A 57201-nucleotide genomic window follows, 5' to 3' on the forward strand; every position below is an offset into this window, starting at 1 on the left:
CGGCGCGGCGAAGGTGTGCGAATCGGCCATGGCTGCGGCCTACGAGTCGGTGGTGGTCGGTGAGCGCCAATGTGACGCTGCTGCCGCGATCATGCGCGCCCAGGTCAAGGGCACCGCGGACTTCGGCGGCGACCACCCGGCCATCGTGCCGATGCTCCCGACCGGTGCAGGCGCGGATACTCCCCACCTCACGTGGTCCGATCAGGTCTTCATCGCCGGTGAGACCACCGTCGTCGAACTGGCCGGAGTGTTCCGTCGCTACCACGTCCCGATGGCGCGCACGATCGTTCTTGGCACGCCGAGCAAGCGACTCGACTACCTGGCGCAGTCGACGGACGACGCGCTCAACGAGGTCCTTGCGTCCGTCCGGCCGGGCGTCACGACGAACGAACTCGCGGACGTGTGGAACACCAGTCTCGCGAGGCATGGGCTGCACAAGCCGTCGCGCATCGGGTACTCGATCGGCATTGCGTACGCACCGGATTGGGGCGAACGCACGGTGAGTATTCGTACCGGCGACGACACTGTTCTCGCCGAGAACATGACCTTCCACATCATCGGGGGAATGTGGATGGACGACTACGGGTACGAAGTATCCGAGGCCGTCCGAGTGACCGAAAGCGGAGTCGAGACGTTCACGTCCTTTCCGCGCCAATTATTGACGAAGGAGTGAGACATGATCGCCACCACAATTCCGTGGTCCCTGCGCACCGACAAGCTGGTGGGATCGGTGATCGATTCGTCGACATCGCTCCTCGCGGCGCAGAAGCACGACATCGTGCGGTTCGCAATGGGTTCGCCTGCGTCGGAAACCGTACCGGCCCAGGTGTTCTCGGAGATCGCGTCGTCCGTCATGACGGCGGACGCCATGGATTACGCTGCCACCGAGGGTGATCCGGCGCTGCTCGACGCGCTGCTCGGCTATCTGAATTCCGTCGGCGAGCCCACCTCGGCGGATCGCCTCGTCATCACGTCGGGTGGGATGCAGGGGCTCGACCTCGCATGCAAACTGTTCGTCGACCCAGGTGACCTCGTCATCGTCGAAAGCCCCACGTACACCAACGGAACCGCGACGATTCTCAGCTACGGCGGGGACGTCCTCGAAGCGCCGATGGACAAGGACGGTCTCGTCGTCGAAGCGCTGCCGGAACTGGTCGAACGCGCCGGGCGATTGCCGAAGATGATCTACGTGATCCCCAACTTCCAGAACCCGTCCGGCACGACGATGTCACTGGCTCGCAGGACGATGCTGCTCGACCTCGCCCACAAGTGGGGGTCGGTGATCCTCGACGACGACCCGTACGGCCTCCTGCGGTTCGAGGGCGACCACATCCCGAGCTTCCCGTCGCTGAGCCCGAACGATCCGCTCGTGTTCTCGGTACGCACGTTCTCGAAGATGATCGCCCCCGGCCTGCGCGTCGGATGGGTCGACGCGGCGCCGGAGGCCCGGCAGCTGCTGATCAACGCCAAGCAGGCGATGGATACCTGTACCAACCTTCCCAATCAGCGCATGATCGCCGAATTCATCAGGCGTGGACATCTGGACACCCATCTGCAGTCGCTCGCAGCCGTGTACCGTCCTCGCAAGATTGCGATGCAACGCAGTATCGAGAACTACTTCGGAGACCGGCTAGCGACGACGGATCCCGAAGGCGGGTTCTTCCTGTGGGCGACGTTGCAGGGCGACGCTGCCGCGATCTCGACGCAGGACCTGTTCGCGATCGCTCTCGCAGAGGGTGTCGCCTACATTCCGGGACCGGCACTGACAGTGGGCGGGACATTCCATGATTCGCTGCGGCTCTGCTTCGCGTCGTCGACGCCGGACCGCATCGACGAGGGAGTGAAGCGGCTCGCAGTCGCGGTCGACAAGGCCGCCGATGCATTGTCCGACAATCGGATTCGATGAACGATCCGGAACGGCGGCTGCTCGAGCTCATCGACAGCGATGCGATCGTGGATCTTGCGTCGGCGTTGATCGATGCGGGTGGTGAAAACCCGGGCAGCACAGAACAATCGGTTGCATCGGTGCTCGCCGATCGCTGCCGCGCACTCGGATTCGACGTCGAGACCGACGAGGTCGCGCCAGGACGGCCGAATGTCGTTGTCTCGATCGGAGGTTCCGAGGAACCGGGTCTGCTGTTCATCGGACATTCCGACGTGGTTCCCGCGGGCGGCGGTTGGACCACCGATCCGTTCACGGCGACTGTTCGGGACGGGCGACTGTACGGCCGCGGCGCGTGCGACATGAAAGGTGGCCTTGCCGCCGTCGTCATTGCGATGGCCGCTCTGCAGAAGTCCGGTGCAGTGGGTTCGTCGCCGGTGTCGCTCGCGTGCCTCGTCGACGAGGAGGACACCGGGCTCGGCATTCGTGCGTATGTGGGTGCGACGCATCGGCGTACCTATTCGTCGTGCATCGTGGCCGAGCCGACCGACATGGTCACCATCGTCGGATGCCGAGGCGCGGCGAATCTCGAGATCACAGTGACCGGTCGGTCTGCGCACGCGGGGCGACCGAGCAACGGACGCAATGCGATTTCGGCGGCAGCGAAGATCGTCGTGCTGCTCGACGCCATGGCGGGGGAACTGAACGCCGCCGCGCATCCGACCCTTGGGCCCGGCACGTGGAATGTCGGAACCATCGACGGCGGGACTGGTACGTCGATGGTTGCCGACAGGTGTGTGATCACAGCGGACCGTCGACTCCTTCCCGGTGAGGACGCCCCCGACATCGCAGCACGGCTGATCGAACGAATTCGTTCTGCCGGAATCACGCGAGACGGAATCGACGTGTCAATTGCCGTTGCGATGGAGATGCCCGGCTTTCTGACCTCGAACGACGCCGAAATCGCGGCGACGGCCGTGCATGCGGTGACGGATGCGATCGGCCCCCGCGGCATCGACATCTGGACAGCCTCGTGCGACGGTGGTTTCGTTGCGCGCGATCTGGGTACACCCACGGTCGTGCTCGGCCCAGGCGAAATAGAGACGCAGGCTCATCAACCGGACGAGTCCGTGTCGGTGCAGCAATTGTGTGACAGCGCAAAGGCGTACGCGCTAGCAGCATCGAGAATCCTTGCGCGACCAGGAGTTATGACGAAAACGTAGGGGTACTGCAAAAAGACCGGAATTTGGTTCCGTAGTGTGAAACGCTGCGAAGTACCTGCCCGACGCTCCACGTTGTTCGATGAAAAGCGAGAGGTATTGGACCGTGACACAATCAAAAAGCGGGTCTAGCAGTAGCGGATCGGGAGATTCGACCACCGGTTATCCGCCCGACACCAAAGAGTTGAACCCCGACGAAAAGAAGGTTCTGCATCGGGCGATCGGTGGATCCGCGCTCGGTAACGCAGTCGAGTGGTTCGACTACGCGGTGTACGGCTACCTGGCTGTCTACATCGCCGCGAATTTCTTCCCGTCGGAGGACGGGGGAGCGAGCCTGTTGTCGACGTTCGCGGTGCTCGCGGCGTCGTTCATCATCCGCCCGATCGGTGGCATCGTTCTCGGCCCGCTGGGTGACCGCATCGGTCGCCAGAAGGTGCTGGTCCTCACCGTCACGATGATGTCGATCGCCACGGCAGCGATCGGTATTCTGCCGACGTTCGACACCATCGGCATCCTCGCGCCGATCCTGTTGCTGGTCTGCCGCCTGGTTCAGGGATTCTCCACCGGTGGCGAATACGGCGGAGCAGCAGTGTTCATGGCCGAGTACGCACCGGACCGTCGACGCGGATTCTTCGGTTCGTTCCTCGAATTCGGCACTCTCGCAGGCACAGTCGCAGGTGCGACGCTCTGTACTCTGCTCAACCTCGGTCTCGGCGACGACACGATGGAGGCCTGGGGCTGGCGTATCCCGTTCCTGGTCACGTTGCCGCTCGGCATCGTTGCTCTGTGGCTGCGTACTCGTCTGGAAGATTCGCCCGTGTTCTCCGAGGCCAAGGCCGACGGCGAGACCGTGGCCGAGGGATCCGAGGGTGGGGCGATCGCGTCGCTCAAGACCACGCTCACCTACTGGCAGCGCATCCTCATTCTGATGGGATTCGTTCTGCTGCTGAACATCGCGTACTACACGGTGCTGACGTTCCTGCCGTCGTACCTCAGTGACACGTTGGGCCACAGCACGACTCAGTCCAACTTCACTCTCGTCGTGATCATGATCATCATGATGGCGATCATCAATCCGATCGGGTCACTGTCCGACCGCGTCGGCCGTAAACCGTTGCTGCTCACCGCATGTGTCGGATACTTCGTGTTCAGCGTTCCGCTGTTCCTGTTGATCATCAACACCGGGCTGATCGGGCAGACCATCGGACTGCTGGGCCTCGGCATTCTGCTCGTCATCATGTGCTCGTGTGTGTCGTCGACGCTGCCTGCGCTGTTCCCGACGCAGGTTCGGTACGGCGCCTTCGCCATCGGCTACAACGTCTCGACATCGCTGTTCGGCGGCACCGCACCGCTCATTTTGACGTTCCTCATCGACAAGACCGGTTCCAATCTCATTCCGGGTTGGTACATGATGCTCGCGGCCGCAATCGCATTCGTACCGATTCTGCTGATGCCCGAGACGGCGGGCCGATCGCTGCGCGGTAGCCAATGCCCCGGTGACAACGACGACGAGGTCGCTGCATCCGGCGTCGAACTGGTGGGGTACAAGGGTTGATGCAGGACAGGCCGGTCGTCGTCGTACTCCACGCCGATCACCTTCCCGAAGGGATGGACGCGGTATCCGCTGTGGCCGAAGTGCGTTATGCCACAGCGGATACCCTCGGTGATGCGATGCCGGGCGCCGACGTCCTGCTGCTGTGGGACTTCTTCTCGTCCGCAGTTCCCGATGTCTGGGATCGCTGCGATTCGCTGCGGTGGATCCACATCGCCGCAGCGGGTGTCGACTCGTTGATGTTCGACGAGCTGGCGACATCTCAAGTGGTCGTGACCAATTCACGAGGCATTTTCGACCGACCGATCGCGGAGTTCGTCCTCGGACAGATTCTGAACTTCGCCAAGGAGACCGCGGTGTCCGCGGAGTTGCAGCGCGCACGAGTATGGCGGCACAGAGAGACCGAAATGATCGACGGGTCTCACGCGATGGTCGTCGGAACGGGTGCGATCGGACGTGAGATCGCGCGTCTGCTCACCGCAGTCGGGGTGACAGTGTCCGGGGTCGGCCGTACGGCACGAGACGGCGACCCGGATTTCGGTGTCGTGCACGCGAGTTCGCAGCTTGCGGACGTGGTCCACGACGTCGACTACCTCGTCCTCATTGCGCCGCTGACCGATCTGACGCGGGGCGTCGTCGACGCGCGTGTACTGGGTGCCGCCAAGCCCGGGGTCAGGGTCGTCAACGTCGGGCGTGGTGAATTGCTCGATACCGCAGCGCTTCTCGACGGTTTACGCAGCGGTCAGGTGGCGGGCGCGGCGCTCGACGTGTTCGACACCGAACCGCTACCGGAGGACAGTCCTCTGTGGTCGACGGAGAACCTCGTCGTCACGCCGCACATGAGCGGCGACAGCAAGGGGTGGCGTCGTCGGCTGGCAGGTCTCTTCGTCGCGAACTTCGAGCGCTATGCGGCGTCGGAGGATCTGCAGAACGTCGTGGACAAGAAGCTCGGTTTCGTGTCGAGCTGAGAACCCAGTCCTCCACGCAGATGCATATGCATGTGCGTGGAGGGCTTGGGGTCTAGAACGCGCGCTCGTACTGCGGCACGACGGACGGTGCGACGTCGACACCCAATTCGCGTGCAGCGCGACGCGGCCAGTACGGATCACGGAGCAGCTCGCGCGCGAGGAGAACGGCTTCGGCCTCACCGGAAGAGACGATGTCCTCGGCCTGCTTGGGCTCGGTGATCAATCCGACCGCCGCGGCGGGAACAGTCGTCTCGTTCTGCACCCGCTTGGCGAACGGGACCTGGTAGCCAGGTCCGACGGGGATCTTCGCGTGTACGTTTCCGCCGGTGGACACGTCGATGAGATCGACACCGTGGTCGGCCAGGAGCTGGACGAGCGCGACCGTCTGATCGGACGTCCAACTCTGCGCATCGAGGCCGCGAGTGTCCTCGTCCAACCAGTCGGTGGCGGAGACACGTACGAACAGCGGGAGTTCGGCCGGCCAGACCTCGCGCACGGCGTCGACGATCTCGACGAGCAGACGGCTGCGGCCGGCGAAGTCTCCGCCGTACTCGTCGGTGCGCGTGTTGCTGGCGGGGGACAGGAACTGGTGGACGAGGTAGCCGTGTGCCGCGTGGATCTCGACGACCTTGAATCCTGCACGCAGTGAGCGCTCGGCCGCCGCGGCGAAGTCACGCACGATCCGCGCGATGTCCTCGGTCGTGGCTGCACGAGGAGTGGCGTAGTCACCGAAGGCCACGGCGCTGGGGCCGACCGTCTCCCAGCCGAGTTCGTCGTCGGCCGGGATGGATTTGCCGCCTACCCACGGTGCCGTCGTCGACGCCTTACGACCGGCGTGCGCCAGCTGAATACCGGGCACCGAGCCGTAGGACTCGATCTTGCCGACGATCTCGGCGAACGCCTCGGTCTGGGTGTCGTTCCAGATGCCGAGGTCGGCCGGACTGATTCGACCCTCCGGGCTCACGGCGGACGCTTCGGTCAGGATCAATCCGGCGCCGCCGATTGCTCGGGTGATCAGGTGCGTGCGGTGCCAGTCGTTCGGACTCCCGACACCATCGCCTGCCGTATCGGCGGAGTACTGACACATCGGTGCCATCCACACCCGGTTCGGGAAAGTCACACTGCGCAGGGTCAGGGGTTCGAACAGGGCGCTCAAGAGTTCTCCTTCGTCGAAAGTGTGTCGTGTCTCGGCAACCAGACTGCGCGTGAGGTCATTCCCGGCACGTTCCTGTCGGACCCTTCTGGTTAGTGTGTAGTGCATGACTGCACCATCCTTCGCGGAGTCTTCGACCACGGGCGACGCCGACCGAGAGCAGGTCCATGCTGCTGCGCGTCGTGCTCGGGTCGCGTCGCGGGCACTCGCCCTGCTGACGACGGCCGAGAAGGACGCAGCGCTGCATGCAGCTGCCGATGCGGTTCTGGCCGCGACGCCCCAGGTGATCGCCGCCAACACAGCCGACGTGGACGCTGCTCGTGCTGCGGGCACCGACGAGGGTCTGCTCGACCGACTACGTCTGACGGAAGCTCGTATCGACGGCATCGCCGCTGGTCTTCGGCAGGTGGCAGGGCTGCCTGATCCGGTCGGCGAGGTAGTCCGCGGTTCGACCTTGCCCAACGGACTGGAGATCCGTCAGTTGCGCGTCCCGCTCGGAGTCGTCGGAATGGTCTACGAAGCGCGCCCCAACGTGACCGTCGACGCATTCGGTCTCGCGTTCAAGTCCGGCAACGCGGCGCTTCTGCGTGGGTCGTCGTCCGCCGCCCGATCCAACGCCGCGCTCGTCGACGCGATCCAGGGCTCGCTGGCGTCGAGCGGCCTTCCCGTCGACGCCGTACAGCTGCTCGGCAGTGCGAGCCGCGCGTCGGTCACGCATCTCATTCAGGCCCGTGGTCTCGTCGACGTCGTGATCCCGCGCGGTGGTGCCGGCCTGATCTCGGCCGTCGTGCGCGACGCGACCGTACCGACCATCGAAACCGGCGTCGGCAACTGCCACGTCTACATTCACTCGGCGGCCGATCTGGCGATGGCCGAGAAGATCGTGCTCAATTCCAAGACGCGGCGCGTCAGCGTCTGCAACGCCGCCGAAACGATCCTGGTCGACGCGGCCGTCGCGGAGACTGCCGTGCCGCAGTTGCTGCAGGCGTTGCAGGCGCACAGTGTCGTGGTTCACGGCGATCTGCCCGGACTGATTCCGGCCACGGACAAGGACTGGTCGGAGGAGTACCTGTCGCTCGATGTGGCACTCAAGGTCGTCGACGGTATCGACGCTGCGATCGACCACATCGACGCCTTCGGAACGGGACACACCGAGGCTATCGTCACGTCCGATCTGCGGGCGGCGAAGGAATTCACCACGCGAGTCGACGCAGCCGCCGTCATGGTCAACGCGTCGACGGCGTTCACCGACGGTGAGCAGTTCGGGTTCGGTGCCGAAATCGGAATCTCGACCCAGAAGCTGCACGCTCGCGGCCCGATGGGCCTCCCCGAACTCACCTCCACCAAGTGGACCGTGTGGGGCGAAGGGCATACGCGCGCAGTCTAGAAAAGGAGCATTCGTGGACCGAGCACTACCGACGTCACCGCCGTTGTTCGGGAGCGTCGACGATGTCGTGTCGAAACTCGCCGAGACCGGCTATCTGGCGAACAAGGCGACGGCGACGTCGGTGTTCCTGGCGGACAGACTCGGCAAGCCGCTGCTCATCGAGGGACCTGCGGGTGTCGGCAAGACCGAGCTGGCGCGTGCGGTCGCACAGACGTCCGGCGCGGAACTCGTTCGTTTGCAGTGCTACGAGGGTGTCGACGAGGCCCGAGCACTGTACGAGTGGAACCACGCGAAGCAGATTCTGCGGATCCAGTCGAGTTCGGCGGGCCACCAGGACTGGGATTCGACCAAACTCGACGTGTTCTCCGAGGAGTTCCTTCTCGCGCGGCCGTTGCTGCAGGCGATCCGGCGTGAGGACCCGACGGTCCTGCTGATCGACGAGACCGACAAGGCCGACGTCGAGATCGAGGGGCTGCTGCTCGAGGTCCTGAGCGACTTCGCGGTCACCATCCCGGAACTCGGCACGATCACCGCGACCCGCACGCCGTTCGTCGTGCTGACGTCGAACGCCACGCGTGAGCTCTCCGAGGCTCTGAAGCGGCGCTGTCTGTTCCTGCACCTCGATTTCCCCGATGCCGAGCTCGAACGCCGCATTCTCGCGAGCCGAGTTCCCGAGCTTCCCGAGGCCATCGCCGAGCAGATGGTCCGCACGGTTCGCGTGCTGCGCGCGATGCAGCTCAAGAAGCTGCCGTCGGTGGCCGAGACCATCGACTGGGGTCGCACTCTGTTGGCCCTCGGACTGGACACCCTCGACGACGACGCCGTGCGCTCGACGCTCGGAGTGGTGCTCAAACATCAGTCCGATCAGGACAAGGCTGCGGCCGAGCTTCGGCTGAACTGACATGCAGTCCCCGCACGGTTTCCCCGGACACCTCGTCGACTTCGTCGAGGCGCTGCGTCGACGTGGCGTCGGCGTCGGTCCGTCGGAGACCGTCGACGCAGGCCAGGTCGTGTCGGTGCTGGATCTGATGGACCGTGAGGCACTGCGCGAAGGCCTCGCGTGCTCGCTTCTTCGACGGCCCACCCACCGCGCGACGTTCGACGCACTGTTCGACCTGTGGTTTCCCGCCGCGTCGGGGCAGCGTGAACCGGGCAAGATCGACACGTCGCTGCCGCGCACCCCGGACGGACAGGTGGACTTCGCCGCACTCCGGGACCTCATCGCCGAGCTGCTGATCGACGGCGGGCCGGACGCGGTCGAACTGACCGAACTGCTTGCCGCGCAGATGGTCGAAGAACTCGGCCAGTACAAATCGACCAACGGGCCGTCGTTCTCGGCCTATCAGGCATTGCGTGACGTCGCACCCGACACTCTGCTCAGCAGGATCCTCGAAGGACTGCTCGGCCGCAACGACGACGCGTCGACCCGCTCGTCCGGTGGCTACGAGGACGAAGTGGCCAAACGTACTGCGGCACAACGGCTTGCCGATCTGCGCATGATGGTCGACAAGGAGACGCGACGCCGCGCCGCGGAGCAGTTGGGCAAAGAGCGCGTCGCGAGCTACGGGGTTCCGAAGCTGGCCGAGGAGGTCGATTTCCTCCGCGCGTCGGACACCGAGATGGTCGCGCTGCGGCGCAGTGTCACACCACTCGCGCGGTTGCTGGCTTCGAGGCTCGCGGTCCGTCGTAGTCGCAGTCGAGCCGGTGCGATCGATCTTCGGCGTACATTGCGCAAGTCGATGTCGACCGGAGGAGTTCCGATCGACCTCGTGCAACGAAAGCCGCGACGTGCACGCCCCGAGCTGGTGGTGCTGTGCGACGTGTCCGGGTCCGTCTCTGGATTCAGCCATTTCACGCTGCTGCTGGTTCATGCTCTGCGAGAACAGTTCTCACGAGTGCGGATCTTCGCGTTCATAGACTCGACGGACGAGGTGACTCGATTCTTCGACTCGGGGGCGGATCTCGGCGCGGCGATGTCGCGAATCATTCGCGAGGCGAATCTGATCACCTACGACGGCCACTCCGATTACGGAAATGCCTTCACCACGTTCGACGACAACTATGCGGGGGCGGTGACGTCACGGACGTCGGTTCTGGTGCTGGGCGACGGCCGGACCAACTATCGCGACCCGGGGACGGCGGCTCTCGCACGTATCGTCTCGGTCGCCAAGCATGCGTACTGGCTCAACCCCGAACCGAAGGGACAGTGGGGCTCCGGTGACTCGGCGGCGAACGTGTACGGCGACGTGATCAGCATGTACGAGTGCCGCTCTGCCAAGCAGCTGTCCGACATCGTGGCCCGTCTGCTGCCGGTGTGACGGGATCGGCGAAGTAAGCTCGACAATCGTGCACCCACCACCCGAGGCCACCGACTCGTCAGCAGGCCGTTCCGCGGTCCGCCGACTCGGCGTGATGGGCGGAACGTTCGACCCGATTCACCACGGGCACCTCGTCGCAGCAAGCGAGGTCGCCAACAGCTTCGGTCTGGACGAGGTCATCTTCGTCCCCACCGGCATGCCGTGGCAGAAGGAGGGCAAAGCCGTCAGCCCTGCCGAGGACCGGTACCTGATGACGGTCATCGCCACCGCATCCAACCCCCGATTCTCGGTGAGCCGTGTCGACGTCGATCGCGAGAAGTCGACGTACACCGTCGACACGCTGCGTGATCTGCGCGCCCAGCACCCCAATGCAGAGCTGTACTTCATCACCGGCGCCGACGCGCTGGAGAGTATCCTCACGTGGCAGAACTGGGAGGAACTCTTCGAACTGGCCAAGTTCGTCGGTGTGTCGAGGCCAGGATTCGAACTGGGCGTCGAACATCTGGCGGATCACCTTCAGGATCTACCCGAGGACGCGTTGACGCTGATCGAGATTCCGGCGTTGGCCATCTCGTCGACCGATTGCAGGCTGCGGGCCAGCGAGAATCGGCCGGTCTGGTACCTCGTGCCCGACGGCGTGGTGCAGTACATCTCGAAGAGAAATCTCTATCGACCCAGAGGCGCACAACGCCTCGACGGTTCCGTCACCATGTCGGAGCCGGCGCCGCAGAAGAAGAAACAGGCCGATTCCGTCACCCGCGCAGTGACCGGGGAATCGAGTCCGAAACAGTGGGAGAACAACTAAGTGACTGCAACAGACGAGGCCGTGAACGTCGCGAGAATCGCGGCACTCGCGGCCGACGACAAACTGGCGACCGACGTCGTCGTGCTCGACGTCTCGGAGCAGTTGGTCATCACGGACTGCTTCGTCATCGCCTCGGCGCCCAACGAGCGCCAGGTCAGCTCGATCGTCGAGAACGTCGAAGACAAGCTGCGCGAGGCCGGATACAAGCCGGTGCGCAAGGAAGGCACTCGCGAGGGCCGGTGGGCGCTGCTCGATTTCGTCGACGTCGTCGTCCACGTCCAGCACAACGACGAGCGCAACTTCTACGCGCTCGAGCGTCTGTGGAAGGACTGCCCGACGGTCGACGTGCCGGGGCTCGGTGAGCGCCCGGACTCGGACTCGGAATTGGAGCAGTGAGCATCGCCGCCAAGCGGCAGTTGATCCTGCTGCGTCACGGTCAGACCGAGTACAACGCCACCGACCGCATGCAGGGTCAGCTCGACACGGATCTGACCGAGCTCGGCCGGACGCAGGCCAAGGACGCCGCTGCCGTGCTGGCGGCTCGATCGCCGCTGTGCATTGTCTCGTCGGACCTTCGCCGTGCTTTCGACACCGCGGATGCACTCGGCAACGCGGCCGGTCTGCCGGTCGCCGTCGATCAGCGTCTGCGGGAGACACATCTGGGTGAGTGGCAGGGATTGACGCACCTCGACGTCGACGCCGTGGCTCCGGGTGCTCGGTTGGAATGGCGTGCGGATGCGACGATGGCCCCACCTGGAGGCGAGAATCGCATCGACGTCGCGCGTCGCAGTGTGCCCGTCGTGCAGGAGTTGATCGCGAGCCGACCCGAGTGGGGTGCAGAAGGCGCCAGTCATCCTGTCGTCCTCGTCGCGCACGGCGGTTTGATCGCCGCTCTGACGGCAGCATTGCTCGACCTGCCCGTCGACCGCTGGCCGGTGCTCGGTGGACTGTCCAACACCAGCTGGGTGCAGCTGAGCAGTCACGGCGAGGGTGACGCTCTCGGATGGCGTCTGGACGTGTGGAACGCGTCGGCGAGAGTGGCCAGTGACGTCCTCTGACGACTACTCGGCGCAGCCGGTGGCGCCGGGGACGCCGCCGGTGTTGCTGGTGTTGGCGGACTCGCTCAGCTATTACGGCCCGAAAGGCGGCCTCCCGGTCGACGACCCGAGAATCTGGCCCAATCTGGTTGCGGCAGAGCTGGGTTGGACAGTCGAACTCGTCGCGCGCATCGGCTGGACCAGTCGCGACGTGTGGTGGGCATTGACGCAGGATCCCCGTGTGTGGGCGGCCATTCCGAAGGCGGGCGCCGTCGTGTTCGGTGTCGGCGGCATGGACTCGCTGCCGTCTCCGCTTCCGACGGCGCTGCGAGAACAGATTCGCTATGTTCGGCCACCCGCGCTGCGTCGTGTCGTCCGGGACGCGTATCAGTGGGTGCAGCCTCGTTTGTCGCCGCTGGGCTGGCCGGTCGCGCTGCCGCCGAAGTTGAGCGTCGACTATCTGGAGAAGTCGCGCGCCGCGCTGGCCTATGTCCGACCCGAGCTTCCGGTCATCGGAACGCTACCGTCGGTGCACCGCAGCGACGCCTACGGAAACGTTCACACCGGCCGTCCCGCCGCCGAGCGGGCACTGCGTCGGTGGAGTACGGACACCGGTGTGCCGCTGGTCGACCTCGCCGACGCAGTGCGCGAGAACATCATGTCCGGCAACGCGAATCCCGATGGCATTCACTGGGGTTGGGACGCGCACGTGGCCGTCGCGGACGCGATGCTCGCACACCTACGGCCCCTTGTGGGTGCGGACGGTCGTCGGGCGTGAGCGTCGTCGTCGTCACCGATTCGTCGTCGTGCATCGACACCGCGACGGCACGACGTCACGGCATGTCGATCGCACCGCTCCACATCTTCGTCGACGGTATGGACCTCCGCGAAGGTGTCGACCCCATTTCCGAGAACTTCGCAGACGACGGGCCCGTGACGACGGCAGGCAGCTCACCCGACGAGCTCGCCCGAATCTACCGAGATGCAGTGCAGCGCAGCGGTGGTGACGGAGTCGTCGCCGTCCACATCTCGCGGGGACTGTCCAGCACGTGGGAAGCAGCGCGGCAGGCGGCAGCAGAGGTCGGCGACGGCGTACGCGTCGTGGATTCCGCCGCAGCCGGCATGGGGCTCGGATACGCAGCGCTGTCCGCCGCGACGACGGCCGCAGCCGGTGGTGACCTCGACGCCGTCTACGAGTCCGCGGTCTCGGTGTCGGCACGTGTGCGGTCCTTCATCGTCGTGGACAGGCTCGACCATCTGCGCCGCGGCGGCCGGATCGGTGCCGCTGCTGCCTTGTTGGGTACCGCCCTTGCGATGAAACCCGTTCTGCACCTGAGTGAGGGCAAGCTCGTTCTCGCGGAGAAAGCGCGCACATCGACGAAGGCGCTCGGCAAACTCGTCGGCGCGGTGGCATCGGTCGCCGGTGAGCGGGGAGTCGCCGTCACGGTGCACCACATGCAGTGCCCGGAACGCGCCGAGGTCCTCGCGTCGCAGATCGCAGAGCGTGTCCCGCAGGTCGACGGCGTCGACATCACTCCGTTCGGGGCGGTACTAGGTGCGCATGTGGGGCCGGGAGCACTCGGCGTCGTCGTTCGTCCCGACGCCTGAAATTCCACAGGTTCCCCGTTGTCCACAGGGCAATTCGTGACCAGCACGCGACGAGATCTGTGAACGTGCGGTCGCGTTAGCGTCCGTTCATGGCAAGTCTCTCCAGAGCTACCACGCACGACGCCGAGGATCGTGGCGACAACGATGCAGGACAACCGAATTGGCTGTTGGCCGACGACCGGCGCGGCACAGCGCTGTCGGAGTTCCTCCCCGAACGGTGGCGCGGCGCCCGGGTGGATCCCGGACGCAAGGGAATGCTCGCGCTGTCCGGCGTCGGGCTCGTCGTCGTTCTCGTCGCGGCGTACGGCTGGCTGCGCGACGCTCCCGCGGTAGCCCCCGTCCCGGCTCTGCCCGTGGTGCAACCGGTGTCGGACGACGCGACCTCGACAACGGTAGCGACGTCCGGTGTCGTCGAACCTGCCGTCGATCTCGTCGTCAGCGTCGTCGGTCTCGTCGTGCATGCCGGGTTGGTTCATCTTCCCGCCGGCTCCCGCGTCGCCGACGCGTTGGCCGCGGCAGGCGGTGCACGTGAGGGAGCTGACGTCATCGCGCTCAATCTCGCCGCGAAGGTTGCCGATGGTGATCAGATCGTCGTCGGCGCGCTCCCGCCCGACGGTCGACCTGTCGTCAGTGGTACGACGAGTGATGCTGCAGTGCAGTCGAATTCGACATCGGATGCCGCAGGAGGTGGTAGTGGGCCGGTGAATCTGAACGACGCGACAGTGGCCGAACTCGACTCCTTGCCCGGTGTCGGACCGGTCACTGCGGCCAACATCGTCGCGTGGCGGGACGTGAACGGCCCGTTCACCGATGTCGAGCAATTGTCGGAGGTGGACGGTATCGGACCGGTGCGACTCGAGAAGCTCCGCGACCAGGTCTCGGTGTGACCGAACCGACCATCCGGCCGTACGACCTGCGGTTGGTGCCTGCGGCCGCCGCAGGGTGGATGTCCACGATCATCGGGCTGTTGTTCGGATCGGTGGTGGCCGGTGTGGTCGCGGTGATTTCCTTGGGTGCCGCTGTGCTGCTGGTTCTTTCGGTCGTGCGCTCGCGGGGCGTGGGCGCGGGTCTGATCGCACTCGCGGTGTCGGGCGCCTGTTACTCGGGTGCCGCGGCAGTCCATTCGTCGTCGGTCGAATCAAGTCCCGTCACGGCGGCAGCCGCGCAGAAGGCGTGGGTCAGTGCGGCGGTCGTCGTCCGCGAGGATCCACGGCGCGTGCGATACGGCGGCCCGCCGACCGTCTCGGTGCGGGCGGATCTGACGCAGATCGACATCGGCGGCGTGCCGATCCACCATGGAGGGCGAGTACTCGTTCTGGCACCAGCCGATGGGTGGGAGCACATGGTTCCGGGGCAGTCGGTGACGCTCCGAGGACGCCTCTCCCCGCCGGACCGAGCGGATCTGACGCTCGCCGTCATTCGAGTCCAAGGCGCGCCGTTGCTGGTGGAAGAACCCGGACCGATCGGATCCGCGGCGGATGCGGTTCGGCGTGACCTCGCGGCGGCAGCGTCGGAAGCGCTCCCCAGCGATCGGGCCGGACTGCTGCCGGGACTCGTCGTCGGAGATGTGTCGGCTTTGCCCGACGACGTCGAATCAGATTTCAAGGCAGCAGGTTTGACACACCTCAATGCGGTGTCCGGTGCAAACTTCTCGATTCTGCTCGGTGCCGTCCTGTTGCTGACGCGGTGGATCGGCATCGGCCCACGACCGACTGCCGCGGTGTGTGCCGTCGTGCTGCTGTCGTTCGTCGTCATCGCTCGACCGTCGCCGAGCGTGCTCCGGGCGGCCGTGATGGGTGGGGTCGGGTTGTTGGCGCTCGTGACGGGTCGGCGTCGCCAAGCGGTGCCTGCTCTGTGTGCGGCGGTTCTCGGACTGCTGGCGTGGTGGCCGGAACTGGCCGTCGACTTCGGCTTCGCCCTGTCGGTACTGGCGACCGCGGGACTCGTCGTCCTGGCCCCGGTGTGGGTGGACTGGCTACGCAGGCACGGGTGGGGGAGGGCGAGCGCGGAGATCGTGGCGGTGGCCGCTGCTGCACACGCCGTCACGGCGCCGGTCGTCGCCGCGATGGCAGGCACGTTCTCGGTGGTGGGTGTGCTCGCGAACGTCCTGGTAGCTCCGGTCGTCGCGCCGATCACGGTCATCGGCGCGATCGCGGCACTGATCGCGCAGGTGTCGCTCTTGCCTGCTGCCCTTGTGGTGAAGCTCGCGTCGGCGCCTCTGTGGTGGTTGATCGCGGTTGCGCACTGGGCGGCATCGACGCCCGGCGGCGCACTCGCCGTTCCCGACGGTCTCGCCGGCGCGGGTCTGGTTCTCGCCGTCACGATGGTCGTGCTCGGGGCACTGCGTGTCCGATGGCTCAGATGGGTGTGCGGAGTGTTGTCCGCGGCGGCGATTCTCGTCTGGATCGGTGCCGCGATGCTCTGACCGCGGCGCATTCGGAGAGCGTCGGACCGGCATGGCACGATCTGTGCTGTGACTGCGACATCTCCGGTTCCCGCTCTGCATCTCGTTCTCGGTGACGAGGAACTGCTCATGGACCGTGCGGTCGCCTCGATCGTCGGAGATGTGCGTGCCGGTGCTCCCGAAGGGGAGGACGTGCCGGTCACCAAGCTTCGCGCAGGCGATGCCAGTGCACCCGAACTCGCCGAGCTGCTGAGCCCGTCGTTGTTCGCCGAGGATCGGGTCGTCGTCCTCGAAGCGGCGGCCGAGGCCGGTAAGGACGCCGTCGCCCTCGTGCTCGACGCGGCCGCGGATCCGCCGGCAGGTGCTGTCCTGGTCGTCATGCATTCCGGTGGTGGCAGAGCCAAGGCGATGGCAGGCGCTCTGCAGAAGATCGGCGCCGTCACCCATGAGTGCGCCAAGCTGACCAAAGCCGGCGAGCGCGCCGATTTCGTCAAGCGAGAGTTCAGCGCTGCAGGCGTCAGGGTCGGTGGTGACGTGGTCGAGGCCGTCGTCGAATCGGTCGGATCCGAGCTGCGTGAGCTCGCTGCTGCATGTTCTCAGCTGACTGCCGATACTGCGGGCAAGGTCGACGTCGCCGCAGTGCGTCGGTATTACTCGGGCAAGGCCGAGGTCTCCGGGTTCGACGTGGCAGAGAAGGCTGTAGCCGGCGACGGTGCAGGGGCATTGGAGGCGCTGCGGTGGGCCATGCACCGCGGAGTGCCACATGTTCTCCTCGCCGACGCGCTCGCCGACGCGGTGCGGACCATCGCGTTGGTGGGTTCGGCCGGACGTGGCGATCCGTTCCGGATGGCAAGTGAGCTCGGCATGCCGCCGTGGAAGATCAAGAAGGCCCAGGCGCAGGCGCGCGGCTGGAATGGGCAGTCCATCGGTCAGGCGTTGCAGATCGTCGCGCAGTTGAACGCCGACGTCAAAGGTCAAGCGGCCGACGCTGATTACGCCGTCGAGCACGCGGTGTCGGTCGTCGCGAACCTCGGCAACTGACACCCGGCCGCAGACAGAACGAAAAAACCCGCTCGGTAGTCCGAGCGGGTTTGTTCGTGAAGAACGTGGATCAGAGCTTGTTGACAGCCAGAGCCAGAGCCGACTTCTTGTTGGCAGCCTGGTTCTTGTGGATGACACCCTTGCTGGCGGCCTTGTCGAGCTGGCGGCCTGCGGTGATCGCGATGGTGGAAGCCGCTGCCTTGTCTCCTGCAGCCTCAGCGGTGCGGAAGGAGCGAATGATCGTCCGCAGCGAGGACTTCACCGACTGGTTGCGCAGGCGGTTGCGCTCGTTGGTGAGGATGCGCTTCTTCTGGGACTTGATGTTGGCCACGCGTAAAATCCTTCTGTCTTCGTCGGTATTCCGGTCAGGGCGATCCATGCTGGAATGCCCGAAGTCTGCTGCCGAGCTTGTACAGCCCAGCGCCGAAGATCGAGACTACCAGTTAGTCGTCGGAGAACCCAATCCGGCAACGCGACGAGTCGGCCCGAGGACCGAAGGTCGCGAGTGTTTCGAGAATTTAACGCGTCCAGCGCGCTCAACACCAGTCTCTGTAGCAACATGACGACAATGAGTCCGCGATCTTCAGGCGCTGCTGCCCCAGAGGCCAAGGCCAAGACGAAGTCCAAGTCGACGGCACGCGCGAACCCCGCCATCGACGGGGTCTTCGACGGCTACTTCGACAACGGTAAGTACGGCTCGGCGTTCGACGAGATGTTCGACACCGACGGTAAGACCAGGACGCCGTACAAAGGGATTCACACGGCCCTCGAACCGTCGAGCTCGGCCGACCTCGACGGGCGGTCCGACGCGCTCGGCCGTGCGTTCGTCGACCAGGGCATCACGTTCTCGCTGTCCGGCCAGGAGCGGCCCTTCCCGCTCGACCAGGTGCCGCGCGTCATCGCCGCGGGCGAGTGGTCACGCCTCGAGCGCGGCATCAAGCAGCGCGTCAAGGCGCTCGAGATGTTTCTCGCCGACATCTACGGGGATCAGGAGATTTTGCGTGACGGCGTCGTCCCGAAGCGGCTCGTGACGTCGTGCGAGCACTTCCACCGCGAGGCGATCGGCATCGTTCCGCCGAACGGCGTGCGTATCCACGTCGCAGGCATCGACATCGTGCGCGACGCGCAGGGAACGTTCCGCGTACTAGAGGACAACCTGCGGTCGCCATCCGGCGTGTCCTACGTCATGGAGAACCGACGGACGATGGCGCGTGTGTTCCCGGACCTGTTCGCGACGCACCGAGTACGCGCGGTCGGGGATTACGCGTCGCACCTTCTTCGCGCTCTACGCGCGGCGGCGGCACTCAACGAGGCCGATCCGACCGTCGTCGTGCTGACGCCGGGCGTCGCGAACTCGGCGTACTTCGAGCACTCGCTGCTCGCGCGGTTGATGGGCGTCGAACTCGTCGAAGGTCGTGATCTGTTCTGCCGCGACAACGTCGTCTACATGCGCACCACCGAGGGTGAGCGTCAGGTCGACGTGATCTACCGCCGTATCGACGACGACTACCTCGATCCGATGCAGTTCCGGCCCGACTCGGTGCTCGGCGTCGCCGGACTCGTCAACGCCGCGCGTGCCGGCAACGTCGTCATCTCGAGTGCCGTCGGAAACGGCGTCGGTGACGACAAACTCGTCTACACCTACGTGCCGACCATCATCGATTACTACCTGGGTGAGAAGCCGCTGCTGGCGAACGTCGACACGTTCCGCTGCTGGCTCGACGACGAATGCGAGGAAGTGCTCGACCGCGTCGACGAACTCGTCATCAAGCCCGTTGAGGGATCCGGGGGATACGGCATCGTCTTCGGACCCGACGCCTCGCCGAAGGAGTTGGCGACCATCAGCAAGAAGATCCGTGCCGACCCACGCGGGTGGATCGCTCAGCCGGTCGTCCAGTTGTCGACGGTTCCGACGAAGATCGGCGACCGCCTCGTGCCGCGCCACGTCGATCTGCGGCCGTTCGCGGTCAACGACGGCGACGACGTCTGGGTGCTCCCGGGCGGACTGACGCGCGTCGCGCTGCCCGAGGGATCGCTCGTCGTGAACTCCAGTCAGGGCGGCGGCAGCAAGGACACCTGGGTGCTCGCGACGCGAACCTCGCAGGAGGAGCAGGAGCTCGCGGGCGAGGAGATCGTGAGCGAGCCGCCCGAATCTCCCACGGCCGAACAAGGCCCGGAACTGACGATGGATCAGCAACAGCAGCAACAACAACAGCAGTCGAACGGCGGTGGCAACTAGATGCTCGCTCGGAACGCGGAATCGCTCTATTGGATCGGGCGATACGTCGAGCGGGCGGACGACACTGCCCGCATTCTCGACGTCACGGTCCACCAACTGCTCGAGGACTCGACCGTCGATCCGGATCACATCTCACGAGTTCTGTTGCGTGTGCTCGGGTTTCGGCACGAGCCGGATGCTTCTCTCGACGTGTGGTCGCTCACCGAGCTCGTCGCGTTCAGCCGTACCGGCAGTGGATCGATCGTCGACTCGTTGTCCAGCGCGCGTGAAAATGCCCGTGGTGCACGGGAAGTCACGTCCACCGAGATGTGGGAATGCCTGAACACGACCTATAACGGGCTCAACGACAGGATCCGGGCATCGAAGCGCACCGGCCCACACGAGTTCTTCAGCTACATCGAAGAGCGAGCGGCGATGTTCGCCGGTCTCGCCGACTCGACCTTGAGTCACGACGACGGCTACCGCTTCCTCATCCTCGGCCGCTCGGTGGAACGCGTCGACATGGTCGTGCGGCTGTTGCTGTCTCGCGCCGGTGACCGGCCGTCGTCGCCCGCGTGGGTGACGGTGTTGCGCGCGGCAGGTGCACACGACACGTACCTGCGGACCTATCGCGGTGCACTCGACGCGCAGCGTGTACTCGAATTCATGTTGTTGGACAGGCTTTTTCCGCGATCGGTGTTCTATGCGCTCAGTGAGGCGGAGCGGTCGCTCGATCAGCTGGACCACCAGCCGAACAGTCGTGTCGGGGCCCGTGCCGAGGCGCAGCGACTGCTCGGCCGGGCGCGCAGCGAACTCGAATTCCTCCGTCCCGGTGCGCTGTTGGACGATCTGCAGGAACGACTCCTCGCGCTGCAGGAGACGTGCCGTGAACTGGGAGAAGCGATCTCCAAGCAGTATTTCCACGCCGCTCCGTGGGTCGCGTGGACCGACGCTGGTGCGGGAAACTACGAAGAACAACTGGAGGGTGAACTGTGAGTTGGCGTATGCGCGTCGTCCACACCACGGGGTACAAGTACGACGCGCCGGTGACGTCGTCGTACAACGAGGCGCGCCTGACCCCGCGAAGCGACCATCGGCAGAACGTCATTCTCAACAGGGTCGAGACCAACCCGGTGACGCGCTCGTTCCGCTACACCGACTACTGGGGCACCGCGGTCACGGCGTTCGACCTTCATGCGCCGCACACCGAGCTCGAGGTAACGGGGTCGTCGATCGTCGAGACCGATCCGTTCGTGCCGCCGGAGGAGACGGCGTCGTGGGAGGACCTGGGGAGCGAGCAGGTCGTCGACCGCTTCAACGAGGTTCTCGACTACACCGTGTACGCGCCCCACAATCGTCAGCTCGTCGCCATCGCGAAGAAGTTGGCGAAGGGTCTGCCGCCGCAGGAAGCTGTCGTGGAGATAGCGAACTGGGTGCACGAGGAGATGTCGTACGTGCCCGGCACGACGGGTGTGCACACGTCGGCCGTCGAGGCCTGGTCGGAGAAGAAGGGCGTCTGCCAGGACTATGCCCATCTGACTCTGTTGCTGTTGCGCAGCGTCGGCATTCCGAGCCGGTATTGCTCCGGTTACCTGCACCCGAAGAAGAAAGCCGTCATCGGTGTGTCGGTCGAGGGTCAGAGTCACGCGTGGATCGAAGCGTGGACCGGTGCATGGTGGGGATACGACCCGACCAACGCGATTCCGGTCAGTGAGCAGCACGTGTCCGTGGGTCTCGGACGCGACTACGCCGACGTGCCGCCGCTGAAAGGCATTTACTCGGGTGGAGGTTCCACGGATCTCGATGTTGTGGTAGAGATCACACGACTGGCGTAACCTACTGCTCGACAGGTTTCTTCGGAAGTACCTATCGAGCAGGGGTGGGCGCATGTCGACTGCACAGGAGTACGTGGAACCGGAAGTAATCTCCGACACCAAGAAATACATCGCGGAAGCGATCGGCACGTTCGTTCTGGTGTTCGCCGCCGTCGGAACGGCAGTGTTCGCGGGTGACAAGGTCGGCAATCTCGGTGTCGCACTGGCATTCGGATTGACACTGCTGTTCCTCGTGTACGCGATCGGCCCGATCTCGGGGTGTCACGTCAATCCCGCGGTGACCATCGGTCAGGCTCTGCTGGGCAAACTGACTGCGCTGCAAGCGGTCTTGTTCATCGTCGCGCAGTTCGTCGGTGGGCTCGTGGCAGGTGCGGTGCTGTTCGCCATCGCCAACAGCCTGCCCGCGTACGACCGGTCCGTCGACGGACTCGGCGCGAACGGATGGGGACCGCACAGCCCGTCGGCGATCGAGGGGCCGCTCGGTGGTGTCCTCGAGAACGGGTACGGCATCACCGCGGCGATCGTCGTCGAGATCCTGCTGACGGCGCTGCTGGTGTTCGTGGTGCTGGCGTCGACGGATCAGATCTCGGACGTTCCGCTCGCAGGCGTCTCCATCGGCTTCACGCTCGTCGTGATCCATCTGGTCTCGATCCCGATCGACAACACATCGGTCAACCCGGCGCGCAGCCTGGCCGTCGCTCCGTGGCAGCCAGGCGCGATGGGCCAGGTCTGGCTGTTCATCGTGTTCCCGATCATCGGCGGTGCACTGGGCGCCCTGACGTACCGAGGGGTGTTCGGTCGTTACGACCGGCTCGATTCGTGATGCGCTACGCGCCCGTGCGCGCACAGTGACAACGGAGACCAACTCTGCGCGCACGGGCGCGAGCGCATCACGACCAGCCGTACTCCGAACGCAACCGAGTCGCGACGGCGTCGAACTTGCCCTTGGCGAGAATCGCGCCCTCCCGACGGATGCCGGTCTCGGGGACGTCGAGGACGCGGTCGAGCCGGATCCAACTCGGTCGGCCCTCGGCGTCCCAGGATCCCGATCCGATGGTGACCCAGTCGCGGTCGCCGTCGTGGTGGCTCTGGCTCGACAGCATCAGGCCCAGCAACGTGTGCCCGTCACGCCCGACGACGAGTACCGGGCGGTCCTTGCCCTGGCTCGCGTCCTCCTCGTAGGTGACCCACGTCCACACGATCTCGCCGGGATCGGCCTTGCCGTCGAGATCGGGGGAGTATTCGACTCTTCGCGCGCGGTGGGCCGTCGGGACGGTGTTCGACGCAACCGGGCGTCCTGCCGGAGCGGCAGGTCCGGGCGTCGTCCTCGACGCGATCGCATCCTTGCCCTTCTGCAGAGCGCCCGAGTTCTGAAGCTGGCGGAAAAGCCTTGGCCCCTCGCGGAGTGCGATTTTTCCGAGTTCCTTACCGAGTCTGCTCCAGTTGCCAGCCATGGGAGCCGAGTCTAGTCAGCAGCCACTTGGGTCGCCGAGCCGTACACGTGGGACGATGGACCAGTTCTCTCCTCGAAAGCGCCAGCAAAGGATACGAGTGCCCAGCTTCGCCGACACGACGTTCACCGATCCCGCCAAGATCAGGAACTTCTGCATCATCGCCCACATCGACCACGGCAAGTCGACGCTGGCGGACCGGATGCTGCAGCTCACGGGCGTCATCGACGATCGGTCGATGCGGGCCCAGTACCTCGACCGCATGGACATCGAGCGCGAGCGCGGCATCACCATCAAGGCGCAGAACGTTCGCCTTCCGTGGGTGAGCAACGACGAAGAGTTCGTGCTGCACCTCATCGACACTCCCGGGCACGTCGACTTCACGTACGAGGTGTCCCGCGCGCTCGAAGCGTGTGAGGGCGCAGTGCTACTCGTCGACGCAGCCCAGGGCATCGAGGCGCAGACACTGGCGAATCTGTATCTGGCGCTCGACAAGGACCTCACGATCATCCCGGTCCTCAACAAGATCGATCTCCCTGCAGCGGACCCGGACCGGTACGCAGCCGAGATCGCGCACATCATCGGCTGTGAGCCCGGCGACGTGCTCCGCGTGTCCGGTAAGACGGGCGTCGGCGTCGAGGAATTGCTGCACGAGGTCGTCAAGCAGGTGCCCGCGCCGGTCGGCGACGCCGACGGCCCGGCTCGCGCGATGATCTTCGACTCGGTCTACGACACCTACCGAGGCGTCGTGACCTACGTCCGCGTCGTCGACGGCGCGTTGAAGCCGCGCGAGAAGGTCACGATGATGTCGACTGGATCGACGCACGAGCTTCTCGAGGTCGGCATCGTTTCACCCGAACCGAAGGCGACGACGGGTCTCGGCGTCGGCGAGGTGGGGTACCTCATCACCGGCGTGAAGGACGTGCGTCAGTCCAAGGTCGGCGACACGGTCACGACGTTCCGCAAGGGCGCGACCGAACCGTTGACGGGCTATCGCGAGCCGCGTCCGATGGTCTACTCGGGTCTCTACCCAGTCGACGGGTCTGACTATCCCGATCTGCGTGATGCGCTGGAGAAGCTGCAGCTGAACGACGCAGCCCTGACCTACGAGCCCGAGACGTCGGTGGCGCTCGGCTTCGGATTCCGTTGTGGCTTCCTCGGTCTGCTACATATGGAGATCACCCGCGAACGCCTCGAGCGTGAGTTCAACCTCGATCTCATCTCGACCTCGCCCAACGTGGTCTACCGCGTCGAGATGGAAGACGGTGCCGAGCACATCGTCACCAACCCGTCGTACTGGCCCGAAGGCAAGACGCGCGACGTGTTCGAGCCGATGGTCAAGTGCACCATCATCTCGCCGAGCGAGTTCATCGGCTCGATCATGGAGCTGTGTCAGGGGCGTCGCGGTGAGCTGGGCGGCATGGACTACCTGTCGGAGACTCGCGTCGAGCTTCGCTACACCATCCCGATGGCCGAGATCATCTTCGACTTCTTCGACATCTTGAAGTCGCGTACACGCGGCTACGCCAGCCTCGACTACGAGGAGATCGGCGAGCAGAGCGCCGCGCTGGTCAAGGTCGACATCCTGCTGCAAGGCGAGGCTGTCGACGCCTTCTCGGCGATCGTGCACAAGGACGCAGCTGCGGCCTACGGCAACAAGATGACGACCAAGCTCAAGGAACTCATCCCGCGTCAGCAGTTCGAGGTGCCGATCCAGGCCGCCATCGGTTCACGCATCATCGCCCGCGAGAACATTCGCGCGATCCGCAAGGACGTCCTCGCGAAGTGCTACGGCGGCGACATCAGCCGTAAGCGCAAGCTGCTCGAGAAGCAGAAGGAAGGCAAGAAGCGGATGAAGACCATCGGCCGCGTCGACGTGCCGCAGGAAGCCTTCGTCGCTGCGCTGTCCTCCGAGTCGTCGGCGGACAAGAAGAAGTAGCGTCCCACGGCGGGAGTAAGTTCGCACAGTATGACGACACGGATACTGAGCGAACTGAGAATTCCCATCGTCGGTGCACCCATGGCGGGAGGCCCGTCGACTCCCGAGTTGGCGGCCGCCGTATCCAGTGCGGGTGGGCTCGGGATGATCGCCGGAGCGTTGTCGACGCCGGAAAAGCTTGCGGAGCAAGTCGATTGGGTGCGCAGTACGCTCGGTTCGGTGGCGTTCGGTGTCAACCTGTTCATGCCCGAGGACGCGACGGGCGCCGACGTCGACGCCTACGCCGCACGGTTGCAACCGTGGTTCGACAAGTACGACGCGACGCCGGGAACTCTGTCGCGTCGCGACGACTTCTATCCCGAGAAGTTCGAGTGGTTGATCGCCAACCCAGTGCCGCTGGTGTCGAGCACGTTCGGCACGTTCAGTGCCGACGAGGTCACGCGCCTGCACGACGTCGGAACCGAGGTGTGGGCCACGGTGGCTCGTGCCGAGGACGCGTCGGTGTCGACGGCGAACGGCGTCGATGCGCTCGTCGTGCAAGGGCCGGAGGCGGGCGGTCACCGCAGCACGTTCGACGGTTCGGCGCCCGAGGCTCCGCTGGCCGAGCTTCTGGATGCCGTCGCAGCCGTGTCGAGTCTGCCCCGCATTGCCGCGGGTGGGCTGATGGACGGCAACGATGTTGCGCCGCTGCTGGATTCGGGTGCAGCGCACGCGGCTCAGCTCGGGACGGCCTTGCTCGACACCCCCGAAGCCGGCACACGGCCGGTGCACCGCGAGCAGCTACGCAGGATCACGACGACCGCCGTCACCCGGGCGTTCTCGGGCAGACCAGCGCGTGGACTGGAGAACGAGTTCATGCGAGAGAACTCGGCCGACGCGCCGCTGGCCTACCCCGATGTGCATTACCTGACCTCGCAGCTGCGTGCGAAGTCGGCGGCATTGGGCGACCCGTCGGCGCTGTCGATGTGGGCGGGCACGGGCCACGCGCGAGTGCAGGCACTGCCGACGGCCGAGCTGCTGGCGACGTGGGCGAGGCAGTTGGGGCGCTGACGCGCCATGTGCACGGAAATACATAGCAGGGTATGTATTTCCGTGCACATGGTCAGTTGGTGTGCGCCGGCTGGAAATGCCCCGCCGCCTGCGCTTCCTCGGCCCGGATGACATGCACGACGGCGTTGATCAACGCCAGGTGTGTGAACGCCTGCGGGAAGTTCCCGAGGTGCCGCCCGGTCCGCGCGTCGATCTCCTCGGCGTAGAGCTTGAGCGGGCTCGCGTACCCGAGCAGCCGTTCGCACAGGTGCTTCGCCCGCTGCAGTTCACCGATCTCGACGAGGGCGGACACCAGCCAGAACGAGCAGATGGTGAAGGTGCCTTCCTCGCCTTCGAGTCCGTCGTCGGTGGTGTCCACCTTGTAGCGCAGCACGAGACCGTCGACGGTGAGTTCGTCGGCGATCGCGAGCACAGTCGCGCGGACGCGGTGGTCGTCGGCGGGGAGGAACCGCAGCAGCGGCACGAGCAGCAACGACGCGTCGAGCGACTCGTGTCCGTAGCGCTGCGTGAGCACCCCACGTTCGTCGACGCCGTTCGCCAGAACGTCGGCCTTGATCTCGTCGGCGATGCTGTTCCACTCGTCGGCGTACTCGTCCTCGCCGTGGATCGCGGCGAGTTTCGCGCCGCGATCCAGCGCGACCCAGCACATGACTTTCGACGACGTGAAGTGCTGTGGTTCACCGCGTACTTCCCAGATGCCGCGGTCCGGCTTCTTCCAGTTCGCGATGGCTTCCTCGACCTGACGCTTGAGCAGCGGCCACAGCGACTCCGGCACGTGCTCGCGGGAGCGCACGTGCAGGTACACGGAATCGAGCATCGTGCCCCAGATGTCGTGCTGCTCTTGGTTGTACGCTCCGTTGCCGATCCGGACGGGCTTGGCGCCGTCGTAGCCGGACAGGTGGTTCAGCTCGGTCTCCTCCAGCGTCTTCTCGCCACCGATTCCATACATGACCTGCAGCGGATTGGCGCTGCCGTCGTCGGAGACGGAGACGTCGGACATGAACGAGAAGAAGTCGTTGGCCTCACGGTCGAGCCCCAGTGTGTACAGGCCCCACAGTGCGAACGTCGAGTCGCGTACCCATGCGTAGCGGTAGTCCCAATTACGTTCTCCCCGAGGAGTTTCCGGAAGTGACGTGGTCGACGCGGCCAGCAGGGCGCCCGTCGGGGCGTACGTCAGGCCTTTCAGCGCCAACGCGCTGCGCTGCAGGTATCCGCGCCACGGGTGGTCGGGGAAGCGACCGATGGTGATCCATTGACGCCAACATTCGGAGGTACGCCACATCTTGTCGGCGGCCTCGTCGAACGTCTTGGGAGCCGGGAGATCGGACCACGACAGTGCGACGAACACGTTGTCGCCCTCGGTCATTCGGGTGCGGGCGCGGGCTTCGCGTCCTTCGATTCCGATGCGGAGATTGGTGGTCAGCTTCAGCGTCGGCTGGTCGCCGATCGAGCTCGCCTCGCACGTTGCAGTCGCTTCCTCGTACACCTTGCCGGTGTACTCCCAACGGGCGGGTGCGCGGTGGTAGTCGAACGCAGGCTCGCAGCTCATCTCCAGTTCGACGGTGCCGCTGACGCACTTGACCGTGCGAAGCAGAATATGTTCGGCGTCCCAGTCGCTCGGGGCTCGCTTGTGGGTGCGAGAGCGCTGATCGGTGTTGTGCCACGGTCCCATGACCAGAGCGTCGCGCACGATGATCCAGCCGGTTTCGGTCTGCCAGGTCGTCTCGACGATCAATCCGCCGGGAAGATAACGCCGTGCTGCCGGCACCGATTGGCCGTACGGGCCGACGCGGAAGTGACCCGCGCTTCGATCGAGCACCGCGCCGAAGACGCTGGGGGAGTCGGGGCGTGGAACGCACATCCACTCGACCGAACCGTTGCGCGCGATGAGGCAGGTCGTCTCGCAGTCCGAGAGGAATGCGTAGTCGTCGATGGGGGGAAACGCGCTGCGATAGGACGTCAGGGTCGACACCGGCGCGTCGGTGCTGGCCAATGCCCCTTGAATGTCGCGGGCGTCGGCGTCGGGTACGCCTGGCCTCTCTATCGTGTCGTCGCGTACGGGTACGGTGATTGCCTTGTCCTCGTATGCCGTCATGTGTCAATCATCGACGGCTCGGTGCGCATCGTCCACCGATGGGAGTTCTCGGCGTGGCGCCGACTAGGCTGAACTCCGTGCACGCGATAGCCACATGGTGGGACGGAATCGAGCTGTGGATCACCGGTCTACCGTTCGTTCCCCAGTCGGTCGTGGTGCTTCTCGTCCTTGTGCCGATCGCATTCGGTGTGGCTCGGCTGTTCGACCGCGTTCTCGCCGAGGTTCTGCGCGCACTCGGGCGCGACAGAAGATCCGAGCGTGACGCGCAGGCGGCGCTGTCGGATTCATCGTCAACGGAAGGTCACTGATGCCGAAGTCGAGGGTCACTCTCGCGCTGATCGCACTGCTGGTGCTCGTCGTGATTGCTTGGTTTCTGACCAGGTAAACGGTACGGACGCCGATTAGAGTCCGTCCGAATCCTCTGCTAGATTGCTGACCGTGTCTGCCGCTGCCGCGTACCGAGTCCGCCATGAACTGGCGTTGATCGCGGTCGGCATGCTCGACGTCGCTGATATCGACTGTTGTCGCATCGCGTCGTAGCTGCGGACTGAGCTCGACGGTACTACGCGCACACCGTTCGGTGGGGCGCTTCGTCGCGTCTCTCGATCGCCGACGTGTCGGTCGTGCCGCATGTCGTGTCGACGACCCTCAGCTCTTTCTTCCTGCATTACCTCCGTGGATGTATCCGAGAAAAGACACTCGATGAAAGGCACTTCTCGATGAGGCACAGCTCTCGTTACCTGCTCACCACGTTCGCAGCCGTCGGATCGCTCGTTCTGGCTGCATGCGGGGGTGGGTCGAGCGACACCGTGGGTGATTCCGGTGGATCCTCGGGCGGCTCGGCATTGACGTTGGTCGGGTACGCGGTGCCGAAGAACGGCTGGGACGCGATCGCTCCGGCATTCGCGGAGACCGAGAACGGCGACGGCACGTCCATCAATGCCGATTACGGCGCGTCGGGCAACCAGTCGCGCAAGGTCGCCGACGGCGCTCCCGCCGACATCGTCAACTTCTCCGTCGAGCCCGACGTGACGCGTCTGGTCAAGGCGGGCAAGGTCGACGAGGACTGGAACCAGAACGCGTACGGCGGTGTCCCGTTCGGCTCGGTCGTGACTCTCGTTGTGCGCGAAGGCAATCCGAAGAACATTCAGACGTGGGACGACTTGTTGAAGCCCGACGTCCAGGTCATCAGCCCCAGCCCGCTGAGCTCCGGCTCCGCCAAGTGGAACCTGCTCGCGCCGTACGCGGCCAAGAGCAACGGTGGCCAGGACAAGCAGGCTGGGCTCGATTACGTCCAGCAGCTCGTGTCGGGCCACTTCCCGGTCCAGCCTGAATCCGGTCGCGCCGCGACCGAGGCATTCCTGCAGGGCCAGGGCGACGTTCTGCTCAGCTACGAGAACGAAGCACTGCTCATCGAGCAGCAGGGCGAGAAGGTCGAGCACATCGACGTCGCCGACACGTTCCGCATCGACAACCCTGTCGCAGTGGTGAATTCGAGCTCGCAGCTCGACAAGGCGAACGCACTCAACGACTTCGTCTACACCGACGAGGGACAGCGCATCTGGGCCGAGGCCGGCTTCCGTCCGACCAACCCCGAGATCGCTGCCGAGTTCAGCGACAAGTTCTTCACCCCCGCCAACCTCCACACGATCGACGACCTGGGTGGCTGGGACACGGTCGACGCCGAACTGTTCGGTGACAACGGCGCCATCACGACGATCTACAAAGAGAACACTCGGTAATCGCGATGGCGTCGACCACTGTCGATTCCGGGCGCGGTCCGCGGCCTTCCCCTCGTAAGGGGCGGAAGTTTCGCGGACCGGGCTCGGTAGGTCCGTTCGGTCTCGGAGTTGCGGTCCTCTGGCTGAGCATCATCGTTCTGCTGCCGTTGGCGGCCTTGACCGTGAAATCGTTCGACGACGGCCTCGCCGGTTTCTGGGACGCCGTCACCGAACCTCGTGCGGTGGCGACGTTCAAGGTGACGCTGCAGGTGTCTGTCGCCGCAGCGGTCATCAACTTGGTTCTCGGAACACTGATCGCGTGGGTGCTCGTTCGCGACGAATTCCCGGGCAAGCGCTTCGTCAACGCCCTGATCGACCTTCCGTTCGCGCTCCCGACGATCGTCGCTAGCCTCGTGCTGCTGTCGCTGTACGGTCCTGCGAGTCCCATCGGGCTGGTGTTCAACGCGACCAAGCCGGCCGTCGTGGTCGCGTTGCTGTTCGTGACGCTTCCGTTCGTCGTGCGCGCGGTCCAGCCGGTGCTGATCGAACTCGACCGGGAAGTCGAGGAGGCAGCAGCGTCGTTGGGCGCGAACAACTGGACGATCTTCCGGTCCATCATCCTGCCCGTCCTGCTGCCGTCCGTGTTGAGCGGCACCGGTCTCGCCTTTGCACGTGCCATCGGCGAGTTCGGATCCGTCGTGCTGATCGGTGGCAACATTCCCGGGGACACACAGATCGCGTCGCAGTACATTCGTGAACTGATCGAGTACGACCAACCGGTCGACGCGGCCGCGATCTCGGTCGTGCTGCTCGCTCTGGCGTTCGTGGTGCTGTTCGTTCTGCGAGTCGTCGGCAACAGGCTGGCTCGGCGTGAGGAGCAGATTCGATGAAGATCGGACTTCCGGTCAAACTGTCGCTGCGTACGGTCGCACTGCTGTACCTCGCTGCGCTCGTTCTGTTCCCGCTCGGTGCAATTCTGTACCGCACGTTCGAGAACGGTTTCCTCGAATTCTGGGGTCTCATCACCACACCTGCGGCTCAGTCCGCGCTGCAGTTGTCGTTGGTGATCGTCGCGATCGTGGTGCCGGTCAACGTCGTCTTCGGTGTGATCACCGCATTGGCGCTCGTGCGCGGCCGGTTCCGGGGCAAGGGAATCCTCGAGGCCATCGTCGATCTGCCGTTCGCGGTGTCGCCGATCGTCACCGGTGTCGCGTTGATCCTGCTGTGGGGTGCCAACGGTTGGTTCGGTGGCATCGAGTCCCTCGGGTTCACGATCATCTTCGCGCTGCCGGGCATGGTCATCGCAACGATCTTCGTCACGCTCCCGTTCGTGGTGCGCGAGGTCGAGCCGGTGTTGTACGAGATCGGCGAGGAGCAGGAGGAGGCCGCGTCCACGCTGGGTGCGTCGTCGTTGCAGACCTTCTGGCGCATCACGTTGCCCGCGATCCGCTGGGGTCTCACGTACGGCATCGTGCTGACGGTCGCTCGTTCGCTCGGTGAGTTCGGCGCCGTGATCATGGTGTCGACAAACCTGCCGGGTATCTCGCAGACGCTGACGCTTCTGGTCAACTCGAGGTACGAGGACTTCAATCAAGCCGGTGCCTACGCCGCATCGACGCTTCTCATGGCAATCGCTGTCATCGTGTTGCTGCTGATGACTGCCCTCGACAAAAAGAGGACGAAGTAATGACCGCACAGAAGAGCAACGACATCGAGATCTCGGTCGTCGGTGCCAACAAGACCTACGGCGACTTCGTGGCGCTCGACAACGTCAGCATCGACATCCCCAAGGGATCGTTGACGGCGCTGCTCGGGCCGAGTGGATCCGGCAAGTCGACGCTGCTCCGGTCGATCGCCGGCCTCGAACAGCTCGATTCCGGCCAGGTGATTCTCGCCGGCGAGGACGTCACCTGGATCAGTCCCCAGAAGCGTGAGATCGGGTTCGTCTTCCAGCACTACGCCGCGTTCAAGCATCTCAGCGTGCGAGACAACGTCGCGTTCGGGCTGAAGATCCGCAAGCGCCCCAAGGACGAGATCAAGCGACGCGTCGACGAGCTGCTCGAGATCGTCGGACTCGCAGGCTTCCAGACGCGTTTCCCGGCGCAGCTGTCCGGTGGTCAGCGGCAACGTATGGCCCTGGCCAGAGCACTAGCGGTCGACCCTCAGGTGCTGTTGCTCGACGAGCCGTTCGGTGCCCTGGACGCGAAGGTCCGTGAGGACCTGCGCACCTGGCTGCGTCGCCTCCACGACGAGGTCCACGTGACGACCGTGCTCGTCACGCACGATCAGGAGGAGGCGCTCGACGTCGCCGACCGCATCGCCGTGCTGAACAAGGGGCGCATCGAACAGGTCGGGACACCCGAGGATCTCTACGATCGCCCGGGCAACGACTTCGTCATGTCGTTCCTCGGTCAGGTCGCCAAGCTCAACGGGCTCCTCGTTCGTCCGCACGACATCCGGGTGGGCCGCGACCCGTCGCTGGCTCTTGCACAGCAGAACGGCACCGCCGATTCCGCCGGTGTGACGCGAGCCGTCGTCGAACGTGTCGTGCATCTCGGATTCGAGGTGAAGGTCGAACTGAAGAATGCCGCGACAGGTGAGTTGTTCGCTGCGCAGATCACCCGTGGCGACAGCGAGGCACTGCAGCTGAATCCCGGTGAGACTGTGTACGCGCGGGCGACTCGTATCCCCGAGATCGCGTCGACCGGTGATGAGGTATCCACCGACCCGTTGGCGAACGCAACGTCCGGCTAGCGGCGTCGGACGTGACGGAACCCACGACGACCTGAGCGTAGATCGTCGCTACCGTCGGGGTATATGCGAGAAATGTTCGATTCACATGCTCGTCTGTCCTGGGTACTCGCTGGTCTGGCCGGGTTGGTGGGTGCCGCCGCATTCACCAACACGGCCGGCTACTTCGTCACGTTCATGACCGGCAACACCGAGCGTGGCGCGGTGGGATTCTTCCGCGGCGAGAACGCGATGGCCGCCGCGGCCATCCTGCTGATCCTCACATTCGTCGCGGGAGTCGTGATCGCGTCGTTGGCGCGGCGGCACCTGTGGCGCGACCATCCGCACGGCGCAACGGTATTGACGACCGTCGCCCTGGCCATCGCGTCGGCCGTGGACGTGGTGATGAGCGGATGGAGTGCACCGCAAGTCCAGTTCGTCCCGATCCTGTTCATCTCGTTCGCGATGGGCGCGCTCAACACGTCGTTCGTCAAGAACGGTGAAGTGTCGATTCCGCTGAGCTACGTGACAGGCACGCTCGTCAAGATGGGCCAGGGGATCGAGCGGCACATCAGCGGGGGTTCGGCCAAGGACTGGCTCGAATACTTCCTGCTCTACGTGGGATTCACGATCGGTGCGCTCCTCGGCGGAGTCATGAGCCTGCTCATCACAGGCCCGCAGATCCTGATGGCGGCCACCGTCGTGTGCGCCGTGACGACGCTGTACACCTACCGTCGAACGGTCGAGGACTCGTCGATTCTGGGATAGGGGCCTTCGGCCCATGTGCACGAAAATACATATCAGGCTATGTATTTTCGTGCACGTGCGGCGAAGCCGCCCACGGCGTCGTCGTACCGCGCGGACACCACCTCGGCCACGGCGCTGTGATCTCCGATCACGTCGGTCGTCACAGCGTCCGGTCGAAGTTCCGCGACGGCCGCGAACACTCGGTCGGTCAGCAGACCCGGCGCCAGGAACCACGGCGCGACGACGACCTTCTCGGCCCCCGCGGCGGACAGTCGAGCCAGTGCCTCGGCAGGCCCAGGGTCCTGCGCGGTCGCGAAGCATGTGATCGCGGCAGTCCAGCGGGTGCCCAACAGAATTCGATCGGCGATTGCTCTGGTCCGCTGATTGGCCGGAGCGAACGAGGAGCCGACCGCCGCGACAGCAATTCCCACCTCCGGGTCGTCCGGATCGACACCGGCGTCGACGATTCTGGACCGCAATGCGTCGACCAGTCTGCGATCGTCACCCAATACGGCAGCCTGCGCGAGCGCGAGGTTCGGATGACGCCCACGCGCGTCGTCGAGAAGTCCGGGAAGGTCGACGCGCGCATGAAAAGCGCTGCCCAACAACAGCGGTACGACGACCGCAGATGTGTGCCCGGCAGCGGCAACCTCGTCGAGAACATCTCCGAGACCCGGCTCGCTCAGATCCAGGAACGCGGTTCGTACATCGAGATCAGGCCGCCGAAGACGAACCTGCTCGACGACGGCAGCCACGGTCTCCGCCGAACGCGGATCGCGGCTGCCGTGAGCGACAGCGACCAGAACGCTCATCTCACGCAGGAACCGATTCACCCAGTTCGACGGCGGACAATGCATCACCGACGAGACCGGCGGCGAGCGTGTTGCCCCCGGCCGGATCGATCAGCAAGAAGCTGCCGGTGTGGCGGTTGACGGCGTAGTCGTCGGCGACAATCGGCTCTGCGACACGGATCGAGACCTTGCCGATGTCGTTGAGCTCCAACGACTCCGGCGACGGGTCGGCGGTGAGGTTCTGTTCGTCGAACTTCTCGACGAGTGTGCCGACGATGGCTTGCGTCGTGCGAGTTCCGTGCTTGAGCAGCACACGCGCGCCCGGTCGGAGTGGCTTCTCTGCCAACCAGCAGACGGTGGCGTCGAATTCGCCGATGGGCTCGGGGGCGTCCTCCGGCGAGACGATGGAGTCACCGCGGGAGACGTCGACGTCGTCGGCAAGAATCAGCGTGACGCTGCGTCCCGCGCTTGCGACGTCGAGTTCGCCGTCGGCGGTGTCGATGCGTTCGACGGTGGTACGCGTGCCCGACGGGAGTACGACGACCTGGTCGCCGGGGGAGACGGAGCCTGCGGCGACCTGTCCCGCGTAACCCCGGTAGTCCGGGAATTCGGCTGTGCGAGGACGGATCACGTACTGAACCGGGAAACGCAGGCCGACACGGTGCGGTTCGGCATCGACCGGGACCGACTCGAGGTGCTCGATGAGCGTGGGGCCGTCGTAGTAAGGGGTGTTGGTCGAGCGGACGGCGACGTTGTCTCCGTGCAGGGCCGAGACCGGGATCTCGACGACGTCCTCCGACGCCCAGCCGAGCGACGACGTCAGCGAATTGAACTCGGCGGAGATGTCGGCGAACACCGTGGCCGGATCCTCGACGAGGTCGATCTTGTTGACGGCGAGAACGAGCTTGGGCACACCGAGGAGTGCGAGAACTGCTGCGTGCCTACGGGTTTGCGTGATGACGCCTTTGCGGGCATCGACGAGCAGGATTACGAGCTGAGCCGTCGACGCGCCGGAGACCGTGTTGCGTGTGTACTGTACGTGACCCGGCGTGTCCGCGAGGACGAAAGACCGTGCCGGAGTGGCGAAGTAGCGGTACGCCACGTCGATGGTGATGCCCTGCTCGCGCTCGGCGCGCAGACCGTCGACGAGAAGCGACAGGTCGGGCGTGCTGAGTCCACGGTCGACCGATGCGCGGGTGACGGCGTCGATCTGGTCTGCGAGAACGGATTTCGTGTCGTATAGCAGCCGTCCGACGAGGGTGGACTTGCCGTCGTCGACGCTACCCGCCGTGGCGAGACGCAAAAGCTGAGAAGTGCTCATCAGAAGTATCCTTCGCGCTTGCGGTCTTCCATGGCGGCCTCGGAGACACGGTCGTCTCCGCGGGTAGCGCCACGTTCGGTGAGTCGGGAGGCCGCGACCTCGGCGAGGATTGCCTCGTTGTCGGCGGCGTCGGACAGAACGGCTCCGGTGGTGGAGCCGTCGCCGACGGTGCGGTACCGCACCGAGAGTGTCTGCAGCTCTTCCGATTCCGTCGGCCCGCCCCAGACGCCCGGGGTCATCCACATGCCGTCGCGCTGGTACACCGGACGCTGGTGGGCGTAATAGATGCTCGCCAGTTCGACGTTCTCGCGGGCGATGTAGCGCCAGATGTCGAGCTCGGTGAAGTTGCTGAGCGGGAACACTCGAACCTGCTCGCCGGGGGAGTGCTTGCCGTTGTACAGGTTCCACAGCTCGGGACGCTGCTTCTTGGGGTCCCACTGTCCGAATGCGTTGCGCAGCGAAAAGATTCGCTCTTTGGCACGTGCGCGCTCTTCGTCGCGGCGTGCGCCGCCGAACACCGCGTCGAAACGGTTCTCGGAGATAGCGTCGAGCAGCGGCACGGTCTGCAGTGGATTGCGGATGCCGTCGGGGCGCTCGGTGAGGCGACCGTCGGCGAGGTAGTCCTCCACCTTCGCGACATGCAGGCGCAGGTTGTACTTCGCGACGACGTGGTCGCGGAAGTCCAGCACTTCCTGCAGGTTGTGGCCGGTATCGACGTGCAGTAGCGAGAACGGCAGCGGGGCAGGCCAGAACGCCTTGATGGCCAGGTGCAGCAGGACCGTCGAGTCCTTGCCTCCGGAGAACAGGATGACGGGGCGTTCGAATTCGCCCGCTACCTCGCGGAAGATGTGGATGGCCTCGGACTCGAGAGCGTCGAGCGTGTCGAAGCGAGCGGCGTCGACCTTGGGGCGCTCGGTGGCGAAGTTCAATGTCATGATGCGTGCAACCCACATTCCGTTTTGGCCTTACCGGCCCACCGTCCGCTACGCGGATCGGCGCCGGGGGCGGGCTTGACGGTGCACGGCCTGCACCCGATCGATGGATAACCTTCGTCGACAAGCGGATTGACGAGAATTCCGTGCTCGTCGATGTACCGCTGCATGTCGTCGTCGGACCAGGCGGCGATGGGATTGATCTTGACGAGCCCGAATGCGTCGTCGAACGAGATCAGCGGCGCATTGGCGCGTGTGGGTGCCTCGACGCGTCGGATGCCGGTGACCCAGGCGCTGTAGTTGGCGAGTTCCTTCTTCAGCGGCGCGACCTTGCGCAACGCGCAGCATCGGTTGGGCTCACGGGCGAACAGGTCCTTGCCCTCGATCGAATCCTGTTCGGCGACAGTGTTGTCCGCGCGTGCATTGATGACGTTGACGCCGTAGACGGCCTCGACTGCGTCGCGTGTGCCGATGGTCTCGGCGAAGTGGTAGCCCGTATCGAGAAAGAGCACGTCGACACCCGGGTGTACTTCTGCGGCCAGCTTGACGAGCACCGCATCCTGCATGTTGGAGGCGACGATGTAGTCGCTGCCGAACTCACGCTCGGTCCACTGCAGCAGTTCTTCTGCACTCGCACCGTCGAGTTCACGGGCACCGCGCTCGGCGATCGCCTTCAACTCGTCGACTGTGAGGTTCAGTTTCGTGCTCATCGCAAATCCGCCTCGTCTGCTCGTACGGCCCACTGCGCGAACCGCTCGCCGTCCTCGCGGTGCTTGACGAAATTCCGCACCACTCGTTCGATGTAGTCACCCAGCTCGGTGCTGTTGACCTTGTGCTGGCGCAGCTTTCGGCCGAACGCACTGTCCAGTCCGAGGCTGCCTCCAAGGTGAACCTGGAATCCTTCGACCTGATTCCCGTCACCGTCGTCGACGAGCTGGCCCTTGAACCCGATGTCCGCGATCTGCGACCGCGCGCACGAGTTGGGGCAACCGTTGATGTTGATCGTCACCGGCACGTCGAGCTGGGCATTGATGTCCGCGAGGCGGGCTTCCAGATCCGGAACGAGGACCTGAGAGCGCTTGCGCGTCTCGGCGAACGACAGCTTGCAGAACTCGATTCCGCTGCACGCCATCAGGTTCTTGCGCCAGTGCGAGGGGCGCGCAGGCAGCCCGAGCGCGTCGAGATCGGAGATCAGGTCTTCGAGCTTGTCATCGGGGACGTCGAGGACGATGAGCTTCTGGTACGGAGTGAAGCGAATGCGATCCGACCCGGCCTTCTCGGCCGCGTCGGCGACCTTGCCGAGGATGGTTCCGGACACTCGGCCTGCGATCGGGGCGACACCGACGGCGTTGAGGCCGTTCTTCAGCTTCTGGATGCCGACGTGGTCGCGTGGGCGCGACGGCTTCTCGGGAGCAGGCCCGTCGATGAGCTTGCGGTGCAGGTATTCGTCCTCGAGCACCTGGCGGAACTTCTCGATGCCCCAGTCCTTGATCAGGAACTTCAAGCGAGCCTTGGTGCGCAGACGGCGGTAGCCGTAGTCACGGAAGATCGAGACGACGCCTTCCCAGACGTCGGGGACCTCCGCGAGCGGTACCCAGACTCCGACGCGTTGCGCCAGCATCGGGTTGGTGGACAGCCCGCCACCGACCCAGAGGTCCAGACCAGGACCGTGTTCGGGGTGGTTCACGCCGATGAAGGCGACGTCGTTGATCTCGTGGACCACGTCCTGCAGGCCGGAGATCGCGGTCTTGAACTTGCGGGGCAGGTTCGAGTACTCGGGCTTACCGATGTAGCGCTCGACGATTTCGTCGATCGCCGGTGTGGGATCGAGAATTTCGTCGACGGCCTCGCCTGCGAGAGGTGAACCGAGGACGACGCGGGGGCAGTCACCGCACGCCTCGGTGGTCTTCAGCCCGACAGCCTCGATGCGACGCCAGATCTCGGGGACGTTCTCGACCTCGATCCAGTGGTACTGCACGTTCTCGCGGTCGGACAGGTCGGCGGTGTCGCGGGCGAACTCCTTCGAGATCCCGGCGAGTGTGCGGACCTGTTCGACGTTGAGCGCACCGGCGTCGCACCGGATGCGCATCATGAAGTACTTGGCTTCGAGCAGATCGATGTTGTCGTCACCGGTGAACGTGCCGTCGTAACCCTGCTCGCGCTGGGTGTAGAGGCCCCACCAGCGGAAGCGGCCGCGCAGATCGCTCTTGTCGATGCTGTCGAAGCCCTGCTTCGAGTAGATGTTCTCGATGCGCGCGCGCACGTTGAGCGGGTTGTCGTCCTTCTTGGACTGCTCGTTGGGATTGAGCGGTTCGCGGTAGCCGAGCGCCCACTGGCCCTCGGCCCGACGCTTCGTGGGGCGCGCTGTGCGTTCCCTCGGGGCAACGCGCGTAGCCGCGTCGTTGGGGGCGTCGGTGGTCGACGACATCTGTTGCTCCTGCATCTTTTCTCTACCGGGCGGCCAAGGGGAGGGGCTGAGACTCACCACTTGCACACGCGTCCGGACGGATCGGGGGTGTGACGAGGTACTACGGATGGTGCGTGGGTCGAGGGGGAGCCCTGAGGGCTCAGCTACACACTCGACAGCATCGACACGACGAGCTGCAGACACGCTTGAGATCGACGTGGCGACGCGCCACGAGTCGAATCCCGGTATCAATCACGGGTCCCATTGTGCCACGCCATACGCCCAGGTCGAACCGCGGCAGCCTATTTACCCCATATTTTCGGTAAATAGGCTGGCAGAGCGGCTGCATTCGCGTGGCGAAAGGAGGCGTCCGCGGTCTGGGACACTGGAGGAGTGAACATTCTCGCCGCGACATCCGTCCCCTTCGCGTTGCCCGACGCGGCATTCGACGGCGTCGGGTCGCGGCCGTTCGGAATCTACGTTCACGTTCCGTTCTGTGCGACTCGGTGCGGATACTGCGATTTCAACACCTACACGGCCGGTGAGCTGGGTACTTCCGCGTCACCGCAATCCTGGCGCGAGGCGATGCGTCGGGAACTGGATGCCGCGGCGTCATTGTTCGCCGACCGGGCGGGCTTCGTGCCGTCGGCCGACACGGTGTTCGTCGGAGGTGGGACGCCGTCGCTGTTGGGCGGCGACGGTCTGGCCGACGTGCTGGACGCCGTTCGCGGCAGTTTCGGCCTGTCCGACGGTGCCGAGGTGACCACGGAGTCCAATCCGGAGTCGACGTCACCCGAATTCTTCGACGCGCTCCTGTCGGCAGGTTTCACACGAGTCTCGCTCGGTATGCAGTCCGCGGCCGCACATGTCCTCAGGGTTCTCGACCGCACCCACACACCCGGCCGAGCCGTGGCCGCCGCACGAGAAGCGAAGGCGGCAGGCTTCGGCCACGTCAATCTGGATCTCATCTACGGCACGCCGGGGGAGCGTCCCGAGGATCTGGACAGCTCGCTCGCGGCGGTCCTGGACTCGGGCGTCGACCATGTCTCGGCATACGCGTTGATCGTCGAGGACGGAACGGCCATGGCCCGCAAGGTCAGGCGCGGTGAACTGCCCGCACCCGACGACGACGTTCTCGCAGCCCGGTACGAGCGCATCGATTCGGTGCTGTCCGGGGCGGGCCTGTCCTGGTACGAGGTGTCCAACTGGGCCACCGACTCGGCCGCCGAATGCAAGCACAACGTCGGCTACTGGGACGGTGGTGACTGGTGGGGCGCGGGACCGGGCGCACACAGTCACGTCGGTGGTACTCGCTTCTGGAACGTCAAGCACCCGGCCCGCTATGCGGAGCAGTTGGCGTCGGGTGAGTTCCCGGTGGCGGGCAGCGAATTATTGACCAGCGAAGACCGTCACCTCGAGGAGCTGATGCTCAAGATCAGGTTGCGCTCCGGACTCCCGAAGGGCGTGCTCGACGACGCCGAACGCCGTGCCGCCGATCAGGTCGTCGCCGACGGGCTCATGGTCGTCGAGGATGAGAACTTCGTACTCACTGACCGCGGCCGCCTGCTCGCGGACGCTGTCGTGCGCAGCATCGCTTCGTGAGGGCCGACGTTCCGGGTGGCGGGTCAGGCCCCGAGCAGGTCGTAGTCGAACACTCTGGCATGCAGGACGGTCCGGTTCCGCAGGGCGGCACGCACCGCTCGGTGCAGCCCGTCCTCCAGATACACGACGCCTCGGTAGTGGACGGCGTGCGGGAACAGGTCACCGTAGAACGTGGAGTCCTCGGACAGCAGGCGGTCGAGTTCGAGGACCTTGGTGGTCGTGACGATCTCGTCGAGCCTGAGCTGTCGCGGCGGGATCTTCGACCAATCGCGTAGCGACAACCCATGCTCGGGGTAGGGCTTGCCGTCGCGAACGCCTTTGAAGATCATTCGGTATCCGTCGTCGTCCACTGAGCCACCCGACCACAGTAAGGCCTTTCGATCGGGACGGCGTCACGGCCACTAGACTCGAACGACGGTGCGGCAGATCGGCCCGGCGGGGGGAATCGAAAAGACAGTGGAATGGAGGTGGACACCGATGTCGAGTACCGAGGACAGACGGTTCGAGGTGCTGCGCGCGATCGTCGCCGACTACGTCTCCACCCAGGAACCCGTCGGCTCGCGAGCCCTCGTCGAACGTCACAGTCTCGGTGTGTCGAGCGCGACCGTCCGAAACGACATGGCAGTTCTGGAAGCCGAGGGCTACATCGCGCAGCCGCACACCAGTTCGGGGCGAGTTCCGACGGACAAGGGCTACCGGCAGTTCGTCGACCGCATCGCCGATGTGAAGCCACTGTCTCCGTCCGAGCGGCGCGCGATTCTGGAATTTCTCGAGAACGGCGTCGACCTCGACGACGTGCTGCGGCGCGGTGTGAGGTTGCTCGCCCAGCTCACGCGGCAGGTCGCGGTCGTGCAGTATCCGACGCTGTCGGTGTCATCGGTGCGTCACCTCGAGGTCGTGGCGCTCACTCCTGCCCGTCTGCTGCTCGTGCTGATCACCGATTCCGGCCGAGTCGATCAGCGGATCGTCGAACTCGGTGACGTGATCGACGACGAGAACCTCTCGCAGCTGCGCCGGCTTCTCGGTGGCGCGCTCGAAGGCAAGCGTCTGGCCGCCGCGTCGGCCGCCGTCGCGGAACTCGCCGAGAACTCGCCTCCTGCCTTGCGCGACGCGATGATTCGGTCGGCCACGGTGCTGATCGAATCGCTCGTCGAGCATCCCGAGGAGCGCCTGGTTCTCGGTGGCACGGCGAACCTGACGAGAAACGCAGCCGACTTCGCCGGTGACGCGGGATTCCCGGGCTCGCTGCGCGCGGTCCTCGAAGCGCTCGAAGAGCAGGTGGTCGTACTCAAACTCCTGGCTGTGACGCAGGACACTCGCACGGTGACAGTGCGCATCGGTGAAGAGACGCAGGTCGAGGAGATGCGCGGGACCTCCGTGATTTCCACCGGATACGGTTCGGCTGGCATGGTGCTGGGGGGCATGGGCGTGCTGGGGCCGACTCGAATGGACTACCCAGGAACAATCGCATCGGTCGCCGCCGTTGCGAGATACATCGGTGAGGTTCTGGCGGAACGCTGAGAGCCCACTCCGAAGCGTCGCCGGTCGCGGTTTTCGTGGCCGGTGACGAACACTGTTATCGACGAGGACGAAAGAGACTTACGTGGCACGGGACTATTACGGGACGCTCGGGGTCAGCCAGAAGGCGACCGATCAGGAGATCAAGCGCGCGTATCGGAAGCTCGCGCGCGAACTTCACCCCGACGTCAATCCTGACGAGGCTGCGCAGGCCCGCTTCAAGGAGATCTCGACGGCATACGAGGTGCTGTCCGATCCGGAGAAGCGTCGCGTCGTCGACCTCGGCGGCGATCCTCTGCAGCAAGGTGGCGGCGGAGGAGGCGGCTTCGGCAACGCAGGTTTCGGCGGGGGTCTGGGCGACGTCTTCGAAGCGTTCTTCGGCGGAGGCGGTGCAGGCGGGGGCCGTGGGCCCCGCGGGCGAGTCCAGCCCGGTGCCGACTCGCTGCTGCGCACCAAGCTCACGCTCGACGAATGCGCGACGGGTGTCACCAAGCACATCACCGTCGAGACCGCGATCCTGTGCGACCTGTGTACGGGTTCCGGCACCAACGGTGACTCCAAGCCCGTGCGCTGCGAGACATGTGGGGGAGCTGGTGAAGTTCAGTCGGTGCAGCGGTCCTTCCTCGGCCAGGTCATGACGTCGCGGCCGTGCCCCACGTGTCGCGGTGCAGGCGAAACCATCCCGGATCCGTGCCGCAAGTGCGCGGGCGACGGTCGTGTGCGTTCGCGTCGTGAGATCTCGGTCAAGGTTCCCGTCGGCGTCAGCAACGGCATGCGCATCCGACTGGCCTCTCAAGGTGAGGTCGGCCCCGGTGGCGGCCCCGCAGGTGATCTGTACGTCGAAATCGTCGAGCAGCAGCACGAGGTCTTCGTCCGTGACGGCGACGACCTGCACTGCACCATCCGCGTCCCGATGGTCGACGCGGCACTCGGTACCAAGGTCTCCGTCGACGCCATCCTCGACGGCCCGACGGACATCACCGTCGACGCAGGCACACAACCGGGCTCCATCGCCGTTCTGCGTGGTCACGGAATGCCGAAACTGCGCTCCGGGGTTCGCGGCGATCTGCACGCGCACCTCGAGGTCGTCGTACCGTCGCGGCTCGACGGCAAGCAGACGCAACTGCTCGAAGACCTACGGGCCCTGCGCGATCGCGACGCAGCCGAGGTCGTCACCACCGGATCGCAGCACAGCGGCGGATTGTTCTCCCGCCTGCGGGAAGCATTCAGCGGTCGCTGACGATGGCGGCGACGGTCTTCTATCTCGATCCGCTTCCCGACGTCGGCGGCACCGCGGTGCTCGACGGCAAGGAAGGCCGGCACGCCGCCACCGTGCGGCGGATCCGCGTCGGTGAGCGCATTCTGCTGTCCGACGGTCGTGGCGGTATCGCCGACACCGTCGTGACCTCGGCGATGCGCGATCGGCTCGAGATGGCTGTACACGCGCGGTCGGAGGTACCTCGTGCCACGCCGACAGTGGGTGTGGTGCAAGCCCTTCCGAAAGCCGAGCGCTCCGAGTTGGCCGTCGAATTGGCGACCGAAGCCGGTATCGACAGCATCGTGCCGTGGCAGTCCTCTCGCTGCGTGGCGCGTTGGGAGGGTGCCAAGGCAGACAAGGGCGTCGCACGGTGGCAAGCTGTCGCGACTGCAGCCGCGAAGCAATCGCGTCGACCCTTCGTGCCCGAGGTCGCACCGCTCCACACCGGTGGGGAGGTTTTCGCCCTCGCCCGCGGTGTCGTCGAACGTGGGGGAATCGTTGCGGTACTTCACGAAGCGGCGTCCGTGGCGTTCTCGTCGCTGACGTTCCGCGACGTTCCCGAGGTACTGCTCGTCGTCGGACCCGAAGGCGGTCTCACCGAGTCCGAAGTGACGTCGTTGACCGACGTCGGTGCGACGCCGGTCATGTTGGGGCCCACCGTGTTACGCACGTCGACCGCGGCGGCTGTTGCGCTCGGTGCGCTCGGGGTCTCGACGGATCGATGGGCGCAGGCCCCGCTCGATTTCGAGTCCACCACGTGAATCGACAGACCATCTCCTACGGCGAGCATGCCGAGCAGTTCGGGCATCTGTATCTTCCGGAAAAGCCTGTGTCCGAACCGGTTCCGGTCGTCGTGGTGATCCACGGAGGATTCTGGCACGGCCGATACGCGTTGAATCTCGGCACGCAGTACGCGATCGAATTCGCCCGAGCCGGTTTCGCGGCCTGGAACATCGAGTACCGACGCGTCGGCGCGGGTGGGCTGTGGCCCGAGGTGCGACAGGACGTCGTCGACGCGCTCGAGGCCGTCGCCACCGTCGTGCAGCAGCGTTCGGCCCTTGCCTTGGACACCGACGACGTCCGAGTCCTCGGCCACTCGGCAGGTGGTCATCTCGCAGGCTGGCTGGCAGGGTGCCGAGACCTCGCGGTGCGTCCGTCGCGCGTGGTCACCCAGGCGGGAGTGCTCGACCTCGTTGCCGGACCGGCCACAGGCGCCGTCAATCCTGCTGTTCGAGACCTGCTCGGGGTGAGCTTCGAGGACGATCCCGAGCTCTATCGCGCCGCGTCACCGCTGTATCGCGTGCCGACGGGCGTTCCGGTGCACTGCATCCACGGTGCGCTGGACGTTCAGGTGCCCGTGGCCCTGAGCGAACGCTACGTTGCGGCGGCAGTCGACGCAGGCGACGACGCGTCCCTGTCGGTCGTCGAGGGCGAGGATCATTTCGACTTTCTTCGGCCGGGGTCGGTGTGCTGGCAGCAGTCGATCGCGGCAACGACGGCCCCACCAGCCGGTTAATTGGAATGCGAGCGTCGCTGCGCGCGTTAGACTCGGAGCAGTCGAAGCCGTCCGCGACACCCGAAAGCAGGCCATACACACCACGTGAGTGAACACAGCGATCTTCCCGCCGAACGTCTGGTTCGGTCCAGCATGGAACTGGCGCCCGAGGCAGTACTTCCGCTTCTCGGCGCAGCGGACGAGAACCTCAGGGCCCTCGAGCAGGTGTTGACCGCCGATGTCCACGTGCGAGGCAACTCGGTCACCCTCAGCGGCAAAGTCGCCGACGTCGCGTTGGCGGAACGTGTCATCACCGAGCTCGCTGCCGTCGCCAAGCGTGGGCAACCGATCGGCCCCGACGCTGTTCGGCGCACCGTCGGCATGCTCACCGAGGGAGTGAGCGAGTCGCCTGCCGAGGTCCTCAGCCTCGACATCCTGTCGCGACGCGGTAAGACCATCCGGCCCAAGACTCTCAACCAGAAGCGCTACGTCGACGCCATCGACACCAACACGATCGTGTTCGGCGTCGGGCCTGCGGGTACCGGCAAGACGTACCTGGCGATGGCCAAGGCCGTGCAGGCTCTGCAGTCCAAGCAGGTCAGCCGGATCATTCTGACGCGGCCGGCCGTCGAGGCCGGTGAGCGTCTGGGATTCCTGCCCGGCACGCTGCACGACAAGATCGACCCGTACCTGAGGCCGCTGCACGACGCGTTGCACGACATGATGGACGTCGAGGCCATCCCGAAGTTGATGCAGGCCGGAGTCATCGAAGTCGCTCCACTCGCGTACATGCGCGGCCGCACGTTGAACGACGCGTTCATCATTCTCGACGAGGCGCAGAACACCACCGCTGAGCAGATGAAGATGTTCCTCACCCGACTCGGCTTCGGGTCGAAGATCGTCGTGACCGGTGACATCACCCAGGTGGATCTGCCCGGGGGCGCCCGGTCCGGTCTGCGTGCGGCGACGGAGATACTCGGCGACGTCGACGACATCCACTTCGCGCAGTTGACCAGCAGTGACGTCGTTCGGCATCGGCTGGTATCGGACATCGTCGACGCGTACGAGCGGTTCGAATCCTCCAGCAACAGCGATCTCGGCGTGGGCAATCGGGCGCAGCGCCGCTCCGGTGGTGCGCGGTCCGCCCGCCGATAGAGTCGTTCGAATCCTGTCGAGAGAGAAAATGCGAGAAAGAGTAGTGAGCAGTAGATGAGCATCGAGGTGTCCAACGAGTCGGGGATGGACGTCTCCGAAGCGGAGCTGGTGAGCGTCGCCCGGTTCGCGATCGCGAGCATGGACGTTCACCCCGCGGCGGAGCTGTCGATGGTTCTCGTCGACTCGGCGACCATGGCCGATCTGCACATGCGGTGGATGGATCTTCCCGGCCCGACGGACGTCATGTCCTTCCCGATGGACGAGCTCGAGCCGGGCGGGCGTCCCGACGCCCCGGAGCCGGGGCCGTCGATGCTCGGGGACATCGTGTTGTGCCCGTCGTTCGCGGCGGATCAGGCTGCGGCCGCCGGCCACCCACTCGAACACGAGCTGGCGTTGCTGACGGTTCACGGTGTTCTGCACCTGCTCGGGTACGACCACGCGGAGCCGGACGAGGAAAAAGAGATGTTCGGCCTGCAGAACCGGATTCTCGAGGAGTGGTACGAGGATCTGCGCCGCGCCGAGGAAGCCGAACTGCAAGCGGCACGCGATCGACGGCTTCTCGGTAAGACCGGCTTCGCCCGGGGCGACGGCCTGTGAGCAGTGCGCCGGTTCTCATCGTCGCTGCAGTGATTCTGGTTCCCGTCGCGGGACTGTTCGCTGCCGTCGACTCGGCGCTCAACACCGTCTCGCGCGCTCGCGTCGAGGACATGGCGAAGGACGAGCGTCCTGGCGCAGTCGGTCTACTGACGGTCGTCGCGGATCGCCCGCGTTACGTCAATCTGACTGTCCTGCTTCGTATTCTGTGCGAGATCGGCGCAACAGTCCTGCTCGCGGGCGGTCTGATCGACCTGTTGGACGAGAAACTGGCACTTGTCGTCACTGCCGTCGTCATGGTTCTGGTCAGTTACATCGCGGTGGGCGTCGGACCCAGGACTCTCGGTCGTCAGCACGCATATTCGATCGCGCTGTCCGCAGCGTTGCCGTTGCGCGGACTCGGGTGGATCCTCGGCCCGATCAGCCGACTGCTCATCCTCATCGGTAACGCCATCACACCAGGTCGCGGATTTCGCAACGGCCCCTTCGCATCCGAGATCGAATTGCGCGAACTCGTGGACATGGCTCGTGAGCGCGGTGTCGTCGCCGACGGCGAGCGCAAGATGATCCAGTCGGTGTTCGAACTGGGGGATACGTCGGCACGCGAGGTCATGGTGCCTCGGCCCGAGATGGTCTGGATCGAATCCGACAAGTCGGCTGGCCAGGCGACGTCGCTCGCCGTGCGCAGTGGGCATTCCCGTATCCCGGTGATCGGCGAGAACGTCGATGACATCGTCGGTGTCGTATACCTGAAAGACCTTGTGCAGCAGACGTACTACTCGACCGACGGTGGCCGTGGCGTCAAGGTCGACCAGGTGATGCGGCCTGCGGTGTTCGTGCCGGATTCCAAGACCCTCGACAGTCTGCTCGCCGAGATGCAGCGCACCCGAAACCACATGGCACTGCTCGTCGACGAGTACGGCGGCACTGCGGGTTTGGTGACCATCGAGGACGTGCTCGAGGAGATCGTGGGTGAGATCGCCGACGAATACGACTCCGACGAGGTCGTGCCGATCGACGATCTCGGTGACGGAAAATTCCGAATCTCGGCCCGCGTTCCACTCGAGGACGTCGGCGAATTGTTCGGTGTGGATATCGAATCCGAGGACGTCGACACCGTCGGCGGACTCCTCGGGTACGAACTCGGCCGCGTACCGCTGCCCGGATCGCGCGTCGAATCGCACGGGTTGATCCTGATCGGCGAGGGCGGTGCGGATCCGAAGGGCCGCGTGCGTGTGACTACAGTTCTGATCGAAAAAGTACAGTCCTCGGCGACGTCCGGGAACGACGACGACCACGAAACCGAGGATGCCGATGCCTGATTCGAGCGAGCAAGAATTCCGATCCGGATTCGTCTGTTTCGTAGGCCGGCCGAACACGGGTAAGTCGACTCTGACCAACGCCCTGGTCGGCACCAAGATCGCGATCACGTCGTCGCGTCCTCAGACGACGCGGCACACCATCCGCGGCATCGTCCACCGCGAGCACGCCCAGTTGATCCTGGTGGACACACCTGGCCTGCATCGGCCGAGAACCCTTCTGGGACAACGGCTGAACGACCTCGTTCAGGACACGTACTCCGAGGTCGACGTCATCGGACTGTGCATCCCGGCCGACGAGAAGATCGGACCGGGTGACCGGTGGATCCTCGAACAGGTGCGGCACATCGCCCCGAAGACCACGTTGATCGGAATCGTCACCAAGATCGACAAGGTCAAGAAGGAACGCGTCGTACAGCAGTTGATGGCGCTGTCCAAGCTCCTCGGCGAGGACAGTCACGTCATTCCCGTGTCCGCGGCGTCGGGGGAGCAGGTGGAGAAGCTCGTCGACCTCCTCGCATCCGAGCTGCCGCCGGGCCCGGCGTTCTACCCCGACGGTGAGTTGACCGACGAGCCCGAAGAAATCCTCATGGCCGAGCTGATTCGAGAGGCTGCACTCGAAGGTGTGCGCGACGAGCTGCCGCACTCGCTGGCCGTCGTCATCGAAGAGGTGCAGCCCCGCGAGGGCCACGACAACATGCTCGACGTCCACGCAATTCTGTACGTCGAACGTTCCAGTCAGAAGGCCATCGTCATCGGCAAGGGCGGTTCGCGGCTCAAGGAAGTGGGCACCGCGTCGCGCCTGCAGATCGAAAAGCTACTCGGCACGAGGATCTACCTCGACCTTCACGTCAAGATCGCCAAGGACTGGCAGACCGACCCGAAGCAGATGGGGAAGCTGGGGTTCTGAGTTCGCCGCGCGGGGTGGGACGGATTCGGACGGTAGTTGAAACGGTTCGTTAACACCGACGAATTCGTTCTGCTGTTTACTCGGATCGATTGCCCGTCGATTCGAAGGACGCACACCATGCCCGATCACGACATCGCGTCCATCGTTGCTGCCATGTCGTCGCCCGCTGCGCCGCAACGGATGCACGGTGCGATCGACTACCTTCGCTACGAAGGGCGTTGTGACAGCTTCCTTCTCGCGTTCAGAGACCAGGCGACGGGTCGGTTCGTCACTGTCGAGCAGCGTGGTTACGGTGACGACGTGGCGGAGTTCCTCACAGGCGACATCGACAAGCTCCCCGAGTTTCAGAAGCAGTTCAGCCATCTCGACGAGGTGTTCGACTGGACCGAGGTCCCCGGTTTCGGTACGTCCGACACGGCAATGACTGTGCTGCGACCTGGGGGATTCGCCAACGGTGTCCTCATGCTGCTGCACGACGACGCGGGGGCGATCATCGGAATGTGCCACGGCAACGTCGAGAAGGCGCAGTTCCCGACCCCCGCGAAGACCATCCTGGAACGAATGCGTCCTGCATTCACCACGTATGCGAGTGATCTCCGAGCCAAGTCGCGGTTTCGGCTCACTGCGCGCGAGATCGAAATTCTGTCTCTTGTCCGGCAAGGAATGTCGAACGCCGAGATCGGGGAGTCGTTGGTGCTGTCCCCGAGGACGGTGACGACGCACGTGGAGAAGATTCTGCGCAAGCTCGGGGTGCCCAACCGAGTGATGGCCGCCGTGTACGCAACCGAACTCGGCCTGGGTGACGACCGGCGTACCGTCGACTCGATGGCTCTCGCTGCGTCGTAGGTGTTTTCCGCACACGTTCAGAACACGTTCGTCACGTTGTCGAAACATGGGGTTCTGCCGTGCCCGAAACGGCGAGTTGTATTGTGATTCAGAGCATTACGGCTGCGGAATAGATACGTATTTCGACGTATTCTCTCCCAGCGTTTGCTTCTCTACGGTTGTGAACATCCCGCTCGGTTCGACGGTGCACCGTTCGGCTCAACGGAGGCGATTCGCTCTCCTTCACACCCGTAGATCGAAGGAATCACTTCTATGAACAACGCTCCTCACGGGTGCCACGCGTGAAGCCCGGTCGCACGCTGGCCGGCCTCGCCGTTGCAGCTGTGCTGACGATGTCATCGCTCACCGCGTGCAGTACCGCCGATGCCGTCGTCACCGACAACACCTTCGTCATCGCCATCGAGTCCGAGGCGGATGTGCTCGATCCGCAGGTCGCGGGCGGTTGGGTGACGTGGCGCATCAATCAGCAGATCTTCGAACCTCTCGTGACCGAGGACTTGCGCACACCGTCCAGTGAAGCTCCTGTGCCCGCGTTGGAACCCGGCCTCGCCGAGTCCTGGGACGTCTCGCCTGACGGACTGACCTACACCTTCCACATCCGGCAAGGCGTGCAGTTCCACGACGGCACCCCGCTCGACGCCGCCGCAGTCGAATACAACTTCCGTCGCATGTGGGACAAGGAAGCTCCGCAGTATTCAGCCAAAGCCGCCGGTCAGACGAACTTCATCTGGCTCAACACCGAATCCATCGAGACCACCGACGAATTCACGCTCGTCGTGAAGCAGAAGACGCCGTTCTCACCGTTCCTCCGCATGCTTGCGCAGGGCGGCAACGGATCGACGGCGATCATGAGTCCGACTGCCATCGAGACCTACGGCGCTGACATCGCCGATCATCCGGTCGGGACCGGCCCGTTCGTGTTCGACGAGCGGATCCGCGGCGAGCGCATCAGTCTGAAGCGCAACGACAACTACTGGGGCACCGAACCGTCCATCCAAGGCGTCGTCTTCCGTCCGCTTCCCGACGCGTCGGCCCGCGTCGCGGCACTGCGCAGCGGTGACGTCGACATGATTGCCGTGCCGAGTCCGGACAGCGTCGACAATCTCGTCGACGAGGGCTACCAGTTGTCGGAGGGCACTCCGCCGCACGTGTGGTACCTCTCGTTCAACATGCAGGACCCGAACATGGCGATCAAGGAGGTCCGTCAGGCCATCAACCTCGCCATCAACCGCGAGGGGATGGCGACGGATCTGCTCCGCGGCACGGTGAATCCGGCCTATGGCGTACAGGCTCCGGCCAACGGTGCTTACGTCGAACGCACCGATGCCTACACTCGCGACATCGACAGGGCGAAGGAGCTTCTTGCGTCCGTCGGGTTGCAGGACGGATTCACCACGACGCTGATGACCTCGGTCGACGGTTCGGGTCAGATCATCCCGACACAGATGGCCGAGTACCTTCAGCAGAATCTGGCCGAGATCGGCATCACGATGAACATCGATACGCAGGAATGGATTTCGTATCTCGGTACGTGGGCGCAGGGCATGAAGCCCGGAACCGGGATGGCTCAGATGTCCTGGGGTATGACGACCCCGTACTGGCTCTACATCGTGACGTCGTCGAAGTTGCAGGCGCCGAACGGTGTCAACGTCGGCTACTACTCGAGCCCTGAACTGGATGCGGTGATGGACAACGCGATTCAGGCCACCGACGAGGACGTCGCGAACGATTACTGGCGGCAGGCGAACGACATCGTCACCGAGGACGCGGCGTTGGCGCCGGTCGTCAACGACAAGGCCCCCTATGTGCTCGCTCCGTACGTCTCCGGGTTCGTCTCGGCGAGCGAGGAGTGGTACGACCTGAAAGAAGTGAGGCTCGAGCAATGACCGGAACTCTTCGTTCACGATTGCTGTCCACCGTCGCGGTTCTTCTCGGTGTCAGTCTCATCGTTTTCCTTCTGCTGCAATTGGTTCCGGGTGACCCGGCGTTGACGATCCTCGGGTCGGGTGCGACGCAGGAGTCGGTGGCGGCGGTGCGTGCCGAGCTCGGCTTGGACAGTTCGCTGCCGGTGCAGTACTTCGACTACATGGGTGGTCTGCTCCAGGGTGATCTGGGGCGCTCGTTGACGGTGAACAAGCCGGTCACCGAGATCATGATGCCCCGGTTCTGGAACACGATCATCCTGACCGTCGCAGCCCTGGTGCTGTGCGTCGTCATCGGTGTGCCCCTCGGTATCGCCGCGGCTCGCAAGCAGAACGGACTGTTCGACCGGTTCGCGATGTTCGCCTCGCTTGCGGGTGCGAGTGTGCCGGTGTACTGGTTCGGTCTGGTGTTGATCGGCTTCTTCTCGATCAACCTGGGAGTGTTCCCGACGTCGGGGATGTACAACAGCCGTCATCCGGGCGGGCTCGGGGACATGCTCACCCACCTGGCGTTGCCTGCGGTCGCGGCGGCGTTGGTTCCGCTTGCGGTGATCGCCCGGATGACCCGCAGCGTCATGGTCGATGTGTTGCAGCAGGACTACATCCGCACGCTTCGGGCGTCGGGATTGTCCGAGCAGTCCATTCTGTGGCGCCACGGTCTGCGTAATGCGTTGCCGCCGATCGTGAACGTGATTGGCCTGCAGGTCGGCTACCTGCTCGGCGGCGTCGTGTTCGTCGAGGTCGTGTTCGGCTGGCCGGGGCTCGGGCAGCAGCTCTACACCTCGATCACTCAACGCGACATTCCGGTCGTGCAGGCGGGCGTGCTGTTCATCGCACTGGCGTTCGTCGTCGTCAACCTCATCGCCGACATCGCCGTCGGACTCCTCGATCCGCGCACTCGAAAGACGGTGAACGCATGAACGCCGCAGTCGATATCGATCTACGAACTCCCGCAGCAGTTGTGCAGGGGGCAGCCGCCCCGAAAGCGTCGGTCTCCCAGTGGAAGTTGGGACTGCGGACCTTCTGCCGCGACAAGGTAGCGCTGGTCTCGGCGATCTTTCTGATTCTGGTGGCGTTGGCGGCGATCTTCGCGCCGCTGCTGACCTCCTACAGTCCGATCGCAGGCGATCCGGTGAACCGGCTCGCCGGTATCGGCACCGAGGGACACATCCTCGGTCTCGACGGACAGGGCCGCGACATCTTGTCGCGCTTGCTCTACGGTGGCCGCAATTCGCTTCTCGTCGCGGTGATTCCGGTACTCGTGGTCTTCCCGCTGGCATTGCTGATCGGGCTGTTCGCCGGCTACAAACGCAGCCGCGCGGGCGAGGTGCTGATGCGTGTGCTGGATGTGCTGTTCGCGTTCCCGCTCGTGTTGCTCGCCATCGCGCTGTCCGCGGTACTCGGCGCGGGTCTGGGCAATGTCATGCTCTCGATCGGTGTCACACTGATTCCGTACATGGCGCGCGTGGCGTACACCGCGACCGTGCAAGAGGCGAGCAAGGAATACATCGAAGCCGCCCGCGCCTACGGTGCACATCCTGGGCACCTGATGTTCCGTGAGCTCGCACCGAACGTCATCGCACAGTTGATCGTCTACGCAACGACGTTGTGCGGGTTGATGATCGTCGTCGCCGCCGGTCTGAGTTTCCTCGGTGTCGGCGTGGTACCTCCGACACCGGACTGGGGCATCATGACCTCCGACGGCTCGAGCGTGCTGCTCGAAGGCATCTATCACATCGCGACCATCCCCGGACTCGTCATTCTGTTCGTCGCCCTCGCGTTCAACCTCGTCGGCGACGGAATCCGCGACGCTCTCGATCCCAGAAAGCAGACACGATGACCACACCACTGCTCGACGTTCAGAATTTGCGGGTCGACTTCCACACCGACGGCGGCGTCGTGCACGCGGTGAAGAATGTGTCGATCACTGTGCAGCCTGGGGAGATTCGCGGTCTGGTCGGTGAATCCGGCTCCGGGAAGAGCGTCACCTCGCTCAGTGTCCTCGGCTTGCTGGGCTCCGAGCGCGCCCGCATCGAGGGCGGGAAGATCATGTTCCGCGGTGAGAATCTGCTCGACAAGTCGGAGAAGGAGATGCGCGGTATCCGCGGGAGTCACATCGGGTTGGTGTCGCAGAACGCGTTGTCGGCATTGGATCCGTCGTTCACGATCGGCTCGCAGTTGATCGAGGTCATTCGGCTGCACCAGAAGGTCGACAAGGAGACTGCGCGGAAGAAGGCGCTCGAATCGCTCGAGCTGGTGGCGTTGCCGGATGCGGCTCGTCGGATGAAGGCCTATCCGCACGAGCTCAGTGGTGGTCAGCGTCAGCGCGTCGTCATCGCGATCGCGTTGGCGTGCCGCCCGGAACTGCTTCTCGCCGACGAGCCCACCACCGCGCTCGATGCGACGGTGCAGAAGCAGATCCTCGATCTTCTTCTCGACATCAATCGTGAACTGGGAACGGCGATCCTGATCGTGACCCACGACTTCGGTGTCGTCGCGCACCTGTGCTCGCAGGTGACGGTGATGCGGCACGGCGAGGTCATGGAATCGGGCTCGACGAGCGACGTGCTCGAACGCCCGCAGCATCCGTACACGCAGGGGTTGATGAACGCGGTACCGAAACTGCATCTCGACGACTCTGCACGCGCCATCCCACGACGAAGCCGGCGACTCTTCGAATTCAAGCAGCTCGTCTCGGCCCAGGAAGGACACTGATATGACCTCACCGGATTTCGCAGTGCCGCTCGTCGCCGTGCGTGAGCTACGCAAGGTGTACAAGGTGCGAGGTGAGAAGAAGGGGGCCACCGATTTCGTTGCCGTCGACTCGATCAGTTTCGACATCGCCAAGGGCGAAACCTACGGTCTCATAGGTGAGTCCGGGTCGGGGAAGACCACCACGGGCCGGATGGTGCTCGCACTGGAGAAGGCGACGTCGGGTTCGGTTCACTTCGAGGGCAACGACATCACCACGATGACCGAACTCGACATGCGCCGCTACCGCAAACGCATGCAGATCGTGTTCCAGGATTCCGGGTCTGCGTTCAACCCGCGCCGCAGTGTGGGCGCGCAGATCGGGTTCGCTCTCGAACGGTTCCGGATGGCGTCGAAAGGCGAGACCCGGCTCCGTGTCCTGGACGTGCTCAGCCGCGTCGGGATGGAAGCAGCGCACTACGACCGCTACATTCACGAGTTCTCCGGTGGCCAACGTCAGCGCCTCGGTATCGCTCGGGCATTGATCACCGATCCGGACTTCCTCGTCCTCGACGAACCGACCGCGGCCCTCGACGTCTCGGTCCAAGCGCAGATCCTGAACCTGCTCAAAGACCTTCAACAGGAACGAGATCTGACGATGCTGTTGATCACCCACAACCTCGCGCTGGTCGAGCACATGTGCGACCAGGCAGGAGTCCTCGACCACGGAAGGCTCGTCGAATCCGGGTCCGTCGACGAGCTGCTCACCACGCCGAAGACAGCGATCACGCGCTCACTCGTCGACGCAGTCCTCGAACCGACGGCGGTGGCATCATGAGCGAATACGGTTGGGCTGCCGAATCTTTGCGCGCACACGGAGTCCCGGAGGCGATCGTCGCCGATGTGTCCGCGACGGCGGAAGCCTCCCTCGCGTCGGCGATGCGTCTTGCTGCGGCTCTCTCACCGGGCGACCCACTTCCCTTGATTCTCGACACGGCAGGAGACGCGCGATGATCGATCCCACGCAGGCGACAGCACTCGCCATCAATCGCGGCGTGGAGTCCGGCGAACTCGATCCGGTCGATGTGGTCGACGCATACCTCGAGCGGATCGCTGCCGTCGACCCTGCTCTCGAATCGTTCGTTCTGGTGGCGGCCGAGGAAGCACGGGCGGACGCAGCGATCCAACGGGAGGCCGTGCGATCCGGCATACCCGGTGGCCCTCTGCGCGGTGTGCCGTTCGCGGTCAAGGATTTGTACGACACGGCGGGGCACCCGACTCGGTCGGGTTCGCTCGCCTCGTCCGACGCTCCGGCGACCGCCGATGCGACGACAGTGTCCGCGCTGAGGGATGCGGGGGCGATCCTGGTCGGAAAGACGACGACACACGAGTATGCGTACGGCGTCACGACGCCGCCGACAAAGAATCCGTGGGGCCTGGATCGGGTTCCCGGAGGGTCGAGCGGTGGTTCGGGTGCCGCCGTGGGAGCTCGGCTGGCACCGATCGCGATGGGAACCGACACCGGTGGATCCATCCGTATCCCAGCTGCGCTGTGTGGCGTCACGGGCATGAAGGCGACGTACGGTCGCGTCAGCAAACGCGGTGTGACGGTGCTCAGTTGGACGCTCGATCACGCCGGGCCGTTGACGACGACCGTCGCCGACGCGGCTGCGGCCCTCGGCGTGCTCGCGGGCCACGACGCACAGGATCCGTACAGCGTTCGCGTCGCGGTGCCGGACTTCTCCGAACTGTTGGGCAGGGGAGTCGCTGGGCTTCGTCTGGGTGTGAGCGAGAAGTACTTCTGCGATCGGCTGGAGCCGGGTGTAGCGTCTGCGTTCGAGAACGCGGTCCGGGAGTTGGAACGCGCGGGGGCGACGATCGTTCCTGTGACCTTCCCCGGCGTCGAACTGTCACCCGATATCGTCGGCGTGATCGCCAGCGTCGAGGCCGCGTCGTTCCATCAGAATCGTGCGAACTCGCGCCCGGATCTGTTCGGCCCAGACGTCGTCGACGCGTTGCGTGCGGGTCATCTGCACACGGGCGTCGCCTATGTCGATGCGCAGCGTGCACGATCCGTCGTCACCGCGGGCATGCACAGCGTCTTCGCCGGCGTCGACGCGTTGCTCTCGCCGACGATCGCAGGAACCGCACCCGTTCTCGGATCTACTCGATCCGCTCTGGGAGACAGCGAAATCGACGTGTTGAACTCGCTCAACGCATTGACGGTTCCTGCCAACGTCACCGGAATGCCTGCCTTGTCCGTCCCGTGTGGTTTCGACGACGCAGGACTGCCCGTAGGCCTGCAGATCATGACGCCGCCGTTCCAGGAAGCCCTGGCATTCGCAGTCGGGCAGGCATTCGAGGCGCGCACCGATTTCGCCGCCGCAGTACCGACCACCGCAACAGTCAAAACAGGAGAATTATTATGACGGACAACGACTTCCAGCCGACGAAGGAACAACTCGCCACGGTGTTCGAGTATGCTGGGCTGCCCGTGAGCGCCGAGCGCCTCGAATCCGAATTCGACACCTACAGTTCCACTCTCGCTCTCATCCGTAAGGCGAGCATTCGCGGAATCGGCGAGACGGTCCCCGCCGCTGCATTCAACGCGTCCTGGGAATAGACACCACACCGAATCGGAAGGCCCGCACATGGAAATCTACGAACTCTCGCTGTCCGACGTCGCCGAGAAGATCAAGTCGAAGGAAGTCTCGCCCGTCGAGGTCGCGCAGTCCTCGCTCGATCGCCTCGCCGAGGTCGAACCGGCGATCACGTCGTTCGTCACCGTGACAGGCGAGCATGCGCTCGCCCAGGCCGCGGTGGCCGAGGCGGACATCGCTGCCGGACACTACAAGGGCCTGCTGCACGGAATCCCGCTCGGCGTCAAGGACCTCTACGACACCGCGGGCATTCTCACCACGTCGAGTTCAGCGCAGCGTGCGGAAAACGTCCCGACGTCCGACTCCGCGTCCGTGGCCAAGCTGTCCGAGGCGGGCATGGTCATGATCGGCAAGACGCACACCCACGAATTCGCCTACGGCGCAACGACTCCGACATCGGGAAACCCGTGGGACCCCACCCGCACACCCGGCGGTTCGTCCGGCGGATCGGGTGCCGCCGTTGGAGCCGGAATCGTGCACGTCGCGCTCGGCAGCGACACAGGTGGATCGATCCGCATCCCCGCGGGACTGTGTGGAACAGTCGGGCTCAAGCCGACGTTCGGACGGGCGTCCCGCGCAGGCGTCGCATCGTTGTCCTGGTCACTCGACCATGTGGGAC

Annotated in this window: 58 protein-coding genes (2 of these 58 only partly in view); 48 read left to right on the top strand and 10 right to left on the bottom strand. The window is 64.8% G+C overall.

Translation table 11 applies throughout. The features are described from left to right. From CHB96_RS10965 to CHB96_RS10985, 5 genes are all read left to right on the top strand, one after another. A protein-coding gene (locus CHB96_RS10965; RefSeq protein WP_281254418.1) for a M24 family metallopeptidase crosses the window boundary here: on the top strand, positions 1-673 show its 3' portion. Its footprint begins 524 nt before the window's first position; only the last 673 of its 1197 coding nucleotides appear in the window; its start codon lies beyond the left edge, outside the window; its stop codon occupies positions 671-673. 3 nt (positions 674-676) lie between these two features. Further along, positions 677-1906, top strand: a complete 1230-nt coding sequence (locus CHB96_RS10970) for an aminotransferase-like domain-containing protein (protein WP_089245956.1) — start codon at positions 677-679, stop codon at positions 1904-1906. Further along, entirely contained in the window at positions 1903-3105 is a 1203-nt protein-coding gene (locus CHB96_RS10975; protein ID WP_089245958.1) for a M20 family metallopeptidase, read from the top strand. The genes CHB96_RS10970 and CHB96_RS10975 overlap by 4 nt, the downstream gene beginning before the upstream one ends. Before the next feature lie 103 nt (positions 3106-3208). Next, the gene (locus tag CHB96_RS10980; RefSeq protein ID WP_245865460.1) at positions 3209-4657 is read left to right on the top strand and encodes an MFS transporter; all 1449 of its coding nucleotides are present in this window, start codon (positions 3209-3211) and stop codon (positions 4655-4657) included. Then, positions 4657-5622 carry a D-2-hydroxyacid dehydrogenase gene (locus tag CHB96_RS10985; RefSeq protein WP_089245962.1) on the top strand — a complete coding sequence of 322 codons (966 nt, stop codon included), beginning with the start codon at positions 4657-4659 and terminating at the stop codon, positions 5620-5622. The genes CHB96_RS10980 and CHB96_RS10985 overlap by 1 nt, the downstream gene beginning before the upstream one ends. Positions 5623-5674: 52 nt before the next feature. Here CHB96_RS10985 and CHB96_RS10990 read toward each other — a convergent pair whose 3' ends face one another. Continuing rightward, positions 5675-6778, bottom strand: coding sequence for an NADH:flavin oxidoreductase/NADH oxidase (locus CHB96_RS10990; protein WP_176444243.1), 1104 nt, complete (start codon positions 6776-6778; stop codon positions 5675-5677). A 103-nt stretch (positions 6779-6881) separates the two neighbouring features. Between CHB96_RS10990 and CHB96_RS10995 the strand changes: the two genes are divergently transcribed. The 11 genes from CHB96_RS10995 to holA all read left to right on the top strand — a co-directional run bounded on the left by CHB96_RS10995 (position 6882) and on the right by holA (position 17375). Next, positions 6882-8162 (top strand): glutamate-5-semialdehyde dehydrogenase, encoded by a 1281-nt coding sequence (locus CHB96_RS10995; RefSeq protein ID WP_089245964.1) that lies wholly within the window; start codon positions 6882-6884, stop codon positions 8160-8162. Positions 8163-8175: 13 nt separating this feature from the next. Next, positions 8176-9063, top strand: coding sequence for an AAA family ATPase (locus tag CHB96_RS11000; protein WP_089245966.1), 888 nt, complete (start codon positions 8176-8178; stop codon positions 9061-9063). Between the two features lies 1 nt (position 9064). Next, complete coding sequence (locus CHB96_RS11005; protein WP_089245968.1) at positions 9065-10480, top strand: vWA domain-containing protein; 1416 nt, start codon at positions 9065-9067, stop codon at positions 10478-10480. A 28-nt stretch (positions 10481-10508) separates the two neighbouring features. Then, the gene (gene nadD / locus CHB96_RS11010) at positions 10509-11285 is read left to right on the top strand and encodes a nicotinate-nucleotide adenylyltransferase (protein WP_281254415.1); all 777 of its coding nucleotides are present in this window, start codon (positions 10509-10511) and stop codon (positions 11283-11285) included. Continuing rightward, complete coding sequence (rsfS, locus tag CHB96_RS11015) at positions 11286-11681, top strand: ribosome silencing factor (RefSeq protein ID WP_089245970.1); 396 nt, start codon at positions 11286-11288, stop codon at positions 11679-11681. A gap of 68 nt (positions 11682-11749) precedes the next feature. Further along, a complete protein-coding gene (locus CHB96_RS11020) occupies positions 11750-12343 on the top strand; it encodes a histidine phosphatase family protein (protein WP_245865489.1) in 594 nt (197 codons plus the stop codon). Beyond that, complete coding sequence (gene octT, locus CHB96_RS11025) at positions 12330-13100, top strand: diglucosylglycerate octanoyltransferase (RefSeq protein WP_245865462.1); 771 nt, start codon at positions 12330-12332, stop codon at positions 13098-13100. The genes CHB96_RS11020 and octT overlap by 14 nt, the downstream gene beginning before the upstream one ends. Beyond that, positions 13097-13930: a DegV family protein gene (locus CHB96_RS11030; RefSeq protein WP_089245974.1), complete on the top strand. Its 834-nt coding sequence runs from the start codon at positions 13097-13099 to the stop codon at positions 13928-13930. Before octT ends, CHB96_RS11030 begins: the two co-directional genes overlap by 4 nt. A gap of 89 nt (positions 13931-14019) precedes the next feature. Beyond that, positions 14020-14817, top strand: coding sequence for a ComEA family DNA-binding protein (locus CHB96_RS11035; RefSeq protein ID WP_089245976.1), 798 nt, complete (start codon positions 14020-14022; stop codon positions 14815-14817). Further along, positions 14814-16355, top strand: coding sequence for a ComEC/Rec2 family competence protein (locus CHB96_RS11040; protein ID WP_089245978.1), 1542 nt, complete (start codon positions 14814-14816; stop codon positions 16353-16355). The genes CHB96_RS11035 and CHB96_RS11040 overlap by 4 nt, the downstream gene beginning before the upstream one ends. A gap of 48 nt (positions 16356-16403) precedes the next feature. Beyond that, positions 16404-17375, top strand: coding sequence for a DNA polymerase III subunit delta (gene holA / locus CHB96_RS11045; protein WP_089245980.1), 972 nt, complete (start codon positions 16404-16406; stop codon positions 17373-17375). Between the two features lie 70 nt (positions 17376-17445). Here the strand turns inward: holA and rpsT are convergent, their stop codons facing one another. After that, positions 17446-17706, bottom strand: a complete 261-nt coding sequence (gene rpsT / locus CHB96_RS11050; RefSeq protein ID WP_089245982.1) for a 30S ribosomal protein S20 — start codon at positions 17704-17706, stop codon at positions 17446-17448. 381 nt (positions 17707-18087) lie between these two features. Between rpsT and CHB96_RS11055 the strand changes: the two genes are divergently transcribed. The 4 genes from CHB96_RS11055 to CHB96_RS11070 are packed head-to-tail and all read left to right on the top strand — an operon-like array spanning position 18088 to position 22251. Continuing rightward, positions 18088-19614 carry a circularly permuted type 2 ATP-grasp protein gene (locus tag CHB96_RS11055; RefSeq protein ID WP_245865493.1) on the top strand — a complete coding sequence of 509 codons (1527 nt, stop codon included), beginning with the start codon at positions 18088-18090 and terminating at the stop codon, positions 19612-19614. After that, entirely contained in the window at positions 19615-20589 is a 975-nt protein-coding gene (locus CHB96_RS11060) for an alpha-E domain-containing protein (RefSeq protein ID WP_089245984.1), read from the top strand. Positions 20590-20597: 8 nt separating this feature from the next. Beyond that, positions 20598-21428 (top strand): transglutaminase family protein, encoded by an 831-nt coding sequence (locus CHB96_RS11065; RefSeq protein ID WP_089245986.1) that lies wholly within the window; start codon positions 20598-20600, stop codon positions 21426-21428. A 52-nt stretch (positions 21429-21480) separates the two neighbouring features. Continuing rightward, entirely contained in the window at positions 21481-22251 is a 771-nt protein-coding gene (locus tag CHB96_RS11070; protein ID WP_089245988.1) for an aquaporin, read from the top strand. Positions 22252-22318: 67 nt separating this feature from the next. Here the strand turns inward: CHB96_RS11070 and CHB96_RS11075 are convergent, their stop codons facing one another. After that, on the bottom strand, positions 22319-22882 hold the full coding sequence (locus CHB96_RS11075) for a type II toxin-antitoxin system PemK/MazF family toxin (protein WP_089245990.1): 564 nt from the start codon (positions 22880-22882) through the stop codon (positions 22319-22321). Positions 22883-22937: 55 nt separating this feature from the next. Between CHB96_RS11075 and lepA the strand changes: the two genes are divergently transcribed. Next, positions 22938-24818: a translation elongation factor 4 gene (gene lepA, locus CHB96_RS11080; RefSeq protein WP_089245991.1), complete on the top strand. Its 1881-nt coding sequence runs from the start codon at positions 22938-22940 to the stop codon at positions 24816-24818. 30 nt (positions 24819-24848) lie between these two features. Further along, entirely contained in the window at positions 24849-25868 is a 1020-nt protein-coding gene (locus CHB96_RS11085) for an NAD(P)H-dependent flavin oxidoreductase (RefSeq protein WP_089245993.1), read from the top strand. A gap of 52 nt (positions 25869-25920) precedes the next feature. On the opposite strand, the gene CHB96_RS11090 is transcribed toward CHB96_RS11085, so the two are convergent. Continuing rightward, on the bottom strand, positions 25921-27963 hold the full coding sequence (locus tag CHB96_RS11090; protein ID WP_089245995.1) for a glycoside hydrolase family 15 protein: 2043 nt from the start codon (positions 27961-27963) through the stop codon (positions 25921-25923). Between the two features lie 77 nt (positions 27964-28040). Between CHB96_RS11090 and CHB96_RS11095 the strand changes: the two genes are divergently transcribed. The 7 genes from CHB96_RS11095 to CHB96_RS11120 all read left to right on the top strand — a co-directional run bounded on the left by CHB96_RS11095 (position 28041) and on the right by CHB96_RS11120 (position 33182). Further along, positions 28041-28271 carry a hypothetical protein gene (locus CHB96_RS11095; RefSeq protein WP_245865464.1) on the top strand — a complete coding sequence of 77 codons (231 nt, stop codon included), beginning with the start codon at positions 28041-28043 and terminating at the stop codon, positions 28269-28271. A gap of 130 nt (positions 28272-28401) precedes the next feature. Then, positions 28402-28503 carry an Ms4533A family Cys-rich leader peptide gene (locus tag CHB96_RS30350; RefSeq protein ID WP_342746252.1) on the top strand — a complete coding sequence of 34 codons (102 nt, stop codon included), beginning with the start codon at positions 28402-28404 and terminating at the stop codon, positions 28501-28503. Between the two features lie 179 nt (positions 28504-28682). Further along, the gene (locus CHB96_RS11100) at positions 28683-29705 is read left to right on the top strand and encodes a sulfate ABC transporter substrate-binding protein (RefSeq protein WP_089245998.1); all 1023 of its coding nucleotides are present in this window, start codon (positions 28683-28685) and stop codon (positions 29703-29705) included. A 5-nt stretch (positions 29706-29710) separates the two neighbouring features. Beyond that, positions 29711-30574, top strand: a complete 864-nt coding sequence (gene cysT / locus CHB96_RS11105) for a sulfate ABC transporter permease subunit CysT (RefSeq protein ID WP_089246000.1) — start codon at positions 29711-29713, stop codon at positions 30572-30574. Beyond that, positions 30571-31371, top strand: a complete 801-nt coding sequence (gene cysW / locus CHB96_RS11110) for a sulfate ABC transporter permease subunit CysW (protein ID WP_089246002.1) — start codon at positions 30571-30573, stop codon at positions 31369-31371. Before cysT ends, cysW begins: the two co-directional genes overlap by 4 nt. Then, positions 31371-32438, top strand: a complete 1068-nt coding sequence (locus CHB96_RS11115; RefSeq protein ID WP_089246004.1) for a sulfate/molybdate ABC transporter ATP-binding protein — start codon at positions 31371-31373, stop codon at positions 32436-32438. The genes cysW and CHB96_RS11115 overlap by 1 nt, the downstream gene beginning before the upstream one ends. Positions 32439-32510: 72 nt before the next feature. Beyond that, positions 32511-33182, top strand: a complete 672-nt coding sequence (locus CHB96_RS11120) for a YoaK family protein (protein ID WP_089246006.1) — start codon at positions 32511-32513, stop codon at positions 33180-33182. A gap of 32 nt (positions 33183-33214) precedes the next feature. Here CHB96_RS11120 and CHB96_RS11125 read toward each other — a convergent pair whose 3' ends face one another. The 5 genes from CHB96_RS11125 to CHB96_RS11145 are packed head-to-tail and all read right to left on the bottom strand — an operon-like array spanning position 33215 to position 38633. Then, positions 33215-33973 (bottom strand): sirohydrochlorin chelatase, encoded by a 759-nt coding sequence (locus tag CHB96_RS11125; RefSeq protein WP_089246008.1) that lies wholly within the window; start codon positions 33971-33973, stop codon positions 33215-33217. Position 33974: 1 nt separating this feature from the next. Further along, complete coding sequence (locus CHB96_RS11130; protein WP_089246010.1) at positions 33975-35273, bottom strand: sulfate adenylyltransferase subunit 1; 1299 nt, start codon at positions 35271-35273, stop codon at positions 33975-33977. After that, on the bottom strand, positions 35273-36208 hold the full coding sequence (gene cysD / locus CHB96_RS11135) for a sulfate adenylyltransferase subunit CysD (protein ID WP_089246012.1): 936 nt from the start codon (positions 36206-36208) through the stop codon (positions 35273-35275). The genes CHB96_RS11130 and cysD overlap by 1 nt, the downstream gene beginning before the upstream one ends. Further along, on the bottom strand, positions 36205-36915 hold the full coding sequence (locus CHB96_RS11140; RefSeq protein ID WP_089246014.1) for a phosphoadenylyl-sulfate reductase: 711 nt from the start codon (positions 36913-36915) through the stop codon (positions 36205-36207). The genes cysD and CHB96_RS11140 overlap by 4 nt, the downstream gene beginning before the upstream one ends. Then, positions 36912-38633, bottom strand: a complete 1722-nt coding sequence (locus tag CHB96_RS11145; RefSeq protein WP_089246199.1) for a nitrite/sulfite reductase — start codon at positions 38631-38633, stop codon at positions 36912-36914. The genes CHB96_RS11140 and CHB96_RS11145 overlap by 4 nt, the downstream gene beginning before the upstream one ends. A 372-nt stretch (positions 38634-39005) precedes the next feature. Here CHB96_RS11145 and hemW point away from each other — a divergent pair, with 372 nt between their 5' ends. Further along, the gene (gene hemW, locus CHB96_RS11150) at positions 39006-40214 is read left to right on the top strand and encodes a radical SAM family heme chaperone HemW (protein ID WP_089246016.1); all 1209 of its coding nucleotides are present in this window, start codon (positions 39006-39008) and stop codon (positions 40212-40214) included. Between the two features lie 23 nt (positions 40215-40237). Here hemW and CHB96_RS11155 read toward each other — a convergent pair whose 3' ends face one another. Beyond that, positions 40238-40543, bottom strand: a complete 306-nt coding sequence (locus tag CHB96_RS11155) for a type II toxin-antitoxin system VapB family antitoxin (protein ID WP_068378754.1) — start codon at positions 40541-40543, stop codon at positions 40238-40240. Positions 40544-40691: 148 nt separating this feature from the next. Between CHB96_RS11155 and hrcA the strand changes: the two genes are divergently transcribed. The 18 genes from hrcA to CHB96_RS11245 all read left to right on the top strand — a co-directional run. Continuing rightward, a complete protein-coding gene (gene hrcA, locus CHB96_RS11160; RefSeq protein WP_089246018.1) occupies positions 40692-41735 on the top strand; it encodes a heat-inducible transcriptional repressor HrcA in 1044 nt (347 codons plus the stop codon). Between the two features lie 82 nt (positions 41736-41817). Continuing rightward, the gene (gene dnaJ / locus CHB96_RS11165; protein WP_089246020.1) at positions 41818-42972 is read left to right on the top strand and encodes a molecular chaperone DnaJ; all 1155 of its coding nucleotides are present in this window, start codon (positions 41818-41820) and stop codon (positions 42970-42972) included. A gap of 2 nt (positions 42973-42974) precedes the next feature. Continuing rightward, positions 42975-43751: a 16S rRNA (uracil(1498)-N(3))-methyltransferase gene (locus CHB96_RS11170; RefSeq protein ID WP_089246022.1), complete on the top strand. Its 777-nt coding sequence runs from the start codon at positions 42975-42977 to the stop codon at positions 43749-43751. Further along, on the top strand, positions 43748-44506 hold the full coding sequence (locus CHB96_RS11175; RefSeq protein WP_089246024.1) for a prolyl oligopeptidase family serine peptidase: 759 nt from the start codon (positions 43748-43750) through the stop codon (positions 44504-44506). Before CHB96_RS11170 ends, CHB96_RS11175 begins: the two co-directional genes overlap by 4 nt. A 132-nt stretch (positions 44507-44638) precedes the next feature. Next, positions 44639-45640: a PhoH family protein gene (locus CHB96_RS11180; RefSeq protein ID WP_245865495.1), complete on the top strand. Its 1002-nt coding sequence runs from the start codon at positions 44639-44641 to the stop codon at positions 45638-45640. Positions 45641-45694: 54 nt separating this feature from the next. Continuing rightward, positions 45695-46237, top strand: coding sequence for an rRNA maturation RNase YbeY (ybeY, locus tag CHB96_RS11185; RefSeq protein ID WP_089246028.1), 543 nt, complete (start codon positions 45695-45697; stop codon positions 46235-46237). Further along, entirely contained in the window at positions 46234-47556 is a 1323-nt protein-coding gene (locus tag CHB96_RS11190; RefSeq protein ID WP_089246030.1) for a hemolysin family protein, read from the top strand. Before ybeY ends, CHB96_RS11190 begins: the two co-directional genes overlap by 4 nt. Then, positions 47549-48463, top strand: coding sequence for a GTPase Era (era, locus tag CHB96_RS11195; RefSeq protein ID WP_089246201.1), 915 nt, complete (start codon positions 47549-47551; stop codon positions 48461-48463). The genes CHB96_RS11190 and era overlap by 8 nt, the downstream gene beginning before the upstream one ends. A 117-nt stretch (positions 48464-48580) precedes the next feature. After that, positions 48581-49309 carry a response regulator transcription factor gene (locus CHB96_RS11200; RefSeq protein WP_089246032.1) on the top strand — a complete coding sequence of 243 codons (729 nt, stop codon included), beginning with the start codon at positions 48581-48583 and terminating at the stop codon, positions 49307-49309. Between the two features lie 272 nt (positions 49310-49581). After that, positions 49582-51195 carry an ABC transporter substrate-binding protein gene (locus CHB96_RS11205; RefSeq protein WP_245865467.1) on the top strand — a complete coding sequence of 538 codons (1614 nt, stop codon included), beginning with the start codon at positions 49582-49584 and terminating at the stop codon, positions 51193-51195. Continuing rightward, the gene (locus CHB96_RS11210; protein ID WP_089246034.1) at positions 51192-52151 is read left to right on the top strand and encodes an ABC transporter permease; all 960 of its coding nucleotides are present in this window, start codon (positions 51192-51194) and stop codon (positions 52149-52151) included. The genes CHB96_RS11205 and CHB96_RS11210 overlap by 4 nt, the downstream gene beginning before the upstream one ends. Further along, entirely contained in the window at positions 52148-53071 is a 924-nt protein-coding gene (locus CHB96_RS11215; protein WP_089246036.1) for an ABC transporter permease, read from the top strand. The genes CHB96_RS11210 and CHB96_RS11215 overlap by 4 nt, the downstream gene beginning before the upstream one ends. Continuing rightward, complete coding sequence (locus tag CHB96_RS11220; RefSeq protein ID WP_089246038.1) at positions 53068-53946, top strand: ABC transporter ATP-binding protein; 879 nt, start codon at positions 53068-53070, stop codon at positions 53944-53946. The genes CHB96_RS11215 and CHB96_RS11220 overlap by 4 nt, the downstream gene beginning before the upstream one ends. A 1-nt stretch (position 53947) precedes the next feature. Beyond that, positions 53948-54760, top strand: coding sequence for an ATP-binding cassette domain-containing protein (locus CHB96_RS11225; RefSeq protein WP_089246040.1), 813 nt, complete (start codon positions 53948-53950; stop codon positions 54758-54760). Continuing rightward, the gene (locus CHB96_RS11230; protein ID WP_089246042.1) at positions 54757-54936 is read left to right on the top strand and encodes a hypothetical protein; all 180 of its coding nucleotides are present in this window, start codon (positions 54757-54759) and stop codon (positions 54934-54936) included. Before CHB96_RS11225 ends, CHB96_RS11230 begins: the two co-directional genes overlap by 4 nt. Beyond that, positions 54933-56351: an amidase gene (locus CHB96_RS11235; RefSeq protein WP_089246044.1), complete on the top strand. Its 1419-nt coding sequence runs from the start codon at positions 54933-54935 to the stop codon at positions 56349-56351. Before CHB96_RS11230 ends, CHB96_RS11235 begins: the two co-directional genes overlap by 4 nt. Beyond that, positions 56348-56545 carry a hypothetical protein gene (locus CHB96_RS11240; RefSeq protein WP_089246046.1) on the top strand — a complete coding sequence of 66 codons (198 nt, stop codon included), beginning with the start codon at positions 56348-56350 and terminating at the stop codon, positions 56543-56545. Before CHB96_RS11235 ends, CHB96_RS11240 begins: the two co-directional genes overlap by 4 nt. Before the next feature lie 28 nt (positions 56546-56573). After that, positions 56574-57201: the beginning of an amidase gene (locus CHB96_RS11245; protein WP_089246048.1), read on the top strand. The gene runs 785 nt beyond the window's last position; only the first 628 of its 1413 coding nucleotides appear in the window; the start codon lies at positions 56574-56576; the stop codon falls past the right edge of the window.

Origin of the sequence: Rhodococcoides kyotonense, assembly GCF_900188125.1 — a bacterium.
Lineage (GTDB): Bacteria > Actinomycetota > Actinomycetes > Mycobacteriales > Mycobacteriaceae > Rhodococcoides > Rhodococcoides kyotonense.

What these genes read in the sequence shown, in the direction of transcription:
- CHB96_RS11005 (WP_089245968.1), top strand. Translation starts at nt 9,065, where the DNA reads ATGCAGTCCCCGCACGGTTTCCCCGGACACCTCGTCGACTTCGTCGAG.
- CHB96_RS11145 (WP_089246199.1), bottom strand. Translation starts at nt 38,633, where the DNA reads ATGTCGTCGACCACCGACGCCCCCAACGACGCGGCTACGCGCGTTGCC.
- CHB96_RS11055 (WP_245865493.1), top strand. Translation starts at nt 18,088, where the DNA reads ATGTTCGACACCGACGGTAAGACCAGGACGCCGTACAAAGGGATTCAC.
- CHB96_RS11200 (WP_089246032.1), top strand. Translation starts at nt 48,581, where the DNA reads ATGCCCGATCACGACATCGCGTCCATCGTTGCTGCCATGTCGTCGCCC.
- CHB96_RS11100 (WP_089245998.1), top strand. Translation starts at nt 28,683, where the DNA reads ATGAGGCACAGCTCTCGTTACCTGCTCACCACGTTCGCAGCCGTCGGA.
- CHB96_RS11210 (WP_089246034.1), top strand. Translation starts at nt 51,192, where the DNA reads ATGACCGGAACTCTTCGTTCACGATTGCTGTCCACCGTCGCGGTTCTT.
- CHB96_RS11180 (WP_245865495.1), top strand. Translation starts at nt 44,639, where the DNA reads ATGGAACTGGCGCCCGAGGCAGTACTTCCGCTTCTCGGCGCAGCGGAC.
- CHB96_RS11215 (WP_089246036.1), top strand. Translation starts at nt 52,148, where the DNA reads ATGAACGCCGCAGTCGATATCGATCTACGAACTCCCGCAGCAGTTGTG.
- hrcA (WP_089246018.1), top strand. Translation starts at nt 40,692, where the DNA reads ATGTCGAGTACCGAGGACAGACGGTTCGAGGTGCTGCGCGCGATCGTC.
- CHB96_RS11155 (WP_068378754.1), bottom strand. Translation starts at nt 40,543, where the DNA reads ATGATCTTCAAAGGCGTTCGCGACGGCAAGCCCTACCCCGAGCATGGG.
- CHB96_RS11085 (WP_089245993.1), top strand. Translation starts at nt 24,849, where the DNA reads ATGACGACACGGATACTGAGCGAACTGAGAATTCCCATCGTCGGTGCA.
- CHB96_RS11235 (WP_089246044.1), top strand. Translation starts at nt 54,933, where the DNA reads ATGATCGATCCCACGCAGGCGACAGCACTCGCCATCAATCGCGGCGTG.
- ybeY (WP_089246028.1), top strand. Translation starts at nt 45,695, where the DNA reads ATGAGCATCGAGGTGTCCAACGAGTCGGGGATGGACGTCTCCGAAGCG.
- CHB96_RS11240 (WP_089246046.1), top strand. Translation starts at nt 56,348, where the DNA reads ATGACGGACAACGACTTCCAGCCGACGAAGGAACAACTCGCCACGGTG.
- cysD (WP_089246012.1), bottom strand. Translation starts at nt 36,208, where the DNA reads ATGACATTGAACTTCGCCACCGAGCGCCCCAAGGTCGACGCCGCTCGC.
- CHB96_RS11225 (WP_089246040.1), top strand. Translation starts at nt 53,948, where the DNA reads ATGACCTCACCGGATTTCGCAGTGCCGCTCGTCGCCGTGCGTGAGCTA.
- CHB96_RS11120 (WP_089246006.1), top strand. Translation starts at nt 32,511, where the DNA reads ATGTTCGATTCACATGCTCGTCTGTCCTGGGTACTCGCTGGTCTGGCC.
- CHB96_RS11090 (WP_089245995.1), bottom strand. Translation starts at nt 27,963, where the DNA reads ATGACGGCATACGAGGACAAGGCAATCACCGTACCCGTACGCGACGAC.
- CHB96_RS10995 (WP_089245964.1), top strand. Translation starts at nt 6,882, where the DNA reads ATGACTGCACCATCCTTCGCGGAGTCTTCGACCACGGGCGACGCCGAC.
- CHB96_RS11230 (WP_089246042.1), top strand. Translation starts at nt 54,757, where the DNA reads ATGAGCGAATACGGTTGGGCTGCCGAATCTTTGCGCGCACACGGAGTC.
- CHB96_RS11125 (WP_089246008.1), bottom strand. Translation starts at nt 33,973, where the DNA reads ATGAGCGTTCTGGTCGCTGTCGCTCACGGCAGCCGCGATCCGCGTTCG.
- cysT (WP_089246000.1), top strand. Translation starts at nt 29,711, where the DNA reads ATGGCGTCGACCACTGTCGATTCCGGGCGCGGTCCGCGGCCTTCCCCT.
- CHB96_RS11020 (WP_245865489.1), top strand. Translation starts at nt 11,750, where the DNA reads ATGCAGGGTCAGCTCGACACGGATCTGACCGAGCTCGGCCGGACGCAG.
- CHB96_RS11115 (WP_089246004.1), top strand. Translation starts at nt 31,371, where the DNA reads ATGACCGCACAGAAGAGCAACGACATCGAGATCTCGGTCGTCGGTGCC.
- CHB96_RS11140 (WP_089246014.1), bottom strand. Translation starts at nt 36,915, where the DNA reads ATGAGCACGAAACTGAACCTCACAGTCGACGAGTTGAAGGCGATCGCC.
- CHB96_RS11035 (WP_089245976.1), top strand. Translation starts at nt 14,020, where the DNA reads ATGGCAAGTCTCTCCAGAGCTACCACGCACGACGCCGAGGATCGTGGC.
- CHB96_RS11170 (WP_089246022.1), top strand. Translation starts at nt 42,975, where the DNA reads ATGGCGGCGACGGTCTTCTATCTCGATCCGCTTCCCGACGTCGGCGGC.
- CHB96_RS11075 (WP_089245990.1), bottom strand. Translation starts at nt 22,882, where the DNA reads ATGGCTGGCAACTGGAGCAGACTCGGTAAGGAACTCGGAAAAATCGCA.
- CHB96_RS11065 (WP_089245986.1), top strand. Translation starts at nt 20,598, where the DNA reads ATGCGCGTCGTCCACACCACGGGGTACAAGTACGACGCGCCGGTGACG.
- CHB96_RS11070 (WP_089245988.1), top strand. Translation starts at nt 21,481, where the DNA reads ATGTCGACTGCACAGGAGTACGTGGAACCGGAAGTAATCTCCGACACC.
- CHB96_RS11060 (WP_089245984.1), top strand. Translation starts at nt 19,615, where the DNA reads ATGCTCGCTCGGAACGCGGAATCGCTCTATTGGATCGGGCGATACGTC.
- cysW (WP_089246002.1), top strand. Translation starts at nt 30,571, where the DNA reads ATGAAGATCGGACTTCCGGTCAAACTGTCGCTGCGTACGGTCGCACTG.
- CHB96_RS11220 (WP_089246038.1), top strand. Translation starts at nt 53,068, where the DNA reads ATGACCACACCACTGCTCGACGTTCAGAATTTGCGGGTCGACTTCCAC.
- CHB96_RS10985 (WP_089245962.1), top strand. Translation starts at nt 4,657, where the DNA reads ATGCAGGACAGGCCGGTCGTCGTCGTACTCCACGCCGATCACCTTCCC.
- lepA (WP_089245991.1), top strand. Translation starts at nt 22,938, where the DNA reads ATGGACCAGTTCTCTCCTCGAAAGCGCCAGCAAAGGATACGAGTGCCC.
- era (WP_089246201.1), top strand. Translation starts at nt 47,549, where the DNA reads ATGCCTGATTCGAGCGAGCAAGAATTCCGATCCGGATTCGTCTGTTTC.
- CHB96_RS11130 (WP_089246010.1), bottom strand. Translation starts at nt 35,273, where the DNA reads ATGAGCACTTCTCAGCTTTTGCGTCTCGCCACGGCGGGTAGCGTCGAC.
- CHB96_RS10970 (WP_089245956.1), top strand. Translation starts at nt 677, where the DNA reads ATGATCGCCACCACAATTCCGTGGTCCCTGCGCACCGACAAGCTGGTG.
- CHB96_RS10975 (WP_089245958.1), top strand. Translation starts at nt 1,903, where the DNA reads ATGAACGATCCGGAACGGCGGCTGCTCGAGCTCATCGACAGCGATGCG.